Annotated in this window: 40 protein-coding genes and 1 pseudogene; 15 read left to right on the top strand and 26 right to left on the bottom strand. The window is 72.8% G+C overall.

The window, feature by feature from the left end; translation table 11 throughout:
- The 4 genes from CCN44_RS28635 to CCN44_RS28620 form a co-directional block, all read right to left on the bottom strand.
- The coding region (locus tag CCN44_RS28635) for an SMP-30/gluconolactonase/LRE family protein (RefSeq protein ID WP_086700714.1) at positions 1–762 on the bottom strand (762 nt) is incomplete at its 3' end.
- A 63-nt stretch (positions 763–825) separates the two neighbouring features.
- A complete protein-coding gene (locus tag CCN44_RS28630) occupies positions 826–1,113 on the bottom strand; it encodes a helix-turn-helix domain-containing protein (RefSeq protein WP_059247531.1) in 288 nt (95 codons plus the stop codon).
- Between the two features lie 191 nt (positions 1,114–1,304).
- Entirely contained in the window at positions 1,305–2,867 is a 1,563-nt protein-coding gene (locus tag CCN44_RS28625) for a glycosyl hydrolase 53 family protein (RefSeq protein WP_086700710.1), read from the bottom strand.
- Between the two features lie 109 nt (positions 2,868–2,976).
- A complete protein-coding gene (locus CCN44_RS28620) occupies positions 2,977–4,998 on the bottom strand; it encodes a beta-galactosidase (RefSeq protein WP_059247533.1) in 2,022 nt (673 codons plus the stop codon).
- Positions 4,999–5,234: 236 nt separating this feature from the next.
- Between CCN44_RS28620 and CCN44_RS28615 the strand changes: the two genes are divergently transcribed.
- The 4 genes from CCN44_RS28615 to CCN44_RS28600 are packed head-to-tail and all read left to right on the top strand — an operon-like array spanning position 5,235 to position 9,416.
- A complete protein-coding gene (locus CCN44_RS28615; protein ID WP_086700707.1) occupies positions 5,235–6,551 on the top strand; it encodes an ABC transporter substrate-binding protein in 1,317 nt (438 codons plus the stop codon).
- A complete protein-coding gene (locus tag CCN44_RS28610) occupies positions 6,548–7,486 on the top strand; it encodes a carbohydrate ABC transporter permease (RefSeq protein ID WP_059247535.1) in 939 nt (312 codons plus the stop codon). Before CCN44_RS28615 ends, CCN44_RS28610 begins: the two co-directional genes overlap by 4 nt.
- Positions 7,483–8,388: a carbohydrate ABC transporter permease gene (locus tag CCN44_RS28605; protein ID WP_086700704.1), complete on the top strand. Its 906-nt coding sequence runs from the start codon at positions 7,483–7,485 to the stop codon at positions 8,386–8,388. Before CCN44_RS28610 ends, CCN44_RS28605 begins: the two co-directional genes overlap by 4 nt.
- Positions 8,385–9,416: a LacI family DNA-binding transcriptional regulator gene (locus tag CCN44_RS28600; RefSeq protein ID WP_086700701.1), complete on the top strand. Its 1,032-nt coding sequence runs from the start codon at positions 8,385–8,387 to the stop codon at positions 9,414–9,416. Before CCN44_RS28605 ends, CCN44_RS28600 begins: the two co-directional genes overlap by 4 nt.
- A 673-nt stretch (positions 9,417–10,089) precedes the next feature.
- Here the strand turns inward: CCN44_RS28600 and CCN44_RS28595 are convergent.
- A pseudogene (locus CCN44_RS28595) lies at positions 10,090–10,600 on the bottom strand (LuxR C-terminal-related transcriptional regulator); the annotation flags it as partial.
- Between the two features lie 103 nt (positions 10,601–10,703).
- On the opposite strand from CCN44_RS28595, the gene CCN44_RS28590 reads away from it, so the two are divergent.
- Together CCN44_RS28590 and CCN44_RS28585 are read left to right on the top strand one after the other, a co-directional pair.
- The gene (locus tag CCN44_RS28590; RefSeq protein ID WP_059247538.1) at positions 10,704–11,054 is read left to right on the top strand and encodes a VOC family protein; all 351 of its coding nucleotides are present in this window, start codon (positions 10,704–10,706) and stop codon (positions 11,052–11,054) included.
- 74 nt (positions 11,055–11,128) lie between these two features.
- The gene (locus tag CCN44_RS28585; RefSeq protein ID WP_059247539.1) at positions 11,129–11,527 is read left to right on the top strand and encodes a MarR family winged helix-turn-helix transcriptional regulator; all 399 of its coding nucleotides are present in this window, start codon (positions 11,129–11,131) and stop codon (positions 11,525–11,527) included.
- A 412-nt stretch (positions 11,528–11,939) separates the two neighbouring features.
- Here the strand turns inward: CCN44_RS28585 and CCN44_RS47490 are convergent, their stop codons facing one another.
- Entirely contained in the window at positions 11,940–13,346 is a 1,407-nt protein-coding gene (locus CCN44_RS47490; RefSeq protein WP_276329132.1) for an FG-GAP-like repeat-containing protein, read from the bottom strand.
- A gap of 1,090 nt (positions 13,347–14,436) precedes the next feature.
- Here CCN44_RS47490 and CCN44_RS47485 point away from each other — a divergent pair.
- The 3 genes from CCN44_RS47485 to CCN44_RS28565 all read left to right on the top strand — a co-directional run bounded on the left by CCN44_RS47485 (position 14,437) and on the right by CCN44_RS28565 (position 18,440).
- On the top strand, positions 14,437–14,568 hold the full coding sequence (locus tag CCN44_RS47485; RefSeq protein ID WP_272935132.1) for a hypothetical protein: 132 nt from the start codon (positions 14,437–14,439) through the stop codon (positions 14,566–14,568).
- 1,093 nt (positions 14,569–15,661) lie between these two features.
- Entirely contained in the window at positions 15,662–17,086 is a 1,425-nt protein-coding gene (locus CCN44_RS28570; RefSeq protein ID WP_414820524.1) for an alpha/beta hydrolase, read from the top strand.
- A gap of 397 nt (positions 17,087–17,483) precedes the next feature.
- The gene (locus tag CCN44_RS28565) at positions 17,484–18,440 is read left to right on the top strand and encodes a tetratricopeptide repeat protein (protein WP_059247543.1); all 957 of its coding nucleotides are present in this window, start codon (positions 17,484–17,486) and stop codon (positions 18,438–18,440) included.
- A gap of 177 nt (positions 18,441–18,617) precedes the next feature.
- On the opposite strand, the gene pqqB is transcribed toward CCN44_RS28565, so the two are convergent.
- The 7 genes from pqqB to CCN44_RS45185 all read right to left on the bottom strand — a co-directional run bounded on the left by pqqB (position 18,618) and on the right by CCN44_RS45185 (position 23,973).
- Positions 18,618–19,514, bottom strand: coding sequence for a pyrroloquinoline quinone biosynthesis protein PqqB (pqqB, locus tag CCN44_RS28560; RefSeq protein ID WP_223283990.1), 897 nt, complete (start codon positions 19,512–19,514; stop codon positions 18,618–18,620).
- 187 nt (positions 19,515–19,701) lie between these two features.
- The gene (locus tag CCN44_RS28555; RefSeq protein ID WP_059247544.1) at positions 19,702–20,100 is read right to left on the bottom strand and encodes an SseB family protein; all 399 of its coding nucleotides are present in this window, start codon (positions 20,098–20,100) and stop codon (positions 19,702–19,704) included.
- 481 nt (positions 20,101–20,581) lie between these two features.
- Positions 20,582–21,289 (bottom strand): GntR family transcriptional regulator, encoded by a 708-nt coding sequence (locus CCN44_RS28550; RefSeq protein WP_086700696.1) that lies wholly within the window; start codon positions 21,287–21,289, stop codon positions 20,582–20,584.
- Complete coding sequence (locus tag CCN44_RS28545) at positions 21,286–21,837, bottom strand: isochorismatase family protein (protein WP_086700693.1); 552 nt, start codon at positions 21,835–21,837, stop codon at positions 21,286–21,288. Before CCN44_RS28545 ends, CCN44_RS28550 begins: the two co-directional genes overlap by 4 nt.
- A gap of 40 nt (positions 21,838–21,877) precedes the next feature.
- Positions 21,878–23,383 (bottom strand): purine-cytosine permease family protein, encoded by a 1,506-nt coding sequence (locus tag CCN44_RS28540; RefSeq protein WP_086700689.1) that lies wholly within the window; start codon positions 23,381–23,383, stop codon positions 21,878–21,880.
- 89 nt (positions 23,384–23,472) lie between these two features.
- Complete coding sequence (locus CCN44_RS28535; protein ID WP_086700686.1) at positions 23,473–23,796, bottom strand: DUF2795 domain-containing protein; 324 nt, start codon at positions 23,794–23,796, stop codon at positions 23,473–23,475.
- A 9-nt stretch (positions 23,797–23,805) separates the two neighbouring features.
- A complete protein-coding gene (locus CCN44_RS45185; RefSeq protein ID WP_167404040.1) occupies positions 23,806–23,973 on the bottom strand; it encodes a hypothetical protein in 168 nt (55 codons plus the stop codon).
- 186 nt (positions 23,974–24,159) lie between these two features.
- On the opposite strand from CCN44_RS45185, the gene CCN44_RS28530 reads away from it, so the two are divergent.
- Positions 24,160–24,354 carry a DUF2795 domain-containing protein gene (locus CCN44_RS28530; RefSeq protein WP_059247549.1) on the top strand — a complete coding sequence of 65 codons (195 nt, stop codon included), beginning with the start codon at positions 24,160–24,162 and terminating at the stop codon, positions 24,352–24,354.
- Between the two features lie 60 nt (positions 24,355–24,414).
- On the opposite strand, the gene CCN44_RS28525 is transcribed toward CCN44_RS28530, so the two are convergent.
- Positions 24,415–26,130, bottom strand: a complete 1,716-nt coding sequence (locus CCN44_RS28525; RefSeq protein WP_086700684.1) for a purine-cytosine permease family protein — start codon at positions 26,128–26,130, stop codon at positions 24,415–24,417.
- Positions 26,131–26,582: 452 nt separating this feature from the next.
- Between CCN44_RS28525 and CCN44_RS28520 the strand changes: the two genes are divergently transcribed.
- Complete coding sequence (locus CCN44_RS28520; protein ID WP_059247551.1) at positions 26,583–27,422, top strand: CAP domain-containing protein; 840 nt, start codon at positions 26,583–26,585, stop codon at positions 27,420–27,422.
- On the opposite strand, the gene CCN44_RS28515 is transcribed toward CCN44_RS28520, so the two are convergent.
- Complete coding sequence (locus tag CCN44_RS28515) at positions 27,398–28,588, bottom strand: MFS transporter (protein ID WP_059247552.1); 1,191 nt, start codon at positions 28,586–28,588, stop codon at positions 27,398–27,400. The genes CCN44_RS28520 and CCN44_RS28515 overlap by 25 nt on opposite strands.
- A 54-nt stretch (positions 28,589–28,642) precedes the next feature.
- Here CCN44_RS28515 and CCN44_RS28510 point away from each other — a divergent pair, with 54 nt between their 5' ends.
- Entirely contained in the window at positions 28,643–29,386 is a 744-nt protein-coding gene (locus tag CCN44_RS28510) for an AraC family transcriptional regulator (RefSeq protein ID WP_059247553.1), read from the top strand.
- A 7-nt stretch (positions 29,387–29,393) separates the two neighbouring features.
- On the opposite strand, the gene CCN44_RS28505 is transcribed toward CCN44_RS28510, so the two are convergent.
- Together CCN44_RS28505 and CCN44_RS28500 are read right to left on the bottom strand one after the other, a co-directional pair.
- The gene (locus tag CCN44_RS28505) at positions 29,394–31,124 is read right to left on the bottom strand and encodes a sigma-70 family RNA polymerase sigma factor (RefSeq protein WP_086700681.1); all 1,731 of its coding nucleotides are present in this window, start codon (positions 31,122–31,124) and stop codon (positions 29,394–29,396) included.
- A gap of 139 nt (positions 31,125–31,263) precedes the next feature.
- Entirely contained in the window at positions 31,264–31,698 is a 435-nt protein-coding gene (locus CCN44_RS28500; RefSeq protein WP_086700678.1) for a winged helix-turn-helix transcriptional regulator, read from the bottom strand.
- 97 nt (positions 31,699–31,795) lie between these two features.
- Between CCN44_RS28500 and CCN44_RS28495 the strand changes: the two genes are divergently transcribed.
- The 3 genes from CCN44_RS28495 (at position 31,796) to CCN44_RS28485 (ending at position 34,491) form a co-directional block, all read left to right on the top strand.
- A complete protein-coding gene (locus CCN44_RS28495) occupies positions 31,796–32,653 on the top strand; it encodes an alpha/beta fold hydrolase (RefSeq protein WP_086700675.1) in 858 nt (285 codons plus the stop codon).
- A gap of 148 nt (positions 32,654–32,801) precedes the next feature.
- A complete protein-coding gene (locus tag CCN44_RS28490; protein WP_059247557.1) occupies positions 32,802–33,875 on the top strand; it encodes an NAD(+)/NADH kinase in 1,074 nt (357 codons plus the stop codon).
- 115 nt (positions 33,876–33,990) lie between these two features.
- The gene (locus CCN44_RS28485; protein ID WP_059247558.1) at positions 33,991–34,491 is read left to right on the top strand and encodes a peptidylprolyl isomerase; all 501 of its coding nucleotides are present in this window, start codon (positions 33,991–33,993) and stop codon (positions 34,489–34,491) included.
- 61 nt (positions 34,492–34,552) lie between these two features.
- On the opposite strand, the gene CCN44_RS28480 is transcribed toward CCN44_RS28485, so the two are convergent.
- The 9 genes from CCN44_RS28480 to CCN44_RS28440 all read right to left on the bottom strand — a co-directional run.
- Entirely contained in the window at positions 34,553–34,768 is a 216-nt protein-coding gene (locus tag CCN44_RS28480; RefSeq protein WP_059247559.1) for an MbtH family protein, read from the bottom strand.
- Positions 34,765–36,135 carry a crotonyl-CoA carboxylase/reductase gene (gene ccrA / locus CCN44_RS28475; protein WP_086700672.1) on the bottom strand — a complete coding sequence of 457 codons (1,371 nt, stop codon included), beginning with the start codon at positions 36,133–36,135 and terminating at the stop codon, positions 34,765–34,767. Before ccrA ends, CCN44_RS28480 begins: the two co-directional genes overlap by 4 nt.
- 3 nt (positions 36,136–36,138) lie before the next feature.
- Positions 36,139–36,918 carry a thioesterase II family protein gene (locus CCN44_RS28470; RefSeq protein ID WP_059247561.1) on the bottom strand — a complete coding sequence of 260 codons (780 nt, stop codon included), beginning with the start codon at positions 36,916–36,918 and terminating at the stop codon, positions 36,139–36,141.
- Positions 36,919–37,067: 149 nt separating this feature from the next.
- Positions 37,068–38,918, bottom strand: a complete 1,851-nt coding sequence (asnB, locus tag CCN44_RS28465; RefSeq protein ID WP_086700669.1) for an asparagine synthase (glutamine-hydrolyzing) — start codon at positions 38,916–38,918, stop codon at positions 37,068–37,070.
- A gap of 20 nt (positions 38,919–38,938) precedes the next feature.
- Positions 38,939–39,193 carry an acyl carrier protein gene (locus CCN44_RS28460; protein WP_059247563.1) on the bottom strand — a complete coding sequence of 85 codons (255 nt, stop codon included), beginning with the start codon at positions 39,191–39,193 and terminating at the stop codon, positions 38,939–38,941.
- 53 nt (positions 39,194–39,246) lie between these two features.
- Entirely contained in the window at positions 39,247–40,269 is a 1,023-nt protein-coding gene (locus CCN44_RS28455) for a 3-oxoacyl-ACP synthase III family protein (protein WP_059247564.1), read from the bottom strand.
- A 66-nt stretch (positions 40,270–40,335) separates the two neighbouring features.
- Positions 40,336–41,055 carry an SDR family NAD(P)-dependent oxidoreductase gene (locus CCN44_RS44560; RefSeq protein WP_158103159.1) on the bottom strand — a complete coding sequence of 240 codons (720 nt, stop codon included), beginning with the start codon at positions 41,053–41,055 and terminating at the stop codon, positions 40,336–40,338.
- On the bottom strand, positions 41,052–42,335 hold the full coding sequence (locus CCN44_RS28445; protein WP_086700666.1) for an ACP S-malonyltransferase: 1,284 nt from the start codon (positions 42,333–42,335) through the stop codon (positions 41,052–41,054). Before CCN44_RS28445 ends, CCN44_RS44560 begins: the two co-directional genes overlap by 4 nt.
- Positions 42,328–43,338 (bottom strand): SDR family NAD(P)-dependent oxidoreductase (locus tag CCN44_RS28440; RefSeq protein WP_143650004.1); only part of this gene is annotated, 1,011 nt, incomplete at its 5' end. The genes CCN44_RS28440 and CCN44_RS28445, both read right to left, overlap by 8 nt.

Below are 43,338 nucleotides of genomic sequence, written 5' to 3'. Positions count from 1 at the left end.
CGCGGCCCGGGCCGCGGTGCGGCGGACGGCCGGCGGGGTGCGGTGCAGCAGGTCCAGCGGAGGGACGCGGGGTCCGGCCAGGGCGACCCAGACCGGCCCGTCGGGGCCCTCGCGCCAGAGGTTGTCCGGCATGCCGGGCAGGTCGGCGAAGGGTTCGGCGTGTCCGGCGCGGGGGCCGGTGAGCGCGCAGCGGGTGAGGCGGCGGGAGCCGCTCTCGGCGATCACCAGGAAGGAGCCGTCGGCACTGGGGGCGAGTCCGTTGGCGAACTGGAGCCCGTCCAGCACGACGTCGGGTTCCCCGCCCTCGGGGGCGAGCCGCAGCAGGCGTCCGGTGCCGGTGTGCTCGACGATGTCGGCGATCCACTCGCCGAGGGGGTAGCGGCGGCTGGAGACGGTGAAGTACACGGTGCCGTCGGCCAGGGCGACGGCGTTGCTGCAGAAGCGGAGCGGCTCCCCCGCCACCGTGTCCACGAGGACGCGGACGGTGCCGTCCTGCGTGCCCACCCGCAGCAGGCCGCGTTCCGCGTCGCACACCAGCAGGTCCCCGTCCGGCAGGAGTTCCAGCCCGAGCGGCCGGCCGCCGGTGTCGGCCAGCACCTCCGTGCGGGCCGTGTGCGGGTCGCCGAGGTGGTGGACGCGGAGGACGCGGCCGTCCGCCACTCCGGTCAGCACACGCCCGTGCGGATCGGCGACGACGTCCTCGGGGCCGCGGGCGCCCAGGGCGACGTAGTGGAGCGGCACGAGTGCCGTGGCTCGGTCCATGTGCGGTCCCTCCTCCGTCGGGGACCCTCCGCCCCCTGCCCGCCGCCTTCGCGGCCGTCTCCGTCACCAGCCTTTTTCGAACATCCGGGCCACCTCGGCGATGCGGATCTCGTCGCGCCGGTAGTAGGTGCGGCAGCGGATCCGGCGGGTGCGCAACAGGCCGAGGCGGGTGAGGAAGTCCAAATGGGCGAGGGCGGTCCGGCGGGGGACGCCCAGCTTGGCGGCGACGGCCCGCGCGGTGACGCCGGTGTCGGCGGGAGCGCGGCGGCGTCCGGCGGGGAAGTGGGCCGACGGGTCCTTGAGCCACTCCAGGATGGTGTGCCGCATTCCGCCCGAGGGAGTACCCATCATCCGTTCGCCCTCCCGTTCCCGGCCTCCTTGTACGCAGTGTTCCCACTGTGGCCCGGGCGACGCCGTCACGTCCGGGACTCGGCGGCCGTTGTCCGGTATCGAACTGCAGTACGACCGAGGGGGGTTCCCACCGCCCCGCGTACACGGCGGGGACCGGCCGCGGGGTGCGGCCGGTCCCCGTCAGGCACGGCTCAGCGGTGGCTGAACCACGTCATCGAGGAGAGCGCCTTGTCGTCGTAGCCGAACAGGGCCTGGTTCTCCCATCCGTTGCCGGAACCGGCGTCCGTCGGGTCCCAGCCGTTGCCGGTGACGGCGGTCCAGGTCGCCTCCCAGTAGAAGACGCCGAGACCGCGTCCGCCCGGGACGGCCTCCACGATGCTCGTCACGTCGTTCATCCACTTGGTCTGGCCGGCCGCGGTCGCCGGGTAACCGGGGACCAGCTCGCCGGTGGTGTCGATCTGGTTGGTGAGCGCGTCGTCGCTGTCGAGGCGGAAGGGGTAGGCCGTCTCGGCGAGGAACACCGGCTTGCCGTAGCGGGAGGCCGCGTCGTCCAGGGTGGTCTGGAAGTCGGACAGCGGGCCGTGCCAGTAGCCGTAGTACGACAGGCCGATCGCGTCGAACTTCACGCCGTTGGCGACCGCGCTGTCGAACCACCACCGGGTGCCGGCCTTGTCCCCGCCCTTGGCCAGGTGCAGCGCGACGACGGTGGACGAGTTGACCGCCTTGACGGCGTCATAGCCCGAGTTGATCAACCCTGCGAGCCGGCTCCAGTTGTCCGTGGATCCCTCGGACCACAGCATGCCGCCATTGATCTCATTGCCCACCTGGACCATGTCCGCGGTGGTCCCTTGAGCCTTCAAGGCGTTCAACACGTCGTACGTGTGGTGGTACACGTCCGTCTTCAGTTGACTGTACGTGTGGCCCGCCCACGCGGCCGGCTTGGTCTGCTGGCCCGGGTCGGCCCAGCTGTCCGAGTAGTGGAAGTCGACCAGGAGCTTCATGCCCTGCGCCTTGACGCGCTTGGCCGTCGCCAGGACGTGCGCCTTGTCGTTGAAGCCGTCGGCCGGGTTCACCCAGACCTTCAGGCGCGCGTAGTTCATGCCGTACGACCTGAGGATGGACAGGGCGTCACCGGCGGTGCCCGAACTCGTCCGGTAGACGCCGCCCTTGGCCTCGCTCTTGGCGAGGGAGGAGATGTCGGCACCATGGATGGATGTACCGGTGGTGCCGGACGTGAAGGTCAGATCGTCAACGTTGATCCAGTTACCGGCGTTCGCGTCACTGTTGACGCTGATGGTGCACTGGTTGTTGGTCACCTTGATCGGCGTGACGATACGGATCCACCCGCTGGAGGAGATCGGGAGATCCGTGCGCTGCTCCGTACCGCCGCAGTTCTTGAGCGCCATGTACGCGGCCTTCTGCCCGCCGCTGGAGCGGACCCACGCCGTCAATGTGTAGTTCCCGTTGGCCAGTCCGGACAGGTACTGGTACGTCTCCACCTTGTAGGCGGAGGACGCGTAGTGGCTGAGGCGGTGGCTGCCGCCGTGGCCGCCGGACTCGGTGTACGAGGCGCCGGTGTCGCCGTACTCGGACCAGCCGGCGGGGGTGGCCGTGCCCGTGCCGTCGGACTCGAAGCCGCCGTTGACGAGGGTGCTCGCGGCCTGTGCGGACTGGGCGGGCAGGGCGGTGAGGGCGAGGCCGGCCGCGAGCGGCAGCAGCAGGGCCCTGATGGTGCGTCCGGGATGGAACTTCATCGTCCGTCGTCCCTTCGACGTAACTGGGGAGGGGTGTCCTCCGGTGGGGCCGGAGGAGAACCCCTCCGCCCGCGGCTCTCGTGGCACACACGGGCGGAGGGGAGCCGGCTCAGCCGTCGAGTCGTACGACCCGGACGGCCCCCGCCGGGACCGCGAGGCGGCCCGCGGCGCGTTCGCCCGTCAGCAGCTCGGTGCCGGGCGTGTCCAGCGGCACCTTGGTGTCGCCGGCGGTGTGGTTGATGACGAAGAGGTAGGTGCCGGACTCGCCGCGGCGGCGCACGACCTCGACATCGCGCGGCAGGCCGGCGCGCGGGGCGAGGCCGGCGTCGTCGGCCGCCCAGCCGATGAGCGCGTCCAGGCCCTGGGCGTCGAGGCGGGTGGAGACGTACCAGGCGGTGCCCCGGCCGTGCCGGTGCCGGGTGACGGCCGGGCGGCCCGCGGTGAGCCCGTCGGCGTAGGTCCACACGGTCTCGGCGCCGCGCGGGACCACGAACTCCGTCCACACGTCGCCCGTCAGCTCGGAGCCGTCCGGGCCGGTCAGCCGCACCCGCTCGTCCTCCAGCAGCGGCGAGAACTCCTCCACGGTCAGCCCGAGGACATCGCGCAGCACACCCGGGTAGGCGCCCTCGTGGACGGCGTCGTGCTGGTCCACGATGCCGGAGAAGTACGACACCACGAGCGTGCCGCCCCGCTCGACGTACTCCCGGACGTTGTTCCCTGCGGCCTCCGTCATCAGGTACAGGGCCGGCACGACGACCAGCGGATACCGTGACAGGTCGGCTTCCGGGTGGGCGAAGTCGACCGTGAGGTGGCGGTCGTAGAGGGCCTCGTAGAAGGAGTCGGCGCGCTCGCGCGGGTCGTGGTCCTCGCTGGGGCGCCAGGAGAGGTTCTGCGCCCACCAGGACTGCCAGTCCCACAGCATGGCCGCGTCGGCCTCGGTGCGGGTGCCGCGGATCTCGCTCAACGCGTCCACGCAGGCGCCGAGTTCGACCACCTCGCGCCAGACGCGGGTGTCGGTGCCGCCGTGCGGCAGCATCGCCGAGTGGAACTTCTCGGCGCCGCGCCGGGACTGGCGCCACTGGAAGAACATGGCGCCCTCGGAGCCGCGCGCCACGTGGGCGAGGGAGTTGCGGGCCATCTGGCCGGGAGCCTTGGCGGGGTTGCGGGGCTGCCAGTTGACGCCCGAGGTGGAGTGCTCCAGCAGCAGCCAGGGGGCGCCGCCGGCGACCGAGCGGGTGAGGTCGGCGGCCATGGCGAGATTGACGTGGGTGCGGCGGCCGTCGGTGATCAGGTAGTGGTCGTTGGTGACGAGGTCGACCTCGCGGCCCCAGGCCCAGTAGTCCATGGAGTCGCACTGGCTGAGGGCGGTCATGAAGTTCGTGGTGACCGGCACCCCGGGTGAGAGGCGGTGCAGGATGTCCCGCTCGGCGCGGAAGTTCTCCCGGATGGTGGCGTCGGCGAACCGCCTGTAGTCCAGGGCCTGCCCCGGGTTGCCGACGGTCGGGGTGGCCCGGGGCGGGTTGATCTGTCCGAAGTCGGTGTAGCGCTGGCCCCAGAAGGCGGTGCCCCAGGCCTCGTTGACGGCGTCCACGGTGCCGTAGGTGTCCGCGAGCCAGCGGCGGAAGTGTGCCGCGCAGGAGGCGCAGTAGCAGGCCGAGACGGGGACGCCGTACTCGTTGTGGACGTGCCACAGCGCGAGCGCCGGGTGGTCGCCGTAGCGCTCGGCGAGCCGGGTGGTGATGTTCGCGGCGGCGGCGCGGTAGTCGGCGTTGCTGTGGCAGATCGCGCCGCGGGAGCCGAACTCGTAGCGCACTCCCTCGGCGGTGACCGGCAGCGCCTCGGGGTGGGCCCGGTAGAACCAGACGGGCGGTACCACGGTGGGCGTGCCGAGGTCGACACGGATGCCGCCTGCGTGCAGCAGGCCGAGGACCCGGTCGAGCCAGCCGAAGTCGTACTCCCCCGGCGCCGGCTCCAGCAGGGCCCAGGAGAAGATCCCGACGCTCACCATCGTGACGCCGGCCTCCCGCATCAGGCGGACGTCCTCCTGCCAGACGGCTTCCGGCCACTGCTCGGGGTTGTAGTCCCCGCCGAAGGCGAGCCTGGTGAGGCCCCTGGGGCTGGTGTCCGGCATGGCTGTCTCCCCGGAAATCGATCATTTGGGAACGTGCACACACATCAGAAGCGGTGCGAGCCCAACATAACCGCACAGCAACAACCATTGACAAGTGTCCGGGATGTTTCTCTACTGTGAACGCTCACAGAAGCATGGCAGGGGCTCCCGAGGGGTGAGCGCCCGGGTCATGTGAACGTGCACATCTGCATGGCAGGTCCCCGCAGCGGGCGGGGACCCAGGTCAGGGGAGAAACCATGCCGCACACGAAGCGCCGTCGCCTCGTGACAACCGCCGTCGCCGTGTCCCTCGGCGCCACCGCCCTCGCCGCCTGCGGCTCCGAGGACGACAGCAAGGCCGACTCGGGTCCCGTCTCGCTGACGTACTGGACCTGGACACCCGGCATGGACAAGGTCGTGGACCTGTGGAACAAGGGGCCGGGGAAAAAGGACGGGATCACCGTCACGGTGAAGAAGCAGGCGTCCGGCGACACGCTGGTCACCAAGATCCTCACCGCGCACAAGGCGAAGAAGGCCCCCGACCTGGTGCAGGCCGAGTACCAGGCGCTGCCGACGCTGGTCAGCAATGACGCGCTGGCCGACATCTCCGGGGAAGTCGGCGACATCGAGGGCAAGTTCGCCGAGGGCGTCTGGCAGCAGACCATGCTCGGCACGGACGCCGTCTACGCGGTGCCGCAGGACATCGGCCCGATGATGTTCTACTACCGCGAGGACCTGTTCGAGAAGTACGGCCTGAAGGTCCCCACCACCTGGGAGCAGTTCGCCGAGACCGCCCGCCGGCTGAAGGAGAAGGCGCCGGACAAGGACCTGACCACCTTCTCCGCCAACGACTCCGGTCTCTTCGCGGGCCTCGCCCAGCAGGCCGGCGCCAAGTGGTGGACCACCTCCGGCGACCGGTGGAAGGTCGGCATCGACGACGCGGCCACCCGGAAGGTCGCCGGCTTCTGGGGCGGTCTGGTCAAGGAGGGGGTCATCGACGACCAGCCGATGTACACCCCGTCCTGGAACAAGGCGTTGAACACGGGCAAGCAGATCGCCTGGGTGAGCGCCGTGTGGGCGCCGGGCACGCTGACCACGGCGGCGCCGGACACCAAGGGCAAGTGGGCCATGGCCCCGCTCCCCCAGTGGTCGCTCGACCAGGACGTCACCGGCAGCTGGGGCGGCTCCTCGACGGCGGTCACCACCGACTCCGCGCACCAGGAGGCCGCCGCTGAGTTCGCGGCCTGGCTGAACACCGACCACGACGCCCTGAACGCGCTGGCGAAGGAGGGCGGCATCTACCCGGCCTCCACCTCCGCCCAGCTCAGCGGCGCCTTCTCCCACCCGCCGGCGTTCTTCGCCAACCAGCCGGACTTCTACAGCAAGGCCGCCGACATCGCGAAGACCACCGCACCGTCCGCGTGGGGCCCGAACGTGAACGTCGCCTACACGTCCTTCAAGGACGCCTTCGGCGCCGCCGCCAAGAACAAGTCGGACTTCACCGCCGCCCTGAGGACGATGCAGGACGACACGGTCGCCGACCTGAAGAAGCAGGGCTTCGAGGTTTCCCGGTGAGCAGTTCCACGAGCCGGAGGTCGTACGGGGTCAAGGGGGCCCCGTACGGCTTCCTCCTCCCCGCCACGGTCCTGTTCGCCCTCTTCTTCGCGCTGCCCATCGGCTACGCGGTCTGGCTCAGCTTCCGCAAGGTGCGCGTCTCCGGCCTGGGCCTGGGCTCCGGCGCCCGGAAGGAGGTCTGGGCCGGTTTCGGGAACTACACCGAGGCCCTCCAGGACAGCGAACTGCTGCACGGCGCGCTGCGCGTGCTCGGCTACGGCTGCATCGTCGTCCCGGTGATGCTGGGCCTCGCCCTGCTGTTCGCGCTGATGCTGGACTCCGAGAAGGTGCGGCTCGCCCCGTTCACCCGGCTCGCGATCTTCCTGCCGTACGCCGTCCCCGGTGTGGTGGCCGCGCTGCTGTGGGGCTTCCTGTACCTGCCGGACGTCAGTCCGTTCTCCTTCGCGCTCGACAAGCTGGGCCTGCCGCAGCCGGACCTGCTGGACGGCGGTCCGCTCTATCTCGCCCTGGCGAACATCGCGGTCTGGGGCGGCACCGGCTTCAACATGATCGTCATCTACACCTCGCTCAGGTCCATCCCGGCCGAGGTGTACGAGGCGGCGAAGCTGGACGGCGCCACCCCGCTGCAGATCGCGCTGCGGATCAAGATCCCCATGGTGGCGCCCTCGCTGGTGCTGACCTTCTTCTTCTCGATCATCGCGACGCTCCAGGTGTTCAACGAGCCGACCACCCTGAAGCCGCTCACCAACTCGGTCGACACGGCCTGGAGCCCGCTGATGAAGGTGTACCAGGACGCCTTCGGCCGCAACGACATCTACGCGGCGGCGGCCGAGGCGACGCTGATCGCCCTGGTCACGCTGCTGCTGTCGTTCGGCTTCCTGCGGGCCGCGAACCGCCGCAACAAGCGGGACGTCAGTCAAGGAGGGGTGCGATGAGCACGCTCACCGTCCGCAAGGCCGCGCCGGCCGCCGGCACCACCCCGGGCACGGCCCAGGGGCCGCCGCTGCGCCGCCGGATCGCGCTGGTCCCTACGGCCACCCTGCTGCTCGGCGCGGTCTACACGCTGATGCCGGTGGCCTGGGTGGTGATCGCGTCGACGAAGTCCGGGCGCGAGCTGTTCTCCACGTTCACCTTCCTGCCCGGCACCGGCTTCGCCGACAACCTCAAGGACCTCGACGCCTACCGCGACGGCGTCTACTGGACGTGGATGGGCAACTCCGCCCTGTACGCGGGGCTCGGCGCCCTGCTGTCCACCGCCGTCTCGGCGTTCAGCGGCTACGCCCTGGCGACCTACCGCTTCCGGGGCCGCGAGACGATGTTCAACGTGCTGCTCGCGGGCGTCCTGATGCCGCCGGTGATCCTAGCGATCCCGCAGTACCTGCTGCTGGCGAAGGCCGGCCTCACGGACTCCTACCTGTCCGTGCTGCTGCCGCAGATCCTCTCCCCGTACGGCGTCTACCTGGCGCGGATCTACGCGTCCGCCGCCGTGCCGGCCGACGTGGTGGAGGCCGGGCGGATGGACGGGGCGGGCGAGTGGCGGATCTTCACCCGGATCGCGCTGCCGATGATGATCCCCGGGATGGTCACGGTGTTCCTGTTCCAGTTCGTCGCGATCTGGAACAACTTCCTGCTGCCGTACATCATGCTCAGCGACGACGAGAAGTTCCCGCTGACGCTGGGTCTGTACACGCTGCTGGAGCAGGGCTCGAACACGCCCGCGCTGTACACCCTGGTGATCACGGGCGCGTTCCTCGCGGTGCTCCCGCTGATCGCCCTGTTCCTGGTCATCCAGCGGTTCTGGAGCCTGGATCTGCTGTCCGGGGCCGTAAAGTCATGACCATGAGCCATACGGGGGGCCGGCGCAAACCGCCGACGATCCACGACGTGGCGCGCGAGGCAGGCGTCTCGCGCGGCACCGTCTCACGCGTGCTCAACGGCGGGCACTACGTCAGCCCCGCCGCGCAGGAGGCGGTCAACGCCGCCATCCGCAAGACCGGGTACGTCGTGAACCGGCACGCCCGTTCGCTGATCACGGGCCGCTCCGACTCGGTGGGCTTCCTGCTGACCGAGCCGCAGGAGCGGTTCTTCGAGGACCCCAACTTCAACGTCCTGCTGCGCGGCTGCACCCAGGCGCTGGCCGCGCACGACATCCCGCTGCTGCTGATGCTGGCGGGGACCGAGGACGAACGGCGGCGCATCACGCGGTACATCACCGCCGGGCATGTCGACGGGGTGCTGCTGGTCTCCAGCCACTCCGGCGATCCGGTCGCCGAGGAGCTGCGGGAGGCGGGGGTGCCGCTGGTCGCCTGCGGCAAGCCGATCGGCCTCGGCTCCAAGGTGAGTTACGTGGCCGCCGACGACCGGGACGGCGCCCGGGACATGGTCCGGCATCTGCTGTCGCTGGGCCGGCGCCGGATCGGCGTGGTCACCGGCCCGCTGGACACCCCGGGCGGTGTGGAGCGGCTCGCCGGGTACCGCGAGGTGCTCGCCGAGGCGGGCATCGCGGCCGACGAACGGCTCGTCGTCTCCGGCGACTACAGCCGGGCCAGCGGTGAGGCGGGCGCGGAGCGGCTGCTGGCGCAGGCGCCGGACATGGACGCGGTGTTCGTCGCCTCCGACCTGATGGCGCAGGGCGTGCTGGCGGCCCTGCACCGGGCCGGTAGGCGGGTGCCGGAGGACATCGCCGTCGGCGGTTTCGACGACTCCCCGGCGGCCACCGCCGCCGCCCCGGCGCTCACCACGATCCGGCAGCCGTGGGACCGGATCAGCAACGAGATGGTCCGGGTGCTGCTCGCCCAGATAGGCGGTGAGGACCCGGCGGCGGTGATCCTGCCGACGGAGCTGGTCAGACGCGATTCGACGTGACGCGGACGCGATTCGACGTGACGTCGGACGCCCCTGCACGAGGAAGCCGTGACCGTGCCCGCCGGGTGCGGCGCACGACGCGGCCCCCGTCGCCAGGGGGTCGGGCCGCCGATACGCTCGCCGAAGTGACCGAGGCGGCTCAGGGTGTCCTGGTGCGGGGCGGGGCGTCTAGTGGAGGGCGCCGGTGATGCGGGGGGCGGGACGCGGGACGCGCACTCCTCGGCGGCGTCCCCTGCCCGTCCTCGCCGGTGGGCCGGCGGCGTCCCGGTTCCGTCCGGGACGGGTGGTCCTCTCGGCGGCGTGGGCAGGGGCGTGGACCCGGACCGCGGCTTTCCCGTTGCGGAGGGCTACGACGGCTCGGGCGCGGCCGTGGCCGGTGCCTGCGGCACGCACGGCTCGGCCGGCGACGTCAGCAGTTCCCTGAACCCGGTGGACTCCGTCTCCTGGGAGGGCCTCCGGCAGGCCACGAGCCGACTATCCATGCCGTCGGCCGGCCGCCGCTCGTCCGTTCGCTGCCGCGGACCGCGGGGGCCAGGGCACACAGGACGAGCGGCAGCGCGAGCGAGCGGACACGGACGTTCCGAACCGCCGGCCGGCCGGGGTCCACTGCCGGACAGTGGCTTCCTGACGGCGGTCTCGGGCGCACGTGGCGCGCAGGTACGAGGACGGCTGGTCAGTCGGCGTCTCCGGGGCGGCGCGGCTGCTCGCCCGGTCGCACCAGCCCCGTCTCGTAGGCGAGCACCACCGCCTGGGCGCGGTCGCGCAGGCCGAGCTTGGCGAAGACGCGGGCCACGTGGGACAAGACCGTGGCCTCGCTGAGGATCAGCTCGGGGGCCAGTTCGGCGTTGGACAGCCCGCGGCCCGTCATCGTCAGCACCTCGCGCTCGCGGGGTGTGAGGGCGGCCAGACCGTCGGGCACGGGGCGCGGAGGTGCGGTCTGCCCCGGCCTCGTACATACCGCTCCACCAGGCGCCGGGTGGTCTGCGGTGCCAACAGGGCGTCGCCGGTGCCGACGAGCCGTACGGCCGCCGCCAGGTGCTCCGGTGGACGTCCTTGCGCAGGAAGCCGCTGGCCCCGGTCGACAGGGCCGCGTACACGTACCGGTCCAGGTCGAACGTGGTGAGCACGAGCACCCGGCAGTCGGGGGCCGTGGCCAGGATGTGCCGGGTGGCCTCCAGGCCGTCCGACCGGTCAGGATCGGAGAAGCCGTCGCAGGCTCCCGCGCCCTAGCGTGAAGAGCACCGACGGAGCCCCGTCGGGTCCCGCCCCCTCCAAGGAGTGAGCACCATGGCCGCCGGCCTGCAGACGATCATCTACCCGGTGAAGGACCTGGAGCGCGCGAAGGCTCTGTTCGGCACGCTGCTGGGCGTCGAGCCGTACGCCGACGAGCCCTACTACGTCGGTTTCAAGGCCGCCGGCCAGGACGTCGGCCTCGACCCGAACGGGCACGCCAAGGGCATGACGGGGCCGGTGCCGTACTGGCATGTGACGGACCTGCGGGAGCGGCTGGCGGCGCTGCTGGCGGCGGGCGCCGAGCTGCTCCAGGACGCGCAGGACGTCGGCGGCGGCCGGCTGATCGCCTTCGTGAAGGACCCCGACGGCAACCTCGTGGGACTGCTCCAGGACCCGGCGGCCTGAGCCCCGGGACGACCGCCTGCATCAGCCACTAGTTGCACAGTCAAGGATCGTGGAAACGGTGCTACCGTGCGGTTATGGCAGTCACGACGGCCGACACCCGGCTCGAAGAACGCTGGCGGGAGATCCTCGCCGTGCACGCGCGCACGATGTGCGAGATCGACCGCGCCCTGCATCCGCACGGACTGGGCGCCAGCGACTTCGAGGTGCTGGACATCCTGGCGGCGGAGTCTCCCGAGCAGGGTGACCAGTGCCGGGTGCAGAACCTGGTCGGCCGGGTCCACCTCAGCCAGAGCGCGCTGTCCCGGCTGATCGGCCGGCTGGAGAAGGACGGCCTGGTGGAGCGCTCGGTGTGCGCGGAGGACCGGCGCGGGGTGTGGGTCGCCCTCACCCCCAAGGGCCGCGCGCTGCACGCCGAGGTGCTGCCGGTGCAGCGGGCGGTCCTGCGGCGGGTGCTGGCGGGGCAGGAGGGCTAGCGCCTCCGTCCCGGAGCCCCGGGTCTTGCCGGGGCGGCGGTTGGATCTTGCCGGGCGCGGCGGCCGATCGGTGCGGGCCGCCGACGAGGCGGGCCGGCCGGTGGCGTCGCCGGCGGTCACCGTGCTCCGCCCGGCCACCGATCCGGCGCAGGCCGCCATGGCCCGCTCACGCCGGCGCAGCACGCCGGACCATCGAGTGGGCGGTGCCGGGCACCGGCGACGGAACAGGGGCGCTGCCGATGGTCTGCGGTTCGCCGGTCCGGACGAGGCCATGGGATCGGCCGCCACGCTCAGACGTCTCCTGAACCTGACGTGACGTACGTGAGGTGCGGCTGGCCGAATGGGCGCGCTGGGTGATGCACCGCCTCGCCGTGCGAGGCGGTGCAGGCTGCCGACCTGGCGTCGGTCGACTTCAGCCGAGGAGGGTTTCGCCGATGCCGGAGCCGGGTGCGACGCCGTAGTCGTCGGGGCCGAAGTCGCTGACGTTCTTCGTGCTCGCTCCGCTGCTGCTGCCCCGCAGCTGCCAGACGCCGCCGCTGCCATGGTTGCGGTAGGGGTTCTCACCGGGGGCGGTGACAGCGAGGTCTGCCTTGCCGTCTCGGTTGAAGTCGGCGAGGCGGACCTGGGAGCCGAAGACGTCCTGGCTCTCGGCGCTGCCCGGGACGCCGGGGGTGTCCTGCGAGTACCGTGCCGCGCCGGTGGTGGTGAGCCCGCCGGCGCTTCCTCTCAGTACCAGCACGTCGCCGGCCCTGACGGCTCGGCCGAGGGTCTCGTAGGGGATGCCGATGGCGAGGTCTGCGCGGTGGTCGCCGTTGATGTCGGCGATGGACATCGCCGCGCCGAACTCATCCTCCTTCTCGTTGGCGCCGGGGACGCCGGCGGTGTTCTGGTGGTAAACGCGGCCCGTGGGGGCGAGGCCGCCGTCGATGGCGGGGTTGCCGTAGCGGACGGTGATGTAGCCGGAGCCGTGGCTGGGATCGGCCAGTCCGTTGGGATTGAGGCGGGGGTCGGACAGCGCGATGGCGAGATCGTCGCGGCCGTCGCCGTTGAGGTCTCCGGCCGCGACACGGTCTCCGCCGGCGAGCTGAGCATGGACGGTGAAGGAACCGGCATCCGTGGTGCCGGGGTCCTGACCGTAGACGAACGTGGTCTTCTGCTGGACGACGGCCAGTTCGTCCTTGCCCTCGCCGGTGAAGTCGCCGGCGGCCAGGTGCCAGCTGCCGGTGGCACCCGGGCCGGTCACCTCGTCGCCGGTGGGGGCCTTGGTGCGGGTGAACGTGCCGGAGTACAGCCGCAGGGAGGTCTGCCCGCTGACGGCGATGTCCGGGCCGGAGTCGCCGGTGAAGTCGCCTACGGCGATGTCGGCGCCGAACATGCGGCCCGGATACGACGGTCCCGAGGGCAGCGCGAGGGCGCTGCGGAACGGTGAGGTGCCGCCCCACAGCACGGTCACCGAGCCGTTCCCCGACGCATCTCCTTCGCTGCCGACCAGCAGGTCGGCATACCCGTCGCGGTTCACGTCGCCGCTGGCGATGCTGCTGCCGAAGAAGTCCTGGTACCCGGCGGCGCCGGGAACGCCGGCGGAGTTCTGCGTGAGGTGGACGTGCTTGCCGGTCAGACCGCGAGCGGAACCGAAGGTGACGAGAACAGCACCGGCGCCCTCCTTCCCGCCGACCGTCTTTCCGGGCATGCCGACGGCCAGGTCCCGGTATCCGTCGCCGTTGAAGTCGTCGGCCGGCTTCGACCCCGCGGCGACGGCCTGGTCGGCCGAGACGGCCACCAGGCTGCCGGCCAGACAAGCCGCCAGGGCCGCTGCCACGGCAAGACGGACTGAGTGACGCACGACAAACCCCCTCTTTCCCCACAGACGCCGACAGCGCCCGCGGACCACAACGATGGCCCACACCCCGCCTCCAGCGAGCTACCCGCTCGATCACGCAGTGCGTAACGAAGAACAGACTCCCCGCGAACACCGATGGTTGCAGGGCAGCCGCCACGAACATCTCGCCCCGGCACTTGCCGAGGGCGCTGAGGCGCCGATCACGCGCTACGGCCGACGGGATCGAGGGTCATGCACCGCCTGAGCGCCCACATCGCACAGGACACAGCACGGCCGCCCCGAATGGCCCGCGACGCCATCACACCGTCACCGGCCCACCCCGCACCGCCGTCGTCGGCGCCCGCTTCTCCCCCGATCCCGCGCCGTGGTGCGCGCCATGCCCAGCCGCCCCACCCGACGCCCGACCCGCCCGGTGCGCGACATGGAGGCTGTGAGCCAGGCCGGCATCCGGGGGCAGCCGCGAAGTTCTGGCTGGATCCCGATGGGGAGAAGTGCGTAGAGCCGCGTTCCGGCGGCACCGGACGGGTATGACGACCGGCGCACTTCACTCGCCACTCCCCCACAGGAGAACAGTGTTGAAGCGACCCCAGCGGCTGGCATCCCTGAACCGGCGCCGTGCTGCTCGCCGCCGCAAGCGTCACTGGCCTGAGCCTGGCTTGCGCCGTACCGGCCAGCGCCACGCCCGACATGTGTGCCGCCTACCTGAAGAGCCACGGATACGGGATGGACCAGTACCGGTGGAAAGCCTGCTACACCGGCGCCAAGGCGGAAGGCCCGCCTGAGTGCCAGCGTTTGCTAAGCAAACTGGAATCCCGTCAAGCCGGGTGAGCTTCCCGGGGTTCTCAGCTCGGGGGCTGACGCGCGGCGCAGGAGCCCCGGGGAGGCGGGCGCAGCCCTCCAAAGACGCCGTGGGCGTCGTCCATTGAGCTGTGGACCGACGATGCGCCCAGGCAGCCCCATGAGCAACCGAGCATCCGGTGCTCGTCACCGTGCCTGCCGCAAAGCAGCGTACAAGGGCGCCTACCGATACCGCTGTTGGGAAGACTGTCGTGCAACCAGGGGGAAGGACATGCTCAAGGAACAAGCCGACCACTTCTTCGGTCCCGGTGACGGCCTCGGTACCTGCTGCCTGGTGGCCCTCGCCGCCGTCTTCGCCATCGGCGCAGCCGTTGCAGTGGCCGTCTACCGACTGACCCACTGATGCCGCCTGGGGGCCGGCCGTCGGCCGACACTGCGCGGCAGATCACCGACCACGGCTTCCGCGCATGCTGGGCTTGCGGCTTGACCTTCGACCGGCTCGTCGCTCCACCGGAACCACGCCTCGTCGCCATCGACGCACAGAAGGAAGTCGGCCACCGGTCCCGAAGGCGCTTCACCTCAGCGAACACGGGCTCGGCAACGAACTTGCCCCGCAGTCAGGGGGAGTCGGTCTCCGTCACGGCGATCGTGCCGATCAAGGCGCCCCGGCGCACGACACTCCATGTGCTCACGTCGTGTCCGGAAAGTCCACGCAGCCCAGACGCTCATGGGTGGGAGGTCACGGAACACCCGCAGAACGGACGACCAGCGTCGCGGTGTTCCAGAACCGTCGTGCCTCGTCCAGGACATGGCACGCCCAGCGGGGGCACCGTGCAGACGAAGCTGAGTAAGACCTCCCTGATCGGCGCCTTGCGCCGAAGCGGTGAGCGCGGCGTACCAGCCGATCGCCGTCGCCCCGTCGGCGCCGCAACTGGGCGAGGACGTCGAACCGGGGCAACTTCGTATTCCGCGGTCCACAACCGATGGACGATCGTCCTGCCGCGCGCGCTCGACCCCGTGACCATGTCCACCCCCGCGCGGCAACCGGCCCCTGGCAGCCCGGTCATGCGAGGGGGCCGGCGGCCGCCCCGTCGGCGGGCCGTGGGTGGCTGAGGCCAGCTTGGCCCCGCCGGGCGCCTTCCGAGCGCGCTGCGGTCGTCTTCTGCCGCCGTCGGTGACGGGGCGTCGGCCGTACCGCGGTGTCCCCCGCCCCCAGCCCCTGAACCATCTGCGCCGGCTGGTGCTGCCCACGGACTGGAGGTCGGCGTTGTCGCCCCGCGCAATCGCCCCTGAGCGGTCCCTGACCCGACCCGGAAAAGCCCCTGACAGGCGCACCACATGAGCAGCGGTGCGCCTAACGTGACAACGGTGCCCCGGCCGGGTCCGCACGGCTGACGCAACCGTTCTCTTCACGAGGAGGATCCATGTCGTTCAGGGGCAGGGGCAGGGACAGATCCGCACTGCGGCGCATCGCCGGACGGGGCTTGGCCATGGCCATGGGAGCTGCCATGGCCGTCGTCGCCGGCCTCCCCGCCGCACCCGCGGCCCACGCGTCGCCGTCTGTCACCGGGGCCCTGCGGTGGGCACCGTGTGACGACCCGGCGAAGCCGGGAGCGGAGTGCGCCACTCTTTCGGTACCGGTCGACTGGGCCCACCCGGACGGGCCGAGACTCGACCTGGCCGTGGCCCGCCGCAAGGCCACCGACCCCGGCGCACGCGTCGGCTCGATGGTGTTCGGCCCCGGCGGGCCGGGCGACTCGGGTGTGGAGATGGTGGTGGGCCGCATCAGCCGGTTCAGCCCCGAGGTCCGCCGCAGGTTCGACATCGTCAGCTTCGACCCGCGCGGCGTGGGCGGCAGCAACCCGGTGACCTGCTCCGGCGACCTGATTGCCCAGCGGCCGTCACCGGAGCTGAGGAGCCAGGCGGACTTCGACGCCACCATGGCGTACAACAAGCGGCTCCGCGCCGACTGCCGGGCCCGTACCGGCCCGGTGTTCGACCACCTCGACACCGCCCAGACGGTCCGGGACCTGGACGCCCTCCGGGCCGCCCTCGGCGAGCGGAGACTCACCTTCCACGGCAGCTCGTACGGCACGCTGCTCGGCGCCCAGTACGCCGAGACCTACCCGCGCCGCGTGCGCGCGATGGTGCTGGAGAGCGTCATGGACCACAGCGTCCCGACCATCCGCGAGTTCCTGCAGGCCGAGGCGGCCGCGGCGGAGGATTCGTTCCAGGAGTTCGTGAAGTGGTGCGACGGTGCCGCGGACTGCGTGCTGCACGGCCGCGACGTCCGCGCCGTCTGGCACGGCCTGCTGGCCCGGGCCGGGCGCGGCGAGCTGGAGGACCCGGCGAAGCCGGGCGCCTCGCTGTCGCGTTCGGACCTGGTCAACAAGATCGCGTTCCGGAAGTTCTACCGGGCCGACTACGCGGGCCTGGCCACGGCGGTCGCGGGGATGGACGCGAGCAAGCCGCTGCCCGCGTCGCCCACGTCCATAGCGCCGCTGCATCCGGCCACCCCGGTCTTCTGCTCGGACTGGCACCTGCCGGTGCGCGACTACCAGGAGTACGCCTCGCTCGTCGCCCTGATGAACAGGACCGCGCCCGACCTGCCTCACCTGCTGCCGATCCACATGGCGGCGGCGTGTCTGGGCGCGCCGACCGCCAACCCGCAGCACCGCCTGGACGTACACGGTGCCCCGCCGATCCTGGTGTCCAACGCTCTGCACGACCCCGCCACCGGCTACCCGTGGGCGGTCTCGGTGGCCCGGCAGCTCGGCCGCAGCGGCGTGCTCCTCACCTACGAGGGCAACGGCCACGGCAGCGTCACCAGCGGCCCGTGCATGGAGGACACCGTGGACAGCTATCTCACCGACCTCGCCGTCCCAGCACGGGGCACGAGCTGCCCCGCCGTGCCGTCCTGACCGCTGGCCGACCGGATCCGCTGGAGAGCGGATCCGGTCGGAAGGCGATCGTGACGCGGAGGCACTTCGCCGACGGCCAGGGCAAGTTGCGAGCCCTTCCTGCCGGTAGGCGATTTACGGCCCGTACGCCGAGCGGCTGCTGCGGATCAGTTCGAGGGAGTGATCTGACGGTTCAGGACCGGCGCGCAGTGGCGTAGACGCCGGGCGAGTGGCAGCGGCGGCTGCGGATGCCCACCAGGCGTCGGCCACTGGCCGGAACCAGCACGACCTCCGGCACCGGCACCGCCTCCAGCTCTGCGGTCCCCGTGTCATCCGGCCGCCATCACGCACGGTATGTGATCGATAACGATCCGGACCCAGCCCTTGTGAACGGTGTGATCCGTTTTAGCCTCCGGCCATGGGATTTCTCTCAAGCCGCCGCAATCGGGCCCGTGTCGCCCCTGAACTCGACGACCAGGAGCTGGGCAGACTGCTGAAGTCCCTGCTGGCGACCACCAGGACGGGAACGATCGCCACCACCGATCTGTGCGCGGCTCAGGTGTCCCGGCTTCTGGACCAGGATCCGGGCGACTGGGACCGCCGTACGCACCGCATCAGCGTTCTGGCGGACTTCCTCGCCGCATCACGGCTGCCGCGGTCCTGGGCCGCGCGTGAGCCCCGCAACGCGACCGCGCTCGTGCTGCATGCCTGGTCCCAGGTGGCGCAGAGCCGCGACCAGGACCGTCCGGGTGACACGGACGACGCCGTGGAGAGCTGTCTGCGCGCCGCCGAACTCGCGCCGGACGATCCCACCCCCTGGGTGGCCCTGCTCCAGGTGGCGCGCCGGCAGCGCTGGAAGCAGCCCCAGGTGTTCGGGGTGTGGAACGAGGTGCTCGCGCGGGACCGCTGGAACCGCGAGGCGTACATGAACATGCTGAGCTACCTCACCCCGGAGGAAGGAGGCTCCCGGCTGCAGGTGCTGGAGTTCGTCGACGCGCTGGTCGCCCGCGTGCCCGCCAACGCGCCCTGCGTGGCGACGGAACTCACCGCCCAGGTCTTCCAGTACCACGCCATTCTCGGCCGGGGCGGATACGAAGCGCTGGTGGCACGGACCCACTGGTCCCAGGGGATGGCCGCCCAGGCCCTCGACCGCGTGGCGCACACGTGGGGGCAGCCGGGATTCCTCCGGCACGCCAAGGCCCGTGCCGACTTGAACCTCCTCGCCTACGCGCTGATGGCCGGCGACCGCCGCGCCGAGGCGCGGGCGGTGTTCGAGGCCATCGGTGGCGTCGTCACCGAGTGGCCCTGGCACATGGGCGGCGACCCCCTCACCGAGTTCGAACAGGCGCAGCGCAGGGCCACTGTCGGACTGTGAGGGGGAGGGGCTGGAGTGGCGGGCTGGGCGCCCCTCGTCCTCTTCGGGGTGTCCGGCGCGGACGCCCGGCCCGCCGGAAGGCCGGGTCTCAGCAGACGAGGCACGAAGTGGCCGAGAACGTGTCGCCCAGCTCGGGGATCGTGACGACGAGCCGGTCCGCGGGGGGCGCCCGGCCCCTCACAGCACCAGCTCGCTCCCGTCCGGCAGGACCTCGGCGCCGTGTTCGCTCACGTGGGCGCGGGCGGGCGAGGCGGGGTCGAGCAGCGGGTTGGTGTTGTTGAGGTGGGTGTAGATCCGGCGCGGACCGGGATGGCGGGCCAGTGCGGCGAGGGAGCCGTCCGGTCCGCTGACCGGAAGATGGCCCATGGCGGCCTGACCTGCCCCGGAGCGCACCGCCGTGCCCATCTCGTCGGCGGCGAAGAACGTGCCGTCCAGCAGCACGCAGTCGGCGTCGGCGCACAGCGCGTCCAGGACGGGGCTCCAGGCGCCGACGCAGGGCGCGTACACCAGCACTCCCCCGCTGGCCAGGTCCTCGACGCGGTACGCCGTCACCCACGGCCCCGCGGGCACGGGGCCCTGCGCCGGTACGTACTTCGGGATCTTCGTCCCCACCGGATGGGCGGTGACGACGAGCCCGCCGGCCAGCACGAACCCGCCGTCGGCCAGGCTGTCCGCCCACTCCCAGGAGGCGTAGCGGTCGAGCGCGGCGCGGGCGGGGGCGAGGACGGAGCGCACCGGCGGCGCGGCGTAGACCTTCAGGCCGGCCGCTCCGCGCAGCTCGGTCAGGCCGGTCACGTGGTCGGCCTCGGCGTCGGTGAGCAGCACTCCGCGCAGCGGCGTGTCCCGGGGGCCGGGCCCGGGCCACAGGGGCGGAGTCGTGGTGAGCTGTGTCCGCAGGTCGGGCGAGGCGTTCAGCAGCCACCAGTCGCGGCCGTTGCCGGTGACGGCGGCGCACTCCTGGGTCCGGGAGGGCAGCTTGCCGTCCCGGGCGGCGGTGCAGAGCGCGCAGGCGCAGTTCCACTGCGGGAAGCCGCCCCCGGCGGCGGTGCCCAGCAGGACGACCCTCACGACCATCGGCTCCTTCACGCTCGCCCGGAACTTGTCTCCCGCTGGGATCTTCCCTGTGCGGAGGCCGGTGACTACCGGTGGCAGGGGGCAGTTCCGGCCGTCCTTCGGCGGGAGGGTTCCGGGTGGCGTACGCCGGTGCGGGTGGTGTGCGGTCGCCCGCGCCGCTTCGCGCGCGCTTCTTCGGGGCGCCGGTTCACCGGGCCAGCAGAGTGCGCACTCCCTGGGAGGTGAGGGTGAGCCCGTGGGCTGAGCTGCCGTCGATGGCGAGGGACAGCTCTCCCTCGGGCCACTGTGCGGCGAGCGCGCCGAGCGGGATCAGGCGGTACCGCGAGACGAACGGCAGCAGCTCCGCCATCTCGCCCTCCGAGGTGAACACCGGGACGACCGGTTCGCCCCCGGGCTGCTCCAGAACGGGCAGGGCCACCGACGTCGCGTCGGCGCCGTTCCCGTCCATCGCGTCGTCCGGTACCGGGACGAGTACGTCACTGTGGGCGAGGGTGTCCAGCGCGGCTTGGTCCTCGGCGTTCACGGCCAGCGCGTCCAGTGCCTGCTGGGCCGGCGTCGGCAGGCCCTCGTGTGCGGGTGTCTCCATGGTTGATCCCCAGGTAGCGGGCGGTCGTACGGGCGCTCCGGGCAGGCTGGTGCCCGGCGTGCTCCCGCCTCGCGTACCCGGTGGGGTGCCGGGCATGCGTGGGGATCGGGGGGACGTCCGGTGGGGAGCCGATGAGGACGGCGGCGGCCGGGAAGCGGTCAGCGCCGGGCATCGTCACCCGCGCGCGCCCGGCGCGCTCGGGCGTGGCCGCATGCGGACGCACCCCTGTTCCGCGACGCCGAGGCGGCGGCCTTCGTCCATCGGGGCGTCCACGCGGTGGACGGAGTCCCGGAGCCGGGCCACCGGGTCACCGGTGGGCTGCCCGAGGTGCCGGGGGTGACCTGGCCCGGCGCGCCGGCACCGGGGGACGTGGACGCCTGTGCCCCCGGTGCTCGCCGTGGCACTCGACGGGGTGCGGGGCGCGCCTGACCCGGGGACGCGCGGCGGCGGGGTGGGCGGCGTCGCGGTCCGCGTGCGGCGCTCACCCGAAGGCGACGGTCAGCTCGAAGTGGTCGGGGTCGAGCAGGCTGACGACGTGCTCCACGAAGGAGCCGTCGGCGGCCCGGCTGGTGCGGCGCCCGGCGAGGAACCAGTCGCCCGGCGCGCGGCGCAGCAGCCCGGCCTCCCGGGCGTCGATGCGGTGTCCGGACACCCGCTGCTCCCCGTGGTCGGGCCGCAGCCCGGCCCGTCGCAGCACCTCGGCGAGGGGCTCCTGGCCGAGGCCCCGGGCGGGCAGCTCGCGGACCCCGGGCACCGGCGGCAGGAAGGTGCGCTCGTACGACAGCACGGTCCCGTCCGGGACCCGTTCCCGGGTCCGCTCCACGCACACGAAGGCGTCCTTCTCCAGGCCGAGTCCGGCGGCCAGCGCGCTGTCGCGGATCTCGCGTACGGCGAGGGTCCGCACGGTGCTGTCCACGTCCCGCAGGGCGAGCGCGCGGGCCCGGCCGGGGCGGTCGTCCGGTGGGCGGCCGTCGAAGACGACGTAGGAGCCCTTGCCCGTGCGGGTGGTGATCAGGCCCTGCTCGGTCAGTTCGGCGAGGGCCGCGCGGATGGTCGTACGGCTGACACCGAACCGCGCGGCGAGGGCGTGCTCGCCGGGCAGCCGCTCGCCGGCCGGGTGGCCGCCGGTGCGGATCTCCGTGGCGAGGATCCGGCCGATCCGCTGGTGCTTGAGCGGGACGCCGGTCACGGCCCGGCCTCGGCGAGCAGGTCGGCGATGGTGGTGACCCGGACCAGCGGCCGGTACAGCTCCATGATCTGCAGCGCCTTGAGGTGGGAGTCGTCGTCCACGCCGGCGCAGGCGTCCGCGACGACCAGTACCTCGGCGCCGGCGTCCGCGGCGGCCAGGGCGGTGGACAGCACACAGCAGTCGGTGCTGACACCGGCCAGGACCAGGCGGCCGTCCGGGCCGGTCCGGGCGGCGAGTTCGGGGGTCCACTTGCCGAAGGTGGCGGTGTCCAGGACGTGGTCGGCGAGACCGGCGAACTCGTCGGTGAGGGCCCAGAGTTCGGCATCCGGGGGGCGGCGGGCGAAGGGGTACTGCTCGTAGTAGGCGCGCCAGGCGCCGACGGGCTCCCGCGGGGCCAGGAAGCGGGTGAAGGTGACCCGCCCGGCGAAGGCGGGCAGCAGGGCGTGGACGCCGGCCGCCGCGTCGGCGTACCGGGGGGTGGCCCAGGGGCTCGCCGGGTCGGCGAAGACGCGCTGCATGTCGATGACGGCGAGATGTCCTGCGCTCATGGGAGGCGCACCCCCTTCCGGGCGGCGCGGCCGGCGGCGCTCACCGGTTCACCACCTGCGCATCGAGCGCCGGGCTCGGCGCCTGGGCCTCCTGGGCCCGCACCCGGCCCCGGCCCAGCAGCAGCGTACCGAGGAAGGCGAGCGCCAGGGCGACCAGGACGCCCAGGTTGGCGTAGGCCCAGGCGCCGGTCCTGCCGCCGAGGCCGAGCGGCTCCAGCAGATAGCCCTGCCAGGTCAGCCAGCGTGCGGCGGTGTTCGTGACCAGGCCCCAGCCGACGGCCGTGGCGGCGAGGGTGAGGCACAGCGGGACGAGCGGGACGTCGCCGTAGCGGCCGTGCGGGCGGAACAGGTCGCCGTCGTCGTAGTCGCGGCGGCGCAGCGCCAGGTCGGCGAGCATCACGCCGGCCCAGGCGGCGATGGGCACGCCGAGTGTGGTGAGGAAACCCATGAACTGGCCGAGGAAGTCGTCGGCGAAGAACACGATGTAGATCGCGCCGGCGATCATCAGCAGCCCGTCGAAGAGCGCGGCCAGATAGCGGGGCACCCGCTGCCCGGCCGCGAGCAGGGCCAGGCCGGAGGAGTAGATGTCGAGGACGGCACCGCCGACCAGGCCCAGGACGGCGACCACGGCGAACGGCACCAGGAACCAGGTGGGCAGGAGCGTGGTCAGCGCGCCGATCGGGTCGGCCGCGATCGCTGTGCTCAGCCGCTCGGAGGCGCCGGCCAGCAGCAGGCCGAAGACCAGCAGGACGAAGGGGGCCAGGGAGGCGCCGAAGGCGGTCCAGCCGATCACCCCCCGGCTGGAGGAGCCGCGCGGCAGGTAGCGGGAGTAGTCGGCGGCGGCGTTGACCCAGCCGAGGCCGAAGCCGGTCATCATGAACACCACCGCGCCGATGAACTGCTGTGCCGATCCGGCCGGGACGGCGTCGACCGTGCCCCAGTGGATGTGGTCGGCGACCAGGGCGATGTAGACGAGGGTGAGGACGCCCGTGATCAGGGTGATCCAGGTCTGCAGCCGCATGATCAGGTCGAACCCCATGACCCCGCCGACGACGGTGAGCGCGGCCACCACCAGGAGGGCGACCGCCTTGGTCTCGGTGCCGCCGCCCCAGCCGAGGCTGCTGAAGACGGTGGCGGTGGCCATCGTGGCGAGCGCGGTCAGGACCGTCTCCCAGCCGACGGTGAGCATCCAGGAGACGACGGACGGCAGCCGGTTGCCGCGCACGCCGTAGGCGGCCCGGCTGAGCACCATGGTCGGTGCCGAGCCGCGCTTCCCGGCGACCGCGATGAGACCGCACAGCAGGAACGAGCCGGTGATGCCGAGCACACCGGCGGCCAGGGCCTGCCAGAAGGAGATGCCGAAGCCGAGCGCGAAGGCGCCGTAGCTGAGGCCGAGGACGGAGACGTTGGCTCCGAACCAGGGCCAGAACAGGGAGCGCGGGGTGCCTCTGCGCTCCGCGTCCTCGATCACGTCGAGCCCGTGCGTCTCCACCTGGAGGGGGTGGCCGGCGGCTCCGCTGCCGAGAGGGTCGTGCGGATGCGTCATCGCCGCGCCACCTGCCCTACCTGTCCAGACATGACCACCGACGCTAGGACCGCCGCCCCGGGCCGTCAAGGCGGTCCGGTCCGGTGTGATCAGCGGTCGAACTCCTCCTGGATCGGGGTCCTGGGCTCCTCCCGCAGGTGCTGGGAGAGTCCCGGCTTGCCGCCGTGCCGTGCCTGTTCCGCCCGCTGGGTGGCGTCGGTGCCGAGGTCCGAGTCCGGGTCCACCCGGACCGACCGGGCCACGTCCGCGCGGTTGGTGTACTCCTCGGCGGGCATGCCGCCCAGGGCCTTGACGACCTCATCCGAGGCCCCCGCCTGCCGTGCGGCCGAGACCAGCCGGTCCTTGTCGGCCGGATAGGTCACGTCCTTCAGCGCGTCCAGCACCTCGGGGACGCTGGTGCGTGCCGTGCTCATGACGCCTCCCTACGCGTCGCCCTGCGCGTCGTCGCTCTCGTCCGTGGTCTCGTTCGCGTTCTCGTCGCCGGTCTCCGCTCCTTCCGCCTGTGACGGAGTGGTGCGCGGCGGCTGTTCCGTATCGGGGGCGTCCGGCTCCCGTTCGCCCTCGGCCTGGGAAGGTGTGTTCTCGCTCATCGGATGCTCTCGGTCCTCTCACACGCGTGGCGCGCTCTTTCCGGAGCCCCGGGTACCCGTGCGACGGGAGACCCATCACCGACGGAATCTCTGAATCCGCTTCCGCTGGATGGGTACCTGACCAGTCCGGCGCAGCATGCGGCGCCGGCCCGATGATCCTGCACCAACTCACCGCCTGGAGGAGCCATGGCGGGTATCACCCCACCTGACCTGCAGAAAGCCCTGTCGGGCGTGGACTACCCGGCGACGTCCGAACAGCTTCAGAAGGTCGCCAAGAAGAACCACGCGTCCAAGGAGATCACCGACCGGATCTCCCACCTCGGGAAGAAGGAGTTCCAGAACCCCGCCGAGGTCAGCAAGGCCGTCTTCCAGAACGAGTGACGGCGACCGGACACGGGGCGCGGCGGCCGGACGCCTTCGCTCCGGCCGCCGCGCGTGCGGTCAGCCCGGTCCGGGACGCTCGCCGGACCGCACGACGGGCAGGGCGAGGGAGACCGGGCCGGACGCGCCCGGGCCGCCCTTGCAGGAGTCGTGGCAGTCCTTCTCCAGGCTGCAGCACAGCGAGCAGATCGCGCCCCGGTGGAACGGGCAGCCGGCCATGTCCGGCCGTTCGAAGCCGGTCGCGCAGACCGAGCAGGTCAGGACGGCGGCCGAGGGCAGGCCGTCCGCGCCGAGCAGCGGCTCGGGCAGGTCGTCGGTCCGGGCGATGTAGTAGCGGCCCCGGGTGAGCACCGCGAGCAGCGGTGAGAGCGCCATGGCCAGGAACAGCGCGAGGAACGGTGAGAACGCCTTCCCGTACGCGCCGAAGGCCTCGAAGTACGCGGCGACGGAGACCGCGGAGGCGATCAGCATCGAGCCGAAGCCGACCGGGTTGAAGTGGTACAGGTGGGCCCGTTTGAACTCGATGTACGACGGGCTCAGCTTCAGCGGCTTGTTGATGACCAGGTCGGCGACGACCGCGCCGATCCAGGCGATCGCCACGTTGGAGTAGAAGCCGAGCACCGTGTTGAGGAAGCCGAAGACGCCGCCCTCCATCAGGGCGAGCGCTATGCCGACGTTGAGGAAGATATAGACGACCCGGCCGGGGTGGCGGTGCGTCAGCCGGGAGAAGAAGTTCGACCAGGACAGGGAGCCGGAGTAGGCGTTGGTCGCGTTGATCTTCACCTGGGACAGGATGACGAAGAAGGTGGCCAGGCCCAGGGCGACCGGCGCGGCGAACGTCCCGAATCCGTGGACGTACTGCTGGATCGGCTCGTCGGCCTTGCCGAGCCCCACGCTGCCGGCGATGCAGAAGGCGAGGAAGGCGCCCCCGATCTGCTTCAGCGCCCCGAGGACCACCCAGCCGGGGCCGGCGCCGAGCACCGCGGCCCACCACCGCCGGCTGTTCCGCGGGGTCTTGTCGGGCATGAAGCGCAGGTAGTCGACCTGTTCGCCGATCTGCGCGATCAGCGACAGCGCGACGCCCGCGCCCGCCCCCACACCGAGCATGCTGACGGTCGAGCCGGTGGGCGAGTCGCCCGCGAAGTGCGTGAACTCCGCGAATCTGGACGGCTCCTGGAGCGCGATGGACACGAACGGGGCGACCATCAGCACCAGCCAGACCGGCTGGGTCCACACCTGCATCCGGGACAGCGCGGTCATGCCGTGGACGACGAGCGGCAGGATGACCAGCGAGCAGACGACGTACCCGACGGCGAGCGGGATGTGCAGGCCCAGTTGGAGGGCCTGCGCCATGATGGAGCCTTCGAGGGCGAAGAAGATGAAGGTGAAGCTCGCGTAGATCACCGAGGTGAGCGTCGAGCCGAGGTACCCGAATCCGGCGCCCCGGGTCAGCAGGTCCATGTCGATGGAGTACTTCGCCGAGTAGTACGAGATCGGGATGCCGGTGAGGAAGATGACCACCGCCGCGGTCAGGATCGCCACCAGGGCGCTGGAGAAGCCGTGCGAGACGGCGATCGAGCCGCCGATGGCGAAGTCCGCGAGGTAGGCGATGCCGCCGAGGGCGGTGGTCGCCACGACGTACGGGGACCAGCGGCGGAAGGACTTGGGCGCGTAGCGCAGCGAGTAGTCCTCCACCGTGTCGTTCTGCGTCCAGCCGTTGTACGTACGGCCGCCGGGCGGGGCCGGTGGCGCTTGGTCGTCGACGATCTCCGTCACGGCGCTCCCCTCTGCCTGCGCTGCTCCCGGACGGCCCGGGGCAGTGCAGGAAGGTTCGTGCCGCGGTGTTGCCCGGCTGTTTCGCGGCCTTTACAAGACGGCGACCTGGCGGGAGGTGACATCCCTCACACGGAGCTGGGCGACTAGGCGGGACGGATAGTAGATGCCTCCGCCATGACAAATGGGATTTGTCCGTCTTGCCGCGGGCGCACGGCGCGGTGCCGGAGATGCCGGGCCGGCCGCGCGGGCTTTTCCCGCATTCGTCGCCGCTCGGGCGCTTCTGACGGTACGGCAGCCTGGCGCAAACATCGCGGTCGCGAAGTCGGCATCTCTCGGCTCACCTGGCAAGGCCCGTGCCGACCTACTAGGCCAGGTAGTAGGCGCGCCCTTTGCGCTCCCTTTGCGGCCGTCCCAAGAATGAGCGCTCGGCGATCACCGAGTGAGGTTGACGTATGGGCCAGCACCGCAAAACGAAGCACTACCGGCGAATAGTCATCACCGCCCTAGCCGTCGGCGCCGTGGGCGTGCCATCCGTCGCACTGGCCTGCGGCGAATGGCCGTACGGCACGGACGGCCGGACGCAGACCGCCCCGACGAGCGCACCCGTCGGGCAGTGGCAGCATGCCCCCGGGCATCACGACAGCAATGAGTACGACGGCGGCGCGCCCCTGATCACCGTGCCGCCCACGCCCTCGGCCACGGAGCGTCCGAGCGACCGCCCGACCGCCGAGAAGACGGCCCCGCAGCAGAAGGCCACGAAGAAGAAGGCCGCGAAGAAGAAGGCCACCGCCGAGCACAAGGCCACGACGGTCCCGCAGCCCCCGCGGACCGCCGCTCCCGGCACGCCCGAGGCGACCGCCTCCGCGTCCGCGGCCCCCGCCGCGCCGAGCACGCCGCAGCCCGCCGCCACGGCGTCCGGAGTCTCCGGCGAGATCGTGCGGCTCGTGAACGCCGAGCGCGCCAAGGTAGGTTGCCAGGCGCTGACCCTCAACTCGGCGCTGACGAAGGCCGCGCAGGCGCACAGCGAGGACATGGCGGCCCACCGGAACATGTCGCACACCGGATCCGACGGGTCGAACCCGGGCGACCGCATCACGCGCGCCGGCTACGCCTGGAGCACCTACGGCGAGAACGTCGCCTACGGCTACAGCACGGCGGAGCAGGTCATGGCGGGCTGGATGTCCAGCCCGGGCCACCGGGCCAACATCCTCAACTGCTCCTTCAAGGAGATCGGTGTCGGTCTCGCGCAGCCCGGCAGCTACTGGACTCAGGACTTCGGCACCGCCCGCTGAGCGACGGCGGCCGGCGCCTCGGCCCGGCCGCCGGGACCCGCTGGTTCGGGCAGGGTGCGCAGCAGCAGCCAGCTCAGCACCGGCATCAGGACCAGCGGGGCCAGCGCCGTCCGCAGGGAGGTCGCGTCGGCGACCCGGCCGATGAGGGGGCTCGCCAGTCCCCCGACGCTGACGGTCAGACCGAGGGTGACTCCACCGGCCGTGCCGACCCGGGAGGGCAGGTAGTCCTGGCCGAGCGTCACCTGGAGGGAGAACGGCACGTACAGTCCGGCGGAGGTCAGGGCCACGCACAGGTACAGCGCGGGACCGGGGACCCACACCACGCCGGCGACCGCCGCGACCGAGAGCAGGTACGACCAGCGGCAGACCGTCACCCGGTCCCAGCGCCCGGCCAGCCGTCCGCCGAGGACGGAACCGGCGGCGCCGCCCAGGTAGAGGACGAACAGCGCGGCCGTACCGGCTGCCGTACCGCCGCCCAGGCGCTGCGCGGCGTACAGGGACAGGAAGCTGCTCAGGCCGGTGAACACCACCGAGCGGCACACCACGGCCAGGGACAGCCTCAGGAAGGACGCCGTGTCGTCGGCGCCGGCCGGCGGTGCCGTACCGGCCAGGTGCCGCCGCTGCTCCGGGGCGCGCAGGGCGGTCAGGTTCAGCGCGGCGCCGACCAGCGCCGGCAGCACCAGCAGCGGGGTCCAGCCGAGTCCGCCCGTGCCCACGACGGCCGTGACCAGGAGCGGGGCCAGGGCGAAGCCGACGTTGCCGCCCAGGGCGAACCAGCCCATGGCGCTGTGGCTGCCGCCGCCGGCCAGCCGGGCGACGCGGGCGGACTCGGGGTGGTACGCGGCCACTCCCGCACCCGACACCGCCACGCACGCCAGCGTCAGCGCGTACGAGCCGCCGGTCGCGCTCAGCGCGATGCCCAGGCCGGCCAGCAGCGTCGCGGCAGGCAACAGAAAGGGCACGGGGCGGCGGTCGGTGAGCGCGCCGAACAGCGGCTGAGCCACCGAGGACAGCAGGGAGGCGGCCAGGACGACGCCCGCCGCCGCGGCGTAGCCGTAGCCGCGCTCGGCCACCAGGAACGGGATCAGGGACGCCACGGCTCCCTGGTAGACGTCGACACAGGCGTGCCCGACGGACAGCAGGGTGATCGATGCTTTCCTTCGCACCCGGTCATGCTCCGGCGCCGCGGGGCTGTCGCGCTTTCGATAATCTGCCAGGTGATGACGGAGATCCGCCACGAGCCGGTGGCCCCCACCCGCACCCAGTGGCTGGCGTCCGGCGCGGCGATCGGCGCCCACCGGCACGACGACCACCAGATCGTCTACGCGGGCCGGGGCGTACTGGCCGTCACCACCGACGCGGGTTCCTGGGTCGCCCCGGCCACCCGGGCCCTGTGGGTGCCGGCCGGCACCGTGCACGCCCACCAGGCGCACGGCGCGCTCGAACTCCATCTCGTGGGCCTGCCCGCGGCGGAGAACCCGCTCGGCCTGCACACGCCGACCGTGCTCGCCGTGGGGCCGCTGCTGCGCGAACTGATCGTCGCCCACACCCGGGGCCCGCAGGACGGCAGTCCCGAACGGGCGCGGCTGCGCGCGGTGCTGCTGGACCAGTTGCGCGCCTCGCCGCAGCAGCCGCTGCATCTGCCGACGCCCGCGTCCCCCGTGCTGCGGGCGCTGTGCGACCTCCTGCGCGCCGATCCGGCCGACGGCCGCACGCTGGCCGAGCTGGGCCGTCGGGTCGGGGCGAGCGACCGTACGCTCTCCCGGCTGTTCCGCCGCGATCTCGGGATGACGTTCCCGCAGTGGCGCACCCAGCTGCGGCTGCACCACGCGCTGGTCCTGCTGGCCGAAGGGACGCCGGTGACCACGGTGGCGCACCGGTGCGGCTGGTCCTCGGCCAGCGCGTTCATCGACGTCTTCCGGCGTACCTTCGGGCACACGCCGGGCAGCGCTGCGCGCCCCTGACGGGGGATCAGAGCTTGGCGCCGAAGGCCTGCGTCCACCAGGGGCCGCCCGCGCCGTCGTGGACGCCGACGCCGATGTTCTTGAAGGAGCAGTTGAGGATGTTGGCGCGGTGGCCGGGGCTGTTCATCCAGGAGTCCATCACCGCCTGCGGGGTCTGCTGGCCCTTCGCGATGTTCTCGCCGTACGTGGACCAGCGGTAGCCCGCCGCGGTGATGCGCTCGCCGGGGCCGTCGCCGTCGGGGTCGGTGTGGTCGAAGAAGCCGCGGGCGGCCATGTCGTCGGAGTGACCCTGGGCGGCCCGGTCCAGTTGCGGGTCCTCGGTGACCGGGCCGCACCCGGCGGCGGCCCGCTCCTTGTTCACCAGCGCGACCACCTGCGCCACGGTGCCCGCGGGTGCCGGCTGCGCCTGCGGGGCGCGGGAGGCGCGCCCGGTCGCGGGCGCGGCGGGCGCGGCCTTCGGGGTGCTGCTCGTCCGCGCGGGGCGGGGGCTCTTGGAGGCGCGCGGCTTCTTGGAGGGCGACGGGGACGGCGAGGCGGACGCCGAGGGCGAGGGCGAGGCCGAGGTCTCGAGGGGACTGGGTTCCGCGAGGTCAACCGCGGGAGCGCCGGCGGTCCGCGCGGCGGCCGGCTCGCGTGTCTGCGGTCCCGAGCCGGCGCCGAAGTACCAGAGGCCGCCGCCCGCCACACAGGCCGCCACCACAGCGCCCCCGACGGCCCGGCGCCGGATCCGCCGCTGTCGCCGCGCCTCGCCGCGGCCCGTGCTGCGACGCCGGGAGGCGCGCAGCCCGACGGGGGCGCCGGTGCCGCTGCCGCCCGCGTCCGGCCCGGCGGCGCCGGGATCCGCTCCCGCCGCCGCGCGGTCCCCCACCGCGGTGTCCGCGGCCGGGTGCGCGGCCTCGGCGACCGTCGGGAGGGGTGCGGTGGAACCGGCCGCGGTCAGGCCGGCGACGGCGGACCGTGTGGTCGTCAGCAGCGCCGACCCGACCCCGACCAGTGCCAGCCCGGCCAGCAGTCCCTCCGCGGGCAGCAGACCGCTCCACAGGCCGCCGCAGCGGGCGCACGCGCGGGCGTGCCGGGCCATCCGCTTGCGCCAGAGGGCGGAGGGCTGTCCGTCCCAGGAGGCCAGCATGCCGTGCAGTTCCTCGCAGACGGGCCGCGCGTCGAGCGCCCGGACCACCACCCGGGCCGCCTCCAGCCGCGCCTTCATCCGCTGCACCCGTACCGCGGTGTGCTGCGGTGACACCCCGAGGGCCGCGGCCACCTCGGCCCGGGTCAGCTCGCCGGCGCACTCCAGCCACCACAGCGACAGCACCTCCCGGTCCTCCGGCTCCAGCCAGCGGGTGGCGCGCGCGGTCTCCTGGCGCTGGCCGGACAGCTGGAGCCGGACGATGGTCAGGTCCACGAAGTCGGCCCCGGGGTCGGCGACATCGGCGGCCTCGTCCACGGCGTCCGGGGCGAGCTGCCGGTCCTGCCAGTGCGCCCGGACCCGGTTCATCGCGATGGCCACGAGCCAGGAGCGGAAGCTCTCGGGGGTGCGCAGGTCACCGAGCGAGCCGAGGGCCCGGAGCATGGTGTCCTGGACCACGTCGTCGACGTCGACCGAACCGTTCAGGGCCCGCCCCACGATGTTGTAGACCAGCGGGAGGTAGGCGCTGACCAAGGCGTCCTGGGCCGCCGCGTCTCCCGCTCGGGCGGCGTTCACCAGTGCCGCCGTGTCCACCGTGTGCTGTGTCCTCATCAGAGCTTCCCTGTCCTCGACGCCGAACGATGCTGTCCGTTACCTGGGAGACCGCACGGCGCGGTGCCGATAACAGTTCTTCGGAAAATCGTTCGACGGGAGACTCACAGGAGCGGAGCGGGGGCCGCAAGGGAGAAGATCACACGCCCGTGGCGGAACCCTGCCGGTCCTCGGGACCGGCTTCCTGTCCGGTGTGCCGTTCGTTGGCCCGGTCCACCTCGGCCATGTGCTCCTCGGCCCAGTCCCGGACGGCGGCGAGGACGGTCTCCAGCGACAGGCCGAGTCCGGTGAGCCGGTAGTGCACGCCGGGCGGTACGGAGGGCTCCACGCGGCGGGCGACCAGGCCGTCCCGTACCAGGCTCCGCAGGGTCACGGACAGCATCTTCTGCGAGACGCCGGGCATCCGGCGCAGCAGCTCGGCGAAGCGCACCTCGCCCGGGGCGGCCTCCGCCAGCACCTTCACCGCCATCGACGTCCATTTGGTCCCGATCCGGTCGAGCAGCCGGCGGGTCGGGCACGCGGGGTCGAACAGGTCGCCGCGCGCCGCGGGGGCGTCCTTGGCCTGGGAGGTCACCTGAAGCTCACCACCTGACGGGAAAGTGCGGTCTGGTGGCGCCCACCCTAGTTTCCTACCGTTTCCTTGTCACCATTGGTTACTCAAGGGATCGTTCATGACCGCCTCCTCCGTCCCCGGCGTGCGACTGCGCCGGGTCACCGTCAACGGCGTCGGGCTCAACGTCGCCACGGCCGGCCAGGGGCCGGCCGTCCTGCTGCTGCACGGCTTCCCGCACACCTGGCGGCTGTGGAGCGAGGTGATCGGCCCGCTGGCCCGCCGCCACCGGGTGATCGCGCCGGACCTGCGGGGTTTCGGCGCCAGCGACCGGCCGGCGGACGGCTACGACGCCGGGACGCTCGCGACCGACGCCGAGGCCCTGCTGGACGCGCTCGACGCCGGTCCGGCCGCCGTCGTCGGCATCGACCTCGGCACCCCGCCCGCGTTCCTGCTGGCCATGCGGCGGCCCGGCCGGGTACGGCGGCTGGTGCTGATGGAGTCGCTGCTCGGTGACCTGCCGGGCGCCGACGCGTTCCTCGCCGGCGGCCCCCCGTGGTGGTTCGGCTTCCACGCCGAGCCCGGCCTGGCGGAGACCGTGCTCGCGGGGCACGAGGAGGCGTACATCGGCTGGTTCCTGGACCGGGGCACCCTCGGCCGGGGGGTACGGCCGGACGTCCGTGCCGAGTTGGTCCGCGCCTACACCGGAGGCGAGGCGCTGCGCGCCGCGTTCGGACCGTACCGGGCCCTGCCGGTCACCGCCCGGCAGATCCGGGCGGCCGTGGCCGGCGCCCGCCTCACCGTCCCCGCGCTCACCATCGGCGCCCATCCGGTCGGCGGCGCACTGGAAAGCCAACTGCGCCCCTACGCCGATCGGTTGACGGGCCGGGTGATCCCGGACTGCGGCCACATCATCCCGCTGGACCGCCCGGACGCGCTGCTGGACCTGCTGGACCCGTTCCTCGCGGCGGACGACTGACGCACGGGCCCCCGCCGGCCCGGCCGGACGGACGGCGTGGCACGCCGGTGCACCGCACGGCCCCGGCGGCGTGGCGCGCGCCGGGCCGGCGCGGTCCGCGGCGAGGATGGCGCTCGGCAGGAGCCGTCCGGGAGGCGGGAGTGCGGATATGACGGTGAACCGTGTCGGCCTGGTCGTGCACGGCGGGCGCGCCGAGGCGGTGGCCGCCGCGCGGGCCGTGCGCGCATGGTGCGCCGAGCACGCGGTGGGATGCGCGGACATCGACGTGTGGCAGGAGGGGGCGCGGCACAGCGCCCGCGAGGAGGTCGAGAGCGCGGGCGATCCCGACCTCATCGTCACCCTGGGCGGCGACGGCACCTTCCTGCGCGGGGCCCGGCTGGCGGCCGAGAACGACGCCCTGGTGCTCGGTGTCGACCTGGGCCGGGTCGGCTTCCTCACGGAGGTCCCCGCCACGGCGGTGCGGGACGCGCTGGACGCCGTACGGGAGGAGCGGATCACCGTGGAGAGCCGGATGCTGCTCACCCTGCGGGCGTCGTGCCGGCTGGAGGTGCCCGCGCAGATGGAGTCGCTGCTGCGGTACGGCCGCGGCCCGATGCTGCCGCCGCCGCGGGTGCGCACGGAGTGCGAGGTGGGCAACGACTGGGGTGTCGCCCTGAACGTGACCGCGCTGAACGACGTGGTGGTGGAGAAGCTGGCCCGGGACCGGCAGGTGTCCGTCGGGGTCTATCTCGGGGGCCGGCTGCTCGCCTCCTACTCGGCCGACGCGCTGCTGGTGGCGACGCCCACCGGCTCCACGGCGTACAGCTTCGCCGCGGGCGGTCCGGTGGTCTCGCCGCGCGCGGACGCCCTGGTGTTCACGCCGGTCGCGCCGCACATGGTGTTCAACCGTTCGGTGGTGGCCGCGCCGGACGAACCCGTCGCGCTGCGCGTGCTGGAACGGTCGGGCCGGGCCGCGGTCAGCATCGACGGCCAGTTGCGCGGGGTGCTGAGCCCCGGCGACTGGATCGGCGTGTACGCGGCCCCGCGCCGGCTGAAGGCGGTACGGCTCGGCCCGATGGACTTCTACGGCCGGCTGCGCGAGCGGATGCACCTCACCGACGCACCGGCCGCGCTCGCCGACGGGAAGGCCGCTCCGCTGTGGCCGGTGACCTCTCCGCCGCCGGGCGACCTCGCCCACCTGGCCCTTCCTCCGGCCCCGGGGGACGCTCCGCCGCCGGCCTGAGACACCCGGATGGCCGTTCGAACCACGGGGCGGCGCGGCGGGGTGCGTGTGCCCTGTGGTCGTATATTCCGTACCGTAGGCGTGGGCAAGCCCCACCGGAATAAGGAGAATTTTGATGTCGACTGTCGAGCTGAACACCAGCGCCGGCCGGATCGTGCTGGAACTCAACGACGCCGAGGCGCCCAAGACCGCCGAGAACTTCCTGGCGTATGTGCGCAAGGGCCACTACGACGGCACGATTTTCCACCGGGTAATCAACGGCTTTATGATCCAGGGCGGCGGTTTCACCCCGGACATGCAGCAGAAGCCCACCGATGCGCCCATCCAGAATGAGGCCGACAACGGGCTGAAGAACGACAACTACACCGTGGCGATGGCGCGGACGAGTGACCCGCACTCGGCCACGGCCCAGTTCTTCATCAACGTTTCGGACAACGCCTTCCTGAACTACTCGGCGAAGACCCCGACCGGCTGGGGCTACGCCGTGTTCGGCAAGGTCACCGAGGGCAAGGACGTCGTCGACGCCATCAAGGGCGTCAAGACGGGCAGCCGGGCCGGTCACCAGGACGTCCCGACGGAGCCCGTGGTCATCGAGTCCGCCAAGGTCATCGGCTGACGCACACCCGCCGGGGCGGCACCGGTGCACCGGTGCCGCCCGCGTCGCGGCGCCCGGCCCGTCAGCTCTCCGCGGCCAGGGCGTCGGCCAGTTGACGGGGCCGCATGTCGGTCCAGTGCGCGGTGACGTACTCCAGGCAGGCCGCCTTGTCGGCCTCGCCGTGGACGACCGTCCAGCCGGCCGGGACGTCGGCGAAGGCCGGCCAGAGGGCGTGCTGTCCGGCGTCGTTGACGACCACGAAGAAGCGGCCGTCCTCGTTGTCGAACGGGTTGCTCATGACGTCGTTCCTTTCGTAGGGGCGGCCGGCGCGGGCGGCCGGAAGCGGTTGATGGCGTCGATGTGCCGCGCGCGTGTCTCCTCGTCGCGCACGCCGAGGCCCTCCTCGGGCGCGAGGCACAGCACACCGACCTTGCCCTGGTGCACATTCGCGTGCACGTCGTGCGCGGCCTGGCCGGTCTCCGCCAGCGGGTACACCGTCGACAGGGTCGGGTGGATCCTGCCCTTGGCGACGAGCCGGTTGGCCTCCCAGGCCTCGCGGTAGTTGGCGAAGTGGGAGCCGACGATCTTCTTCAGCGACATCCACAGGTAGCGGTTGTCGTACTCGTGCGTATAGCCCGAGGTCGAGGCGCAGGTGACGATCGTGCCGCCCTTGCGGGCCACGAACACCGAGGCGCCGAAGGTCTCCCGGCCCGGATGCTCGAAGACGATGTCGACGTCCTCGCCGCCGGTCAGCTCGCGGATGCGCGTGCCGAACCGCTTCCACTCGCGCGGGTCCTGGGTCTGCTCGTCCTTCCAGAACCGGTAGCCCTCGGCGTCGCGGTCGATGATCGCCTCCGCGCCCATCGCGCGGCAGATCTCCGCCTTCTGCGGCGAGGAGACCACACAGACCGGGAAGGCGCCGCCGGCCAGCGCCAACTGGGTGGCGTACGACCCGAGTCCGCCGCTCGCGCCCCAGATCAGCACGTTGTCGCCCTGCTTCAGCTGGGCGCCGTTGCGCGACACCAGCTGCCGGTAGGCGGTGGAGTTGACCAGGCCCGGGGCGGCGGCCTCCTCCCAGGTGAGGTGGCGGGGCTTGGGCATCAGCTGGTTGGACTTCACCAGCGCCAGTTCCGCCAGACCGCCGAAGTTGGTCTCGAAGCCCCAGATCCGCTGCTCGGGATCCATCATGGTGTCGTCGTGGCCGTCGGCGGACTCCAGCTCGACCGACAGGCAGTGGGCGACGACCTCGTCACCGGGCTTCCAGGCCTGCACCCCCGGCCCGGTCCGCAGCACCACGCCGGCCAGGTCGGAGCCGATGACGTGGTACGGCAGGTCGTGCCGCTTCGTCAGCTCGCTGCGCCGGCCGTAGCGCTCCAGGAATCCGAAGGTCGGCAGCGGCTCGAAGATCGCCGACCACACCGAGTTGTAGTTGACCGAGGAGGCCATCACCGCCACCAGGGCCTCGCCCGGCCCGAGTCCGGGCACGGGCACCTCGTCCAGGTGCAGCGACTTGCGCGGGTCCTTGTCGCGGGTGCGCATCCCCGCGAACATGTCCGTCTCGTCCTTGTGGACGGTGATCGCGCGGTACGACTCCGGCAGCGGCAGGGCCGCGAAGTCCGCGGGGCCGGCCTGCGCCGACAGGATCGCGTCGAGGATCTGGTGCACGGGTCAGGCCACCGCTCCGGCGCCGGGAGCGAGCCGCCGCAGCGTGGTCCCGATCCGGTCGAGTACGGCCTGCTGCTGCTCCACCAGGTAGAAGTGGGCGCCGGGGTACACGTGCAGCTCGAACGGGCCGTCGGTCTCCTGCTCCCAGGCCCGCGCCTCCTCGGGGGTCACCCGGGGATCGGCGTCGCCCGTCAGCGCGACGAAGGGGCAGCTCGGCCGCGGCCCGGGGGTGCGCCGGTAGGTCTCCACCACACGGTAGTCGGCCCGGAGCGCGGGCAGGATCAGGTCGAGCATCTCCTCGTCCTGGAGCAGGGCGGCGTCGGTGCCGTCGAGCTTGGCGACCTCCTCGATCAGCCGCGCGTCGCCGCCCAGGTGGACGTTCTCGACCCGCTCGACGGACGGGCCCCGGCGGCCGGAGACGAAGAACACCGCGGGGGGCCGCCCGGCGGCCTCCAGCAGCCGGGCCAGCTCGAAGCCGACCATGGCGCCCATGCTGTGCCCGAACAGGGCGAGGGGGGTGTCCTCCCGCTCGTCCAGCGCGCGGAACACGCCCTGCGCGAGTTCCTGGACGGAGTCCGCCGGGGGTTCCAGGCGGCGGTCCTGGCGGCCGGGGTACTGCACCGCGAGCACGTCCACCGCGGGCGCCAGCGCCTTGGAGACGGGGAAGTAGAAGCTCGCGGAGCCACCGGCGTGCGGCAGGCACAGCAGCCGCGGCGCACCCGGTGCGGGCTGGTGGAAACTGCGCAGCCACAGCTGGTGCTCTGCGCTGGACCGGTCGGCCATGTGTCCCCCTTGGTGGAACGTGTGGAACGTGTGGAACGGTGAACGTGCTCTGGGTGAAAGGTCATGGACGCCGACCGGTGCAGCGCGGGGCGGCCCGTGCGGGCGGCGCTCCACCGGTCGGACGGTGCGTCCATGAGGCGGCCGGACGGTCAGACCGTCACGGTCACGTCGTACGAGACGAGCCAGCGGTTGAGCCAGAGTGCCATCTCGATGCCGCCGCGGTCGTGCGGCAGGCTGAAGTCGTCCAGCTCACGGCCGAGGACGCGGTTCACCCGGGCGGTGTTGAGCAGCGGCAGCACCGGGGAGTCCGGGTCGGCCAGCACCGCCCGCAGTTCCGCGCGCAGCGCCTGCTCGTAGCGGGTGTCCTGGGTGGACGGGAACGGGGTCTTGGTGCGCTCCAGGACCGAGGCCGGCAGCACATCGCGGACGGCGGCGCGCAGCAGGCTCTTCTCCCGGCCGTCGAACGACTTCATCGCCCACGGCACGTTGAACACGTAGTCCATCAGGCGGTGGTCGCAGAACGGCACCCGGACCTCCAGGCCGACGGCCATGCTCATGCGGTCCTTGCGGTCCAGCACGGCCTGCATGAAGCGGGTGATGTTCAGGTACGTCACCTCGCGCATGCGCCGGTCGGCCGCGGACTCGCCGGGCAGCACGGGCACTTCGGCGAGGGCCTCGGCATAGCGGTCCCGGCGGTAGCCCTCCAGGTCCAGCTTCTCCAGCAGGCCCTGATCGATCAGCGAGCTGCCGCCGAAGATGCGCGCCGAGCCCGGGGTGAGCCAGGGGAAGGTCGGGGCGTCGACCGCCTCCGGGCGCTGGTACCAGCGGTAGCCGCCGAACAGTTCGTCGGCGGACTCGCCGGACAGCACCACGGTCGCCCGCTTGCGGATCTCCCGGCACAGCAGGTACAGCGACGGCCACAGGTCGCCCCAGTACGCGGGCGGCAGGTCGGTCGCGCCGAGGATCGCCGCGCGGACCGCCGGGTCGGCCAGCTCGGTGCTGTCGAGCAGCACCTCGCGGTGGTCGGAGCCCACGTGGGCGGCGCAGTCCCGGACGTAGGGGGCGTCGGCCGTGCCGCGCACCGCGTCCGGTTCGAAGCCGTCGGCCGCGCCCTGGAAGTCCACCGAGTAGGAGCGGACCGGGCCGCGTCCCTCGGCGGTCAGCGCGCGCTGGGCCAGCGCGGTGATGGCCGAGGAGTCGAGGCCGCCGGAGAGCAGCGTGGCGACCGGGACGTCCGCGATGAGCTGGCGGGCGACGATGTCCTCCAGCAGCTCGCGCACGGTGGCGACGGTGGTGTCCAGGTCGTCGGTGTGCTCGCGGGCGGTGAGCTGCCAGTACCGGGTGCGGGTCAGCCCGCCCTCGGTCACCCGCACCACCTGGCCGGGCCGGACCTCGGACAGGTCGGCGAACGGGGTGATCTCCGGGGTCCGGACCATGTCCAGGATCTCGGCGAGCCCCTGGGCGTCGACGCGGCGCGGCACGCCGGGGTGGGCCAGGACGGCCTTCGGCTCCGAGCCGAACATCACGCCGTGGGCCGTGCGGGCGTAGTACAGCGGCTTGACCCCGATGGGGTCGCGGACCAGCAGCAGTTCGCGGGTGGTCGCGTCCCACAGGCCGATGGCGAACATGCCGTTGAGCCGGGCGGCGAAGTCGGCGCCCCACTGGAGGTAGGCGGTGAGGACGACCTCGGTGTCGCTGTCGGTGCGGAACGAGTGCCCGAGGGCGGCGAGTTCGGCGCGCAGCTCCCGGAAGTTGTAGATCTCGCCGCAGAAGGTCAGGGCCGCCAGGGTCCGGCCGTCGCGTTCGGCGACCATGGGCTGGACGCCGCCCGCCAGGTCGATGATGGACAGCCGGCGGTGGCCGAGCGCGGCGGGCCCCTCGATCCAGACGCCCTCGGCGTCCGGGCCGCGGCAGCTCATGGTGTCGGTCATCGCCTGGACGACGGACCGGTGCCGGGCGAGGTCCTCGCCGTGGGCCACCCATCCGGTGATTCCGCACATGTCGTGTCGCTCCTGGTGCTTCAGGCCGCGGCGAGCGCGGCGTTGACGCGGTCGAGCAGCTGGCGCGGCGTACGGGCCTCGCTGATCACGTTCTCGCCGAGTTCGACGCCGTGCTTGCGCTCGATCCGGCGTACGGCGTTCAGCGTAGTGAGCGAGTCGAAGCCGAGCGCGGCGAAGGTGACGTCCGACGGGTCGCCCGTGGGCTCGACCGGGTCCTGGTCGCCGTTGCTGCGGTTGAAGATGTCGATCAGGTCCTGAATGGTCAGCTCTGCCATGGTCGTTCTTCTCTCCGTGTTCTGTCGTGCGGGTGGTGGTCCGGGGTGCTGGATCAGACGGCGAGCAGCGTGCAGTACCAGTGCATGCCGATGGACAGGCCCGCGAGCGCGACGACGTCGCCCTCGGCCAGCTCGCCGCGTTCGAGCAGCGTGTCCAGGCAGATCAGCTGGTCCGCGCCGCCGCAGTGGCCGAGGTCCTTGGCCAGTTCGGCGTTGGTGCGGTCCAGGGGCACGCCGACGGCCTTGGCGACGTCGGCGAGGGAGTCCTGGTTGTCGTTGAGGTACAGGAACCGCGTCACCCGGCCGGGGTCGATCCCGGCCCGGTCGCAGGCGTCCTCGAACACGGTGCGGACGCGGCTGTTGAGGGTGCGGACGAACCGCGCCAGGTGCTCGGGCTCCCGGCGGAAGTGCCGGTAGACCAGGGCCAGCGGGTCGATGTCCAGGTTGCCGGTGCCCTCGGGGGCGTGCGGGGCGCCGGCGCCACCGTACTCGACCCGGTAGAAGTCGGCGTAGGTGGGGTCGGTGAGCTGCTCGGTGGCCAGCCAGCGGAGCCGGTCGTGACCGCGGCGCAGCACGGCCGCGGCGGCGCCGTCGCTGCCGAGCAGGGTGTTGAAGCGCATCCGGTTGGTGTGCGCCTCGCTGACCTGGTTGACGGCGACCAGCAGGACCGTGTCTGCGTCGGGGCGGGTGGCGAAGGTGCCGGCGATCTGCTGGAAGGCGGTGACGCCGGACGCGCAGCCCTGGCTGAGCAGCAGCGTGGGTGCCGTGTCGGCGCCGATCGCGCGGGCGACGGCGGCGGAGGTGTCCCACAGCAGGTACTCGGGGACGCTGCTGTCGGCGACCACGACGAGGTCGAGGTCCCGGGGGTCGACGCCCGCCTTGGCGAGGGCCTTCTCGGCGGCGCGGGCGGCGAGCGCGGTGGGGGTGGTGCCCTCCGGGGCGCGGTGGTAGCCGCGGTAGCCCCACAGCAGGACGCGGTCGGGGTCGTCGACGTGGTCGGCCGCGGTGGCGGCGACGTCGCGCGGGTCGCCGAGGGCGTGGGCGACCGCGAGGACGCCGAAGTCCGTGACGGGCATCGGGGTGGTTCTCCTTGTCCGTGGCCTGTTCGGCTTGTCCGGTGGTCCGGTGGGCCGGAGGCGGGTTCAGCGGGGGAACACGCCGTCGGCGGTCCAGCCGCCGTCGAAGCGCAGGGTGGTGGCGGTGAGGTAGGCGAACGGGGCGCCGGTGAGGGTCAGGACGAGGTCGGCGATCTCCTCGGGCTCGGCGAGCCGGCCCAGGGGGGTGCGGGCGGCGATGGCGGCCTCGTCCAGGTTGCCGTTGGCGAAGCCCTCCGCGACGAGGGGGGTGCGGACGTAGCCGGGACTGACGGCCACCACCCGTACGCCGTGCTCGGCCCATTCGACGCCGAGCGTCTCGGTGAGCATGACGACGCCGGCCTTGGACGCGCAGTAGGCGGCGCGGCCGGGGACGGCCCGGTGGGCCATGACGGAGGCGAGGTTCACCACCAGTCCGCGGCGCGCGGACAGGGCGGGGAACAGGGCCTGGGCGCAGTAGAAGGTGCCGCTGAGGTTGACGCCGACGACCCGCTCCCAGGTGCGCGGCTTCAGCTCGGCCGAGGGGGCGATGGCGCCGACGCCCGCGCTGTTGACGAGCAGGTCGGTCTCGGTCACCTCGCGGGCGGCGGCCTGCACGGACTCGGCGTCGGAGACGTCCACCCGGCGCCAGTCGGCGAGGCCGGTGCCGTCGCCCGGTCTGCGGTCCCAGCCGGTGACCGCCCAGCCGGCCCCGGCCAGCCGGGCGGCGACGGCCGCGCCGATGCCGCTGGACGATCCGGTCACGACCGCGTGTCGCTGTCGGTTCACGTCCGCTCCCTCCAGGTCCGGTAGACGGTCTCCACGGAGGCGCTCACCGCGGCGACGGCGGCCTCGTAGGCACCGGCCACCGGGTGGGTGCTCGGCGCCGGGCCGGTGCTCAGTGCCGGACCGATGCCGGGCGCCGGGCCGCTGCTCGGTGGCGGGGCGGCGGCGGGTGTGGTCAGGCCGAGTGCGGGCAGGTCCGGGGCGTGGCCCTCGGCCCACAGGGCGGCGGCGGCCCAGCGCAGTTGGTCGAGCTGCGGCCGGGTGGCCGAGCCCGCGCTGACCGTGCGGTGCGGGCGGCCGGCGAGGGTGGCCGCGACGAACCGGGTGAGGCTGCCGCAGCCGACCTGGACGAACACCCGGGCGCCGGCCCGGTACAGCCGCTCGATCACGGCCCGGAACCGGACGGGTTCCACCAGGTGCCGGTTCAGCAGGGCGCGCAGCTCCGTCTCGTCGTCCGGGTAGGGGGCGACGGTGGTCGCGGACCACACGGGGACGGACGGGCGGGCGAGCGGCACCCGGTCGAACACGGCGGAGAAACCCGGCAGGTACGGCGCGAGCATCGGCGAGTGGAAGCCCGACCGGAACGGCAGCACCCTGCGGGGCACCTCGGGGTCGGCGATCCGGGCGAGGCAGCGGCCGACGGCGTCCTCGTCGCCGCACAGCACGCTCTGGTCGGGCGCGTTGTCGTGGGACAGCACGACCCCCGGCTCGTCCCGGGCGAGTCGGGCCGCCGCCTCGGCGGGCAGGCCGACGGCGGCGAAGACCACGTCCGGGACCGGGGCGGCGCCCATGGTGCGGGCGAAGTCCTCGAACGCCGGCTCGGCGAAGAGGCCGGCCGCGAACAGGGCGCTCCACTCCCCCGCGCTGTGCCCCGCCATGGCGTCCGGGACGATGCCGGCGCGCAGCAGCGCCGCGTGGAGCACGCGGTTGAGGCGCAGCGTGGCGCGGGTGCGCTCGGCGAGGCCGGTCGAGCCGGACGCCGGTCCGGCGGGGCGGCCCAGCCAGCGCAGCACGTCGTCGGGGGGCGGGCCGGTACGGGCGTCCAGTCCGGGGAAGAGGAACACGGTGCCGCCGGGCGGTGCGGGCCGGGGGGCGAACCAGAGGTCGTTGCCGCCCTGCCAGGGTTCCCCGCGGTCGATCAGGGCGAGGGCCTGCTCGATCCGCTGGGGCGTCGGGTCGAGGACGGCGACGCGGCAGGGGCCGGTGCCGCCGCGGCGGCCGGCGCGCAGCGCGGCGCGCAGGTCTCCGGGGCCGGCCGCGGCGGCGAGGAGGATGTCAGTCAAGGGCGCTCCCGAACCCGGCGGGGTCCCCGGCGGCGAGCAGCACCTGCGGGTCGCGGCCGAAGGCCAGTTCGCGCAGGAAGGCCCGCACGCCGTCGTCCGGGTCGATCAGGCCGATGCCGTTGCGGAGGTACGCCCGTTCCAGTTCGGCGGTGACCATGCCGCCCGCGTCCGCCGCCCAGGGGCCCCAGTCCAGGGCGAGGACCCGGTCGGCGAGCCGGCCGGACCACTGGTGGGCCAGGGTGTCCAGGGCGTCGTTGGCGGCGGCGTAGTCGGTCTGGCCGCGGTTGCCGGTCACGCCGGCGATGCTGCCGAAGAGCACCAGGTGGCGCAGGCCCGGCCGGAGCCGGCCGGCCAGCGCGCGGGCACCGGCGACCTTCGTGTCGTACACCTCGGCGAACTCCTCGGGCGTCTTGTCCCGCAGCAGCCGGTCGCGGACCAGGCCGGCCGCGTGGACGACGGTGTCCAGCCGGCCGTGCCGGGCGTGGACGTCGTCCAGGACGGCGCCCAGCCGCCCGGGGTCGCGGACGTCGGCGCGGTGGTAGCGCACCGACGCGGCGCGCTCGGCGAGGTCGTCCAGGCACTGCCGGACCTCCCGGCCGGCGGCGTGGGCGCGGACCGCGCGTTCGATGCCGGCCGGGTCGCGCCCGCCCTCGGCGATCAGCCGGGCGCGCAGGTCCTCGTCGGTCGGCAGCGGCCCCGCGACGGGCTCGGTGCGGCCGACCAGTTCGATGTGGCAGCCGGTGAGCGCGGCCAGGGCACGGGCCAGGCGTGCGGTGATGCCGCGCGCGCCCCCGGTGAGGAGGACCACGGAGTCGCGGTCCAGGCCGAGGTCGGCGGCGGTGACCTCGCGGTCGGGCAGCGGGGCGGGCCGGGGCCGCCAGACGGCCCGGCGGCCTGCGGTGTGGGTCACCGAGGGGCGGGCCGCGCCGAGTTCGGCGAGCAGGGTGTGTGCCGCCTCCTCGGCCGGCCGTCCGGCGGGCAGGTCGACGGCGGCCACGGCGAG

Origin of the sequence: Streptomyces tricolor (assembly GCF_002155905.1) — a bacterium.
Classification (GTDB): Bacteria; Actinomycetota; Actinomycetes; order Streptomycetales; family Streptomycetaceae; genus Streptomyces; species Streptomyces tricolor.
Note: the sequence above shows the minus strand (reverse complement) of the source record. Positions and strands in the feature narration are given on the sequence as shown.

Coding starts and splice junctions, on each gene's coding strand:
- CCN44_RS28540 (WP_086700689.1), bottom strand. CDS start 23,383: ATGACGCATCCGCACGACCCTCTCGGCAGCGGAGCCGCCGGCCACCCC.
- CCN44_RS28520 (WP_059247551.1), top strand. CDS start 26,583: ATGGGCCAGCACCGCAAAACGAAGCACTACCGGCGAATAGTCATCACC.
- asnB (WP_086700669.1), bottom strand. CDS start 38,918: ATGTGCGGAATCACCGGATGGGTGGCCCACGGCGAGGACCTCGCCCGG.
- CCN44_RS28460 (WP_059247563.1), bottom strand. CDS start 39,193: ATGGCAGAGCTGACCATTCAGGACCTGATCGACATCTTCAACCGCAGC.
- CCN44_RS45185 (WP_167404040.1), bottom strand. CDS start 23,973: ATGAGCGAGAACACACCTTCCCAGGCCGAGGGCGAACGGGAGCCGGAC.
- CCN44_RS28470 (WP_059247561.1), bottom strand. CDS start 36,918: ATGGCCGACCGGTCCAGCGCAGAGCACCAGCTGTGGCTGCGCAGTTTC.
- CCN44_RS28490 (WP_059247557.1), top strand. CDS start 32,802: ATGACGGTGAACCGTGTCGGCCTGGTCGTGCACGGCGGGCGCGCCGAG.
- CCN44_RS28505 (WP_086700681.1), bottom strand. CDS start 31,124: ATGAGGACACAGCACACGGTGGACACGGCGGCACTGGTGAACGCCGCC.
- CCN44_RS28480 (WP_059247559.1), bottom strand. CDS start 34,768: ATGAGCAACCCGTTCGACAACGAGGACGGCCGCTTCTTCGTGGTCGTC.
- CCN44_RS28530 (WP_059247549.1), top strand. CDS start 24,160: ATGGCGGGTATCACCCCACCTGACCTGCAGAAAGCCCTGTCGGGCGTG.
- CCN44_RS28605 (WP_086700704.1), top strand. CDS start 7,483: ATGAGCACGCTCACCGTCCGCAAGGCCGCGCCGGCCGCCGGCACCACC.
- CCN44_RS28565 (WP_059247543.1), top strand. CDS start 17,484: ATGGGATTTCTCTCAAGCCGCCGCAATCGGGCCCGTGTCGCCCCTGAA.
- CCN44_RS28585 (WP_059247539.1), top strand. CDS start 11,129: ATGGCAGTCACGACGGCCGACACCCGGCTCGAAGAACGCTGGCGGGAG.
- CCN44_RS28510 (WP_059247553.1), top strand. CDS start 28,643: ATGACGGAGATCCGCCACGAGCCGGTGGCCCCCACCCGCACCCAGTGG.
- CCN44_RS28600 (WP_086700701.1), top strand. CDS start 8,385: ATGACCATGAGCCATACGGGGGGCCGGCGCAAACCGCCGACGATCCAC.
- CCN44_RS28555 (WP_059247544.1), bottom strand. CDS start 20,100: ATGGAGACACCCGCACACGAGGGCCTGCCGACGCCGGCCCAGCAGGCA.
- CCN44_RS28615 (WP_086700707.1), top strand. CDS start 5,235: ATGCCGCACACGAAGCGCCGTCGCCTCGTGACAACCGCCGTCGCCGTG.
- CCN44_RS28485 (WP_059247558.1), top strand. CDS start 33,991: ATGTCGACTGTCGAGCTGAACACCAGCGCCGGCCGGATCGTGCTGGAA.
- CCN44_RS47485 (WP_272935132.1), top strand. CDS start 14,437: ATGCTCAAGGAACAAGCCGACCACTTCTTCGGTCCCGGTGACGGCCTC.
- CCN44_RS28620 (WP_059247533.1), bottom strand. CDS start 4,998: ATGCCGGACACCAGCCCCAGGGGCCTCACCAGGCTCGCCTTCGGCGGG.
- CCN44_RS28625 (WP_086700710.1), bottom strand. CDS start 2,867: ATGAAGTTCCATCCCGGACGCACCATCAGGGCCCTGCTGCTGCCGCTC.
- CCN44_RS28590 (WP_059247538.1), top strand. CDS start 10,704: ATGGCCGCCGGCCTGCAGACGATCATCTACCCGGTGAAGGACCTGGAG.
- CCN44_RS28545 (WP_086700693.1), bottom strand. CDS start 21,837: ATGAGCGCAGGACATCTCGCCGTCATCGACATGCAGCGCGTCTTCGCC.
- CCN44_RS28570 (WP_414820524.1), top strand. CDS start 15,662: ATGGGAGCTGCCATGGCCGTCGTCGCCGGCCTCCCCGCCGCACCCGCG.
- pqqB (WP_223283990.1), bottom strand. CDS start 19,514: ATGGTCGTGAGGGTCGTCCTGCTGGGCACCGCCGCCGGGGGCGGCTTC.
- CCN44_RS28495 (WP_086700675.1), top strand. CDS start 31,796: ATGACCGCCTCCTCCGTCCCCGGCGTGCGACTGCGCCGGGTCACCGTC.
- CCN44_RS28455 (WP_059247564.1), bottom strand. CDS start 40,269: ATGCCCGTCACGGACTTCGGCGTCCTCGCGGTCGCCCACGCCCTCGGC.
- CCN44_RS28630 (WP_059247531.1), bottom strand. CDS start 1,113: ATGATGGGTACTCCCTCGGGCGGAATGCGGCACACCATCCTGGAGTGG.
- CCN44_RS28535 (WP_086700686.1), bottom strand. CDS start 23,796: ATGAGCACGGCACGCACCAGCGTCCCCGAGGTGCTGGACGCGCTGAAG.